This window comes from Leifsonia sp. 22587 (assembly GCF_052044215.1).
Lineage (GTDB): Bacteria > Actinomycetota > Actinomycetes > Actinomycetales > Microbacteriaceae > Leifsonia > Leifsonia shinshuensis_C.
Map to the genome: position 1 here is coordinate 273432 of NZ_JBQENB010000004.1, position 56117 is coordinate 329548.

Genomic DNA, 56117 nt, shown 5'->3' on the forward strand with positions numbered 1-56117 from the left:
TGATCGTGCGGGCACTCCGGGAGATCGCGGACACCGGCGACGAGCCGGTGGTCGTGCACTGCACGGCGGGCAAGGACCGCACCGGCATCGTGATCGCGCTCGCACTGCTCGCGGTCGGGGTGGACCGCGAGACCGTGGTCGATGACTACGCCGTGACGGAGGGCAATCTCCAGGGTCCGTGGCTGGAGGGCATGCTGGAGCTGGTGCGCGGCTACGGCGTCGAGGTGACCCCCGACCTGCGCGTCATCCTGGGCGGCAGCCCGCGCGAGGCGCTCGAGACGGTCATCGACCACATCGAGCAGCGCTACGGGAGCGTGCGCGAGTACCTGCTCGCTGCCGGGCTCGACGAGCTCGAGCTGGCGAAGCTCCGCTCCGTGCTCGTCCAGCCGTCCTGAGATTCTCGCCGGATCCATAACCTGCTCCCAGCGCGATGCTGGGTCTTACCTGCTTAGGTGTGATCATGAGCAACACCCAGCCCACCGAGCCGCTGCCGCCGCGTCACGAACCGCCGGCGTCCCCGTACGCGCCCGGCGTCCCGCGTCCGGCGGGGGCTGCGGATGCGGTGGGTGCTGAGCCGTTCTACAAGCGCCACGGTCTCGCGTTCGCGATCTCGACCCTCGTGCTCTCCATCGTCATCCTGCTCGGCCTCATCACCGCGGGCGGTTTCGCGGTCGCGAACGTCGCCATGCGGGTGGGCGAGCGGTTCATCTCCCACTCCCAGCCGCACCAGGTGCACCCGGCCCAGCCCGGCGTCCCCGGGCTGCCCGGTCGGCCGGGCGACGGCGACGGCGGCGGCACGGGCGGCAAGCAGGGCGGCGGCGACAACCCGTCGCGCGAGCTGGTCCGCGGGACGATCGACTCCATCTCCGGCGACACCTGGACGCTGACGCGCCAGAACGGCGGCACCGTGACCGTGACGGTCGACAAAGCCACCGCCTACGGCCTCCCCGGCCAGCCGGCGACCGCGTCCGACTTCGCGAAGGGCGACGAGGTCGTCATCATCGGCACCCGCACCGGTGACGGTGTGACGGCCACGCGCGTGCTCAAGCTGGCGGCGTTCCCGACGCGTCCGCCGTCGACCCCGGGCGCCCCGCAGACGCCGGGTTCCTGACCGGAATGATCGTCGCGTCCCCGGTGTTGTAGAATGAGTAGCTCGCCGCTCGTCGGCGGGTTCCGTATCTGGACAACTCAACAGCGCGTGACAGCGACCCGGCCTTCAGGCCGCGCATGGGGATGATCGGTTTCGACATTGACTGCGTGACTGTGAGAAGCGGGTCGAGGATGCATGGTTATCTCGTTAACGACCCATGCGAAAAAATAAGTGCCAATAACAAGAGCACTGTCTCGGCCAAGGCCGACTTCGCCCTCGCGGCGTAAGTTCACCTCCGCCATTTGAGAGACCGTCAGTCCGGGAATCGTCTCCTACCCGGATCCTGGCGTCAGCTAGGGGACTTGCTTCTGCGTTGAGCATCAGGGCGCAGAGGGACTTCCACTGATACTGGGTCCGTCGGGGCAGGTGCCAGCGACAAGCTCCGGGACCGAGAAAGCGACTTCACTGGCTACGCCCGTAGAAGGCACATGACCACAGCAGTGGACGGGGGTTCGATTCCCCCCATCTCCACCATCAGGTCGCTGTCACGCGTTGTTAGAGATCCGCGTCATCACGCGGGAGTCGGGGTCCTTTCCGCTTGCGGGAAGGGCCCCGATTTCGTTTCGGGCCTCGCCCTCCTGTCAGCGGTCGGTCGCGAATGGAACCGTTCGGGACCGACCGGACAATAGAGGGTGTGAGCGAGGATGATTTCGACGAGGCTGCGGCCTGGTCGTCAGCGCGCGGCGGGGACGGTCCGGCGTTCGCGTCGCTGTTCGACCGGCACCGGGACCGCGTGTTCGGCCATGCGCTGCGCCTTCTCGGGCAGCGCCACGACGCCGAGGACGTGACGGCGCTCGTCTTCCTCGAGGCGTGGCGTAAAAGGGACGCGGTGCGGGTCGTTGACGGCTCGATCATCGGATGGCTGCTTGTGACCACCACGTACACGGTGCGCAACCACCACCGCAGTCTGCGCCGGTACCGTTCAGCGCTCAGCAAGCTCCCCATGCCCGGCCCGCAGGATGACCACGCCGGCCGGGTGGACGATGCGATCGACGGCTCCGCGCGTGACCGGCAGGTACGCGAGGTCTTCAGCAGGCTCAGCAGACAGGATCAGGACGTGATCACCCTCTGCATCATGGAGGGGCTGACGACCGCTCAGGCGGCGCAGTCGCTGGGTGTCCCCGAAGGGACGGTCAAGTCGCGGCTTTCCCGGGCCCGCAAACGCCTGGCCGAGCTCGCGTCCCCTCTCGCCAACGACGAGCCCATCCTTGAAGGAGGTGCCCGATGAGCGCCACAGAGTTCACCCCGGAACGCAGCGACGCCATCCGGCAACTGCTGCTCGATGTGGTCGCAGACGAGCCACGCCGTCGTCGACGTTTCCACATTCTGGTGACCTCGGTCCTCGCCTCGGTGGCGATCGTCCTCGCCGGCGGCACGGCCGCGCTGGCCCTGACGGGTGTGATCCGGTTCGACTCGGCACCGGCGCCGGTCGGCACGGGGAACCCGACCGCGACGCCCACCGCGACGCCCTCGGCCACGCCGTCCCCGACCCCGACTTCCACGGCTGCCCCGAGAGCGATCCAGGTGCAATCCACCCCCATTCAGGCGGAGGATGTCCGCTCATTGCCTGCACATCCGTCGTGGAGCCTGGATCTGCCGGGCGAGACCAGCACCTGCCAGCAGCATTACGTCTACAACATCGCCGACGGTCTCGCCCTGTTCACCATCGGGTCGAACATGGGCACGGAGTCGAGGGCCGGCTGCACGGTCGGGCACGGTGACACCGTGCTCGCGATGGTCGACACCGTCAAAGGTTCCGTGTTGTGGTCGCGCGAGTGGAAATGGGAGGGCGACGCGGGCATGGGGACGTTCCTGTCGGTGCTCGGAACGTCGAACCGTGCATTCTTCGTCGACGAAAGCGGCGGCGGTGGTCCCCGGGACATCATCGACCTGAAGACAGGTGGAACCATTGCAACGCTTCCGAACGACTTCGGTTCGTACCCCAACTGGCAGCTGACACCGGTTTGGGACGACAGCGGCGACATGATCTGGACCAAGCCGATCCTGGACGCGTCCGGCGAGGCAGTGAGCTACCACATCGAGCGAGTCGACCCGACGGACCTCTCGAATCCGAAGTGGACGACACCGCTGGCAGCCACGAAAGCGTCCCTTTCGGTCCCGAACTTCTACGGCTCGGGTCTCGTGCCGATCGAATACCTCGCCACCGGCCAGACCAGCGGTTGGATGAACAGTCTGCTCGACCTCGACACGGGCGCTCTCAGCCATCAGTCCGTCAGCGCGGCGCACATCCCGATGAGCCGCGTGATCATCGAGTACCGCGACCAGGCCGAGGGCACTCCTCACACGATCGCCGCGCTGGACCAGACGACCGGGGAGACCCTGTGGTCGATGCCGTTCGAGTTGGGCGACTCGATCTCCGAGGCCAGGGCGACGACCGGTCGTCCAGGCTGGCTCGCCGGCGGCGCCATCGGAACTCCTTCCGGTGACCTCGTTCTGACCTCGCCGTCCTCCCTCGTCCGCATCGACATCATGACCGGCGAGGTGAAGATGCGGAGCGACATCACCCATTGCGGCGTGGAACCCTGGTATTGGGCCAACGGCGGCCGCGACGTCGTCTCCGACCCGGAAAGGAACTCGCTGGCTCTGGTGCTGGGCCCGGCGACCTGCTCGGTCGACCGCGATTCGGGAGCACCGACGCCCATCGCCGACCACGATTCGTTCCAGTGGCCGCTGTTCGGTCCCGAGGTCACGTACCTGAACACCGCGAGCATCAACGGAGGAGGTTCAGGCACGGCATACGATCGCCGCACCGGGGCCCAACTCTGGACCAGTCCGACAGTGCAGGACGAGGAGTGGTTCTTCGCCGGAGGCGTTCTCGTCCGTCAGGTCGGCACCCACATCGAGTCCCTCGGCTGACGTCCAAGTGGTGGGCCAGATGGATCGGGCGTCGCCGGGCCCTAGAGTGAGTGCCATGAGCGACCCGTACCAGGTCACGGCAGGGCTCCGTCCGCCCAGCCCAACGAATGCGGCTTCTCTACGCTCGCTGCGACTCTGGGTCAGTGTCGTGCTCGCCGGAGTGAACCTCGTGTTTGCGGTGGCCTACGCACTGTGGTCCGTGGTCGACGATTGGGCAGCCACCCGAGCTGAGGCCCACGGGTTCGACCCTTCCATGCTGCTGCCCAACGATGTTGCGCTTTGGGTGGCAATGAATGCGTGCATCGTCATTTTGATCGCCCTTGACGGCCTGTGGATCGTGCTCGCCATCAAGCTGCGGAGCAGCTGCGCCTCCACCGCCTGACTCTGATGCGACCGGCTCGGCCGCCGAACACTCGATCAGTCCCGCGCGTCGGCCACCTCGTCGTCGAGCTTCTCGTCGTCCACCGCTATCTCCCTGCGGGTGATGCCGGTCGCGTGCACGAGCAGCTTCTCGGCCTCGTCGGCCTGCGCCGGGGAGGCGACGACGACGATACCGGAGCTGCCCGCGTGGAGCGTCTCGCTGATCGACTTCAGGTCCTCGGCCGACGACTTCTTCTTGATGTGGCCCGCGAGAGCGCCGATGCCGCCGCCGGCGACGCCGCCCGCGATCAAGGCGCCGCCGAGCGCCACCGCCGGGAAGAGGGCCACGACGAGTCCGCCGGCGAGCCCGATGGCGAGACCCTTGCGGCCGCCGTGGTGCTTGTCGCCGTCGTCCCGCTTCGGGATCGAGACGTTGCCCTCCTTGTCGCGGACGACGACGGCCGCGTCGAAGTCGGTGTGCTTGCCGGATCCCTTGTAGTGCTCGTGGAGCGCGTCGAAGTCGGTCACGGCCTCGTCCTCGCTCGCGTACTGCGCGGCGATCGCGACATACGGCTGGTCGGTCATGGTGCTGTCCCTTCGTGATGGGCCGCGCCCGGTGCGCGACTGCGTGATGTGGATGGATCAGGCGGCGCTCGGGGGAGCGGCCGCTCCTGCCCCGGCGTGCTGCGGCGCGCGGCTCCCGGGGAGGAAACCGGTGACCACCGAACCGGCGATCGCGACGATCACCAGTGCGGCCATGGCGAGCACGTAGCCGCCAGCACGCTGGTCGACGCCGAAGCCGAGGATGGTGCCCACGATGGCCGTGCCGAAGCTGGAGCCGAGGTTGGAGATGCTGCGCGACAGGCCGGAGATCTCGCCCTGCTGGTCCTCGCCGAAGGCCGACTGGACCACGTTCACGCTCGGGGTCAGCATCACGCCGATGCCGAGGCCGATCACCAGGAGCCCGGGGACGAACGGCCAGCCGCCTGGCAGCGCGCCCACCAGTAGGAGCAGCACGACGCCGACCGCGGTGACCAGGAAGCCGGTCAGGATGAGCGTGCGCTGCGCCACCAGCCGCACGAGCCGTCCCGCCGCCAGCGACGAGACGAGGATGCCGACGGTCGCCGCGGTGAAGATCACCCCGGTCTCGATGGCGTCGTACTGCCGCACCACCTGCAGGTGGCTGGAGACGAGGAACGAGATCCCCATGAGCAGGAGCCACTGGAAGTTCTGCGTCACGAGCCCCAGGTTGGAGACCCGGTTGCGGAACAGCGCGGTGGAGAGAAGCGGCTCCTTCTTACGGCGCTCGAGGCGGCGGATCCAGGCGAAGAAGCCCGCGATGATCCCCGCGCCGACGACCAGCAGCAGCAGCGCGAGCCACAGCGTCCGGTCGATCGCCAGGATGCCGGCCACGAACACGACGAGGCCGCCGCCGGAGAGCACGGCGCCCACGGTGTCGTAGGGACGCGTCGGATCAGCGGGCAGCGGGTCCTTCAGGGCCAGCGCGAACAGGATGATCACCACGATGATCAGCGCCTGGAACAGGAAGGCGGCGCGCCAGCTGATCGCGCTGCAGATCCAGCCGCCGATGAGGGGACCGGTGGCCGCGCCGACGCCGCCCGCGGCGCTGACCAGGCCGAACGAGCGCGCGCGGCCCTGGATGTCCTTCCAGTACAGCGTCACCAGGATGTACACGGGCGGGATCAGCAGCGCCGTCCCGGCGCCCTCCAGGATGGAGTTGCCCAGGATGAGCAGCCCGAGTCCCGGCGCCAGGGCGCTCAGCACCGCGCCGACGCCGTATATCCCCAGCCCGAGCAGGAAGCACGTCTTGCGCCCGAGCAGGTCGGTCAGCTTGCCGAACGGCACCATCAGCGCCGCCATGGTGAGCAGGAACAGCGTGATGGAGAGCTGGATGCCCGCGACCGTCGTGCCCAGATCCTTGCTCATGTCGTTGAGCATGACGTTCATGTTCGAGCCGGCGAACGAGCAGATGAACTGCGCGAGCGCGAGCGGGACGAGCGTCCATCCCGCGACGGTCCGGGCGGTCGTTGCTGTCATGCGGCGTCCTCTCGGGCGTTGCGTCGGCGTGCGCTGGTGAGGTCGGTGCGGCTCAGCTCCGCAGTTCGCGCCCGTGGACGGTGACCGCGTAGATCACCAGCACGTCGATGGCGACCATCACGATCGACCACCACGGCTGTGCCGGCAGCGACATGAGCTGCGTGATCGCGTTGACGCCGGCGATGATCACCGCGAACACCCGGGCCCACATCGCTCCCCGGAGCAGGAAGAGCCCGGCGAGCAGCAGCAGGACGCCGATGATCAGCGACCACCACCCCCACGCGGCCACGTTGAAGGAGGCGACGCCCCCGCCCGAGCCGACGAAGTACGCCGTGTTCGGCCCGATGATCGCCATGATCCCGTAGAACAGGTCGATCCCGGCCCCGATGAACAGCATGACCGCCGCGAAATACGCCCAACCGACCCAGCCGGTCGCTCTGACTTCAGACATCTCGGCACCTCCTTGCCCTTTCGGCGGCAGAATGCACCCCTCGCGTCGGGCGAGGCTAGACAGTGCCCGTCGCACAACGCTGTCTAGCGACGGCCGGTCCGCATTGTGCACACTCGACGCATGACCGATGCCGACATCACGGCCCCCACCACGCTGGGTCCCGGCCATGCGCCCGGTGGGATGCCGCTCAAGATCCACCTGAGCGAGCCCGAGTACGCCGCGCTCGTGCGCATCGCGCAGCAGCGGCGGACGAGCGTCGCCCGCCTCGTCGAAGCGCTCGTCCTGCACGCGCTGGAGCGCACGCAAGTGCCGCAGCCCGCTGAGCCGTCGGTCAAGCGCCGGCACACGACGTACGAGGCGGCCACCAGCGGGTACCGCCGCGACTGAGGTCCCGCGATTTCGCTGATATCGGGCGGATATCAGGTAATTCGCTGCACGACCAGGTACGCCGCGACTAGCCCCGCGATCGTCCAGCTGACGAGGCTGCCGATCAGGAACTCCTCCGCCTTGGAGCCGCCGCGTCCGTCGGCGCTGATCTCGGGGAAGCGGACGATGCCCTTGGCGGCCAGCAGTCCGACGATGACCGCCTCGGCGCCGACCAGTGCGAGGGCGACGATCAGGATGCGCTCCAGCGGGCCGATCACCCGGCCGCCGCGCAGGGTTGAGGCGGTCGAGACGGGTTCGTCGGCCGGTGGGGCGTCCTCGGCGACGGACGCGACCTCGCGGGTCCCGAACGCCACCGACCAGCGCCGCGGTGCAGCAGGGCTCGGCGCGGCCGCCCGGTCCGTCGTCATCGCGCGGCCGAACGCGGCCCGGCAGACGACGTTGGCGGTTCGCGTGAGCACGAGAGCCCCCGCGACACACGCGATGACCAGCGACAGCGAGAGGGGCAGGGCCGCCGTCGTCATCGCGTCGGCGAAGAGCCCGGCGGCGGCGGAATCGTTGAGCGTCGGGCGTTCGGCAACGACCGCGACGGCCACGACCGGGACGCTCAGGACGGCCGCGGTCAGGAAGGCGACGTGGCCGCGACGTCGCAGGAAGCGGACCTCCGCCCAGAGCCAGAGCAGCCCGCAGACGGCGACCACGAGCGCCCACACCAGGGGAGTACCGAGCACGAGCCACCCGGCGAAAGGCACGACCAGGGCCGCGATGACGGCGCCCCAGACGCCTGCGGGCACGTCGGGACGACCTCCGCGGCCGATTTTCGCCAGGCCGAGGACGGCGTCGAGCGCGCCGATGGTCAGAAAGAGGACGGCCGAGATCACGCGGGAGCAGCCTCCGAGACCAGTTCGATGCCGGCGACCAGCGCAGCAGCGCCGGAACGATGGAGCGTCTGGGAGACAGCGGACTGGGCGATCCGCTCCTCCTGCGCGAGCTCCTTCTGCGTGCGGCCTTCGAGCAGACCGGCCGCGAGACGGCGCTCGCGAGCCTTCATCCGGGAGATCGTGTGGTCGCGCTGCAGGAGCAGCGCATCCACCGCCGCGGTGAAGCCGGGGTCCTCCGCCACCAGCCAGGTGCGGACCGTCGGCTGCCCACGGTCCTGCAGGCGGTGCGCGGTGATGATCGCGTCCCGCGCGCGCCACCACGCCGAGCCGTCCTGGATCGCCGCGCCCGAGGGGGACGGCTCGATCTCGGTGGCCTCCCCGACGCCCAGGCCGAAGCGGCAGTCGATGCCGTCCGGCAGGATGAGGCGCACCAGAGCGGTCGCGCCCAGCGCTGCGCCGAGGTGGGCGTATCGGGCCTGGAACTCGTCGCCCACCGTCGCCCAGAGCGCCTGCTCGGGGACGAACCGGCCGTCCGCCCGGGCGAAGGCGGCGCGCACGGCCTCCTGGGCATCGGAGCGGCTGGGCAGATTGCGCGAGCCGACGATGTCCGCGATCACAGCCACGGTCGAGGTCATGCCACCACGATATCGCTTATATCCGGTAAATATAAGCTTTTCTGCGGCTGATGAGGCGTCATAGTGCCGCCCGCGCCCAATCCAAAGCCGTCCCGAAGGCGGTGAGCACCGACACATGGCCCTCGCGCGGACGGATCCAGAGCTCCCCGTGGGGCAGGCGTTCGAGCATCGCGGCGGCGTGCGGCGCGGGCACCACGCGGTCGGCTCCACCCTGGATGAGGAGCACGGGAGCGCTGACCGCCCGGAGCTCGACGCCCCACGGCGACACGTACGCGAGGTCGTCGTCGGCTTCGCCGTCCGGCCCTTCGGCCGCACCGGCTCCCGCATCCGCCCCCAGGGCGCCCCACTCGCCCTCGAGCACCTCGTAGTCGCGGGCGGTGAACGAGTCCGGGTCGAACTCGGCGGTCTCCGCATACGCGAGGCGCGCCTCACGGCCCGACAGCGCGGCTTGCAGCCCGCCGGGGGCGGCCATCCCCGAGAACCAGTCGGGGGAGCGGTCGTAGGGGGCGATGCCCGCCAGCGTGACGACGGCCCGGGCGCGGTCGCCGCCCGCGAGCGCGGCGAGGGCGAGGGCGTGCGGGCCTCCGCCGGAGGCTCCGGCGGTCGCGAACCGGTCGATGCCGAGCGCGTCGAGGACGGCGAGCACGTCGGCCGCCGCATCGGCCACCGAACGGCCGGGGCGGACATCGGAGCCGGGATAGCCGGGACGCGTCACGGAGACGACCCGGAGCCCGCGAGCGGCGGCGGCGGTCGCCACAGGCTGGATGACGGCCCCGGTCTGCGGGGTGCCGTGGTGCCACACCAGCACCGGCGCCTCCGCCGCTCCGCCGGTGTCGAAGAACCGCACCGAGCGCCCATCGTCGGCGACGAACGATTGCGGTCCGCTCATGGCCGCCACGCGTCCACCTCGGCGAGCAGGGCCGCCTTGCGCTCGGTCGATGCGAAGGACGCCTCGATGGAGGTGCGGGCGAAGCGCCGAGCCTGGTCCTCGGTCAGGCCGAGCGCATCCCGGACCGCGGTGAAGTTCTGCCCCGCGTAGCCGCCGAAATACGCGGGATCGTCGGAGTTGACCGTGACGCGCACACCCGCGGCGTCGAGCCGCAGCAGCGGATGGTCGCGGAGGTCCGGCGTCGCCTGCAGCCGCACGTTCGAGAGCGGGCACACCGTGAGCGGGATGCGCTCCCGGGCCAGCCGTGCGACCAGCTCCGGGTCTTCGATCGAGCGGATGCCGTGGTCGATCCGCTCGGCGTGCAGCAGGTCGAGCGCCTCGCGCACGTACTCCGGCGGTCCCTCCTCGCCGGCGTGCGCGACGGCGTGGAGCCCGGCCGCGCGCGCCCGGGCGTAGACGCCCTCGAACAGGGACGGCGGGTAGCCGACCTCGGCCGAGTCGAGCCCGACGCCCACGATGCGGTCGGTGCGCTTCAACCCCGCGGTGAGCGCCTCTTCGGCCGAGGCGACCGGCTGGTCGCGCAGGAAGCAGAGGATGAGCGAGCCGGTCATCCCGAACTCGCGCTCCGCCTCGTCGAGCGCGTCGCCGATCCCGTCGACGACGTCGTCGAACGCCACCCCGCGCGCGGTGTGCGCCTGCGGGTCGAAGAACAGCTCGGCGTGCCGCACCCCCTGAGCGTGCGCCCGGCGCAGGTAGCGCCGGGTCAGCTCGGCGAAGTCGGCGCGCGTGAGCAGCACGGCCATGGTGGCGTAGTAGAGGTCGAGGAAGGACTGCAGGTCGTCGAAGTCGTACTGTGCGGCGAGCTCCTCGACCGACGCGTACGGCAGGGTGACGCCGTTGTGGGCGGCGAGCTCGAACGCCAGCCCAGGTTCGAGCGTGCCCTCGATGTGCAGGTGCAGCTCGGCCTTCGGAAGGGCGAGCAGGGCGTCGTCGGTGAGGGGCGCGTCGGTCATGATGCCGATCCTCTCATCGACCGCCGACGTCTCCGACGCGGAGCAGGATCTTGCCGCGATGGGCCGACGACTCCATCCGCCGGTGGGCGGCCGCGGCGTCCTCGAGCGGGAAGACCGAGTCGATCACCGGCCGGATGCGCCCGTCGGAGAGCAGCGGCCAGAGCTGCGCCCGCACCCCTGCGATCACCGCCACGCGCTCCTCGAGGGGGCGTGCGCGGAGGGTCGTGCCCTGGATGCTCGCCCGCTTGCGCATCAGCAGGCCCATGTCCACCGACGCCGGTTCGCGGTCGCGGACGGCGATCGACAGGATGCGGCCGCCCGTGGCCAGCGCGTCGAGGTCGCGCGCGATGTAGGCGCCGCCGACGATGTCGAGCACGACGTCCACGCCCCGTCCGTCCGTGAACGCCCGGACGGCCTCCACGAAGTCCTGCTCGCGGTAGTTCACGGCCGCGTGTGCCCCGAGCTCGCGGCAGAAGGCCGCCTTCTCGTCGCTGCCGGCGGTCGCGACGACCTCCGCGCCGAGCGCGCGCCCGACCTGGATGGCCATGGTGCCGATCCCGCTGGAGCCGCCGTGGACCAGCAGCGCCTCGCCCTCGGCGAGCCGTCCGAGGTCGACGACGTTCGACCACACCGTGGCGGCGACCTCCGGCAGTCCCGCGGCCTCCACCAGGTCGACGTCGTCCGGCACGGGGAGGACGAGTCCCGCATCCACCGTCACGAGTTCGGCGTAGCCGCCTCCGGAGAGGAGGGCGCACACGCGGTCGCCGACGGTCCAGCCGGCGACCTCGGAGCCGAGCGCGTCGATGATCCCGGACACCTCCAGTCCCGGCCACTCGGGCGCGCCCGCGGGCGGCGGGTAGAAGCCGCGGCGCTGGCTGAGATCGGCGCCGTTGAGACCGGCGGCGACGACGCGGATGCGCACCTCGCGCGCGGTCGGGACGGGGTCCGGCACCTCGGCGAGCGCCAGGACCTCCGGTCCGCCCGGCTGCGCGACGACGACCGCGCGCATCAGGAGCGGCCCGCCCGCTGCGGGGTCGCGCTGTCGGGGCGGCGCCCCAGCACATCCCGCACCCGCACCTTGCTCGAGTACTCGATCGAGCCGTAGCGGAACAGCCGCACGGCGATGCGCAGCACGATGTAGGCGAGCACGAACAGCTCGACGATGATGATGACCGCCTGCCAGAGCGGCAGCGAGCCGAACGCGTTCAGGATGAGCGCCGTGATCGGGGCCGTGTATGGGAAGTACGCGAGCAGCTGGACGATGGGCGACTGCGGCGAGCTGATCGCGAAGCCGGACGCGTACAGCGGGATCACCACCGCGAACACCACCACCGAGAACACGGGAGCGGCATCCTTCGCCGTCGGCATGATCGCGCCGACGGCGACCAGCGTGCCGGTGAAGAGGGCGAAGCCGCCGATCAGGATCAGGAAGCCGACGATCATCTTCTGCGGGTCGAAGACCAGCCCGCTCAGGTCGAAGTCCGGCAGTTGCAGCTGGTTCCGGAAGAACAGGTAGCCGATCAGCATCGGCAGCGCGAAGACCGCGAGCTGGATGAACCCGATGGCGAACAGCGAGATGACCTTCCCGAGCAGCAGGTTCGTCGGATTGATCGTCGTGAGGATCATCTCCGTGACGCGGTTCTCCTTCTCCTCCAGTGTGGAGTTCAGCATCTGGTTGCCGAGGAAGACGATGACGACGAAGAACGCGGCGAGGAACAGCAGCGCGGGCAGGATCGCCTCGAACCCGGGCGCCCGCTTGCCGCCCGCGAAGGTGGTGGTGGAGGTCTTCACGTCGCCGCGCAGCACCGCGACGGTCGTCGGGTCGCCGAGCTTCTGCTCCACGCTGGCGGACAGCAGCGACTCGGCCACCGCCGAGTACTTGCTGTTCTGGAACACCCTGGCGTCCTCACCGTAGACGCGGACCGTCTGCTTCGCCGGGTCGGCGGGGTAGGCGAAGTACGCGGGCGTCCCACCGATCTGCACCTCCTCGACGCCCTCGGCCTGCGACGCGATCTCGGTGCCGCCGAACTGCTTGGCGATCGCCGGGTCGACGAGCCCGGACGCATCCGAGTAGAGGAACTCGAACCGCGCGTTCTTCTGCTGATCCGCCGTGTTGGCTGTGGACACGTTGGAGGCGATGATCAGACCGCCCAGCCCGAACACGAGGATGGGGATGATGAGCGTGACCGCCCAGAACCGCCGCTTGGTGATGGTGCGGCGGAACTCGAAGCCGATGACGGTCCGGAGGTTGTGACGGGCCATGCTCTCAGTCCTCTTCCCGGCTCTCGGCGCCGTAGACCTCGACGAAGATGTCGTCGAGCGATTTGCGGGTCGGGGCGTAGCGCGACACCCGCACGCCCGCATCCACCAGGTCGCGCAGGATGTTCGCCGGGTCCGCGCCGTCCCCCGGCTCCAGCTGGGCGTGGCCGCCCACGTCGGACAGCACGCGGTAGGCCGGCGACGGCGGCAGAGCGCCCTCGTGGTCGAGGTGCACGATGGTGCCCCCGAACTGCTCCTGCACCTCCTCGACGGTCCCGTAGGCGCGGGAGGTGCCGTCCTTCAGAAGGATGACGCGGTCGCAGAGGCGCTCGACCTCCTCCATCTGGTGCGTGACCATCATCACCGTGGAGCCCGCGCGCTTCTGATCGTCGATGATGTCCATCAGCAGCCGGCGGTTGACCGGGTCGAAGCCCTTGGTCGGCTCGTCGAGGATGAGCAGCTCCGGCTCGTTCATGATCGTGACGCCGAGCTGGACCTTCTGCTGCTGACCGCCGGACAGCTTGTCGAGCCGCACCTTCTCCTTCTCGGGGATGCCCACGCGCTCCAGGTACTCGCGCGACCAGCGGCGGGCCTGCTCGGCGCCGAGCCCCTTCAAGCGGCCGAAGTAGACCATGACGTCGATCACGGACTCCTTCTTGTACAGCCCGCGCTCCTCCGGCAGGTAGCCGAGCCGCTCGCCGGCCTCCGGGCTGAACGGGCGGCCGTCGATGTGCAGCGTCCCGGCGGTCGGCTGGTAGATGCCGAGCAGCGCCCGGATGGTCGTCGTCTTGCCCGAGCCGTTGCTGCCGAGGAACCCGAACGTCTCGCCGCGCTGGATGTCGAACGAGAGGTCGCGGATGACGGTGGTGCGCCCGAAGTCCATGCGGAAGTTCGCGATGTGGACGAGCGGCTCCGCCGTGGCGGTTGAAGGAGGTGCGGGTGCGGGTGTCGGTGCGCTCACCCGGGTCAGCCTAGGGCAGCGGCACGGTCGCGGGGGAGACCCGGCCGGGCGGGTCCGGCAGGCGCCCGCGAGCTCAGGCGAGCGCGTCGAGGAGGGCGTCGTGGATGAGGCCGTTGGAGGCCAGCGACGACCCGTTTCCGGGGCCGGGGGTGCCGTCCACCGACGTGAACCGGCCGCCTGCCTCCTCCACGATCGGGATGAGCGCCGCGAGGTCGTAGGTCTTCACACCGAACTCGCCCACCGCATCCACGAGCCCCTCCGCCAGCAGCATGTACGACCACATGTCGCCGTAGGCGCGGTCGCGCCACATCCTGCGGGTCAGGGCGATGAGCCGGTCGAGGTACCCCGCCTCATCCCACTGCGCGATGCTCTGGAAACTCATCGACGCGTGTTCGAGGTCCGCGATACCCGACACGTGGATGCTGCGCGGCTCGGCGCCCGCCGCATCCGTCGTCCACGCACCGCCGCCGGTGACCGCCCACCAGCGGCGCCCGAGGGCGGGGGAGCTGACGACGCCGACACGCGGGACGCCGTCGACGGCGAGGGCGATCAGCGTTCCCCAGACGGGGACGCCGCGCAGGTAGTTGGCGGTGCCGTCGATCGGGTCGACGATCCACTGCCTCGTCGCGTCGCCTTCCGTGCCGTACTCCTCGCCGAGGATGCCGTCGTCCGGCCGCTCGGCCGCGAGGGTGTCGCGGATCGCCCGCTCGACGGCGAGGTCGGCCTCGGTGACGGGGGAGCGGTCCGGCTTCGTCTCGACGTGCAGGTCACGGTCGCGGAACCGGCCGAGGGAGATCCGGTCGGCCTCGTCGGCGAGACGGAGCGCGAGGTCGAGGTCGGCGGTCAGGTCGGGCGTCGCGGTGTCGGTCACGGCACCGAGCCTACTGGTGGGGCGACGGGGCGCGGCGGGTGTCGGAGCGAACGGCTTTTCGGGAGGGCGTGGCGGACGGGCTTGGCGGGCGGCCCAGCGGGGAGTACCGATGGAGGCATGCGACGGATCGTGTATGCAGGGACGGCGTTCTACACCGGCGATGCGCTGGCGGAGGCGCTACTGGAGTACTCGCGGGCGCTCGCCCGGCGCGACATCGCGGACACGGTGTTCGTGCCGGGCAGGACCGCGCAAGGCGATGTGGGACCGGTGGAGGTGCTGATCGGGCCGGCGAGCCAGATCGTCAGCGAGCCGGCCGACGAGGTCGGGCCGGACCTCGAGGACGACGAGATGGTGGCGCGGCTGCGGCAGCTGACCGATGAGCTCACCACCCGCAAGAAGTAGGCCGATCCCGGCCCTTGTTGCGGGGTAGCCGCGCCCAATACGCTCGACCTGGCCCCGGAGGGCGGAGCGGAGGCGGCATGCGGTTCACCCGTCCACCCGCGCGACGAGCAGGCCCGGCGCAGCCGGAGGCGGCGTCCGTCCTGCGGCGCAGCCCGCTGCTGTTCGGCTTCCTCATCACGCTCGGCGCGATCGGGGCCGTCGCGACCGGCCTCATGCTGTACGGCCTCCGGTCGATCATCTTCTCGGTGTTCCTGGCGATGTTCGCGACCGTGGGCCTCGACCCGCTCGTCCGCTGGTTCCAGCGCCGCGGCATGAGGCGGGGCTGGGCGATCACCACGGTGATCCTGCTCATCATCGCGGTGCTCGTCGGCATCATCTGGGTGGTCGTGCCGCTGATCGCCAAGCAGATCTCCTTCCTCGCGACGGCCGTGCCGCAGGAGATCGCGGCGCTGCGCAGCCAGGGCTGGTTCGACTCGACCAACGACGCGACCAACGGCGTGCTCGGTCAGGTGGTGGGCTGGATCTCGCAGCAGGCACAGGACCCGGCGACCTGGGCGACCATCGGCAACGGCCTCGTCGGGTTCGGGCTGTCGGTGCTCAACGCGGTCACCACCGGCTTCTTCATCGCGATCCTGACCATCTACTTCATCGCGTCGTACGACGCCACGAAGCAGGCCGCCTACCGCCTGGTGCGCCGCTCCCGCCGCGCCCGGTTCGAGAGCTACGCGGAACGCATCCTGCAGAACTTCGGCAAATACCTCAGCGGGATGGTCGTGCTGGCGTTCTTCAACGCCACTTACAGCCTCATCCTGCTGCTCGCCACCGGTGTGCCCGGCGCGTTCCTGATCGCGCTGGCAGCGTTCTTCATCACGCTCATCCCGCTGATCGGAACCGTGCTGACCACCGCCGTGATGTCGGTGCTGGCGTTCATCCACTCGCCGGTCAGCGGTGTGGTCGTGCTCGTGCTGATGCTCGTCTACATGCAGGTGGAGGCGTACATCCTCACCCCGCGGGTGATGGGGAAGGCGGTGCAGGTGCCCGGATCGGTGGTGCTGATCTCGGCGCTGGCCGGCTCGACGCTGTTCGGCCTGCCCGGCGCACTGGTCGCCATCCCGATCTCGGCGGGCATCATCCTGATCATCAAAGAGATCGTGATGCCCCGGAAAGACCGCACCTGAAGCGAGCGATCCTCGATTGGCAACGGACCCGGATCGGATGCTAGTGTTGAGCCTCGGTTCGGGAAACCGGATCGGATGCGCCTCTAGCTCAATCGGCAGAGCAATTGACTCTTAATCAATGGGTTCAGGGTTCAAGTCCCTGGGGGCGCACCAGTGAGAAGGCCCGGAATCCAAGCGGATTCCGGGCCTTTCCCGTTGTGGTAGGGCCAGACCGGGCAGGGCCGGTTGCGCGTATCCTCGCGCGTGCGTCGAGGTTTCCCTGCGGTGCGAGGGGTCGGCATGGATAATTCCTGCCATGATCACGGCGGTGCCAGTGGACCTGGATGCGATATCTCGCGTTTGTGAGGCACACGGCGTCGCGCGACTCCGCATGGCTCGGTCCTCGGGGACGACTTCGATCGCCAGAAGAGCGACGTCGATTTCCTGGTCGACTTCCTGCCGGGCCGCGGCGGCCTCTTCCACGATTTCTTCGACCTGAAGGAGGATCTCGAGCGGATCCTGGGTCGGGGCGTTGACCTGGTCGATGCCGGCGCGATCCGGAATCCCTACTTCGCACGTTCGGCTTTCGGCCATGCCGAGGATGTCTATGCTGCATGAGTCGCCCGCGTTCCTCTGGGATGCCCGGGAGGCCGCGACGAAGGCGGCGTCGGTCGCAGAGGGACACTCCGAGAACGAATATCTCGGCGACTGGGTGCTTCAGGCTGCGGTCGAGCGGCAGCTGGAGATCCTCGGCGAGGCGCTCAAGAACCTGCGCACCGTCGATGCGGAAACAGCAGGCCGCATCCCCGACGTCCATGCGATCATCGCGACGCGGAACATCCTGGTCCATGCGTATGCCCAGGTGGACCAGCGGCGCGTTTGGGAGATCCACACCGACGATCTTCCGCACCTGATCCCGGTGCTCGCAGGATTGCTCGCGGAAGCTGATGACACGGCAGCGCGCATAGGCGAGCACGACCCTCGGAACGCTTCCCCGTCTTAGAGCCTGAGCGCGGGCAGCGTACTGGTCACGGGCGATAGTCGCGGTCGCGGCGCTCGTAGAGGCGGCGGGCCTCCGGGTCGCCGGAGCGGGAGCCGAAGAGCGAGCTGCCGATCGTCATGAGGGCGTCGAGCAAGCGGCGCCCGGCGGCGGCAAGCGCATGACCGATGCGCGCTGCCCGCGCTCGCGGACGATCCCCCATGGCTGCTCCCTCGTCGCCTCGACCCTACGGGACCCGGCATCTCGCGCTCAAGAGCTCGGCGAGATGAGAGTTGTTGCTGCAATTCGCGTTCGATTGGCGCAACTAGTCACGACTCGGCGGGAGGCGCGACCCTTACGACCGCGGCGCGGAAGATCACGCCGGCCGGCGGGCGCCATCCTCACCGGTCGCGGGCGATGACCGAGAAGTCCTTGTCGCCCTGCCCGGCGTCGATCGCGCGCTGGAGCTCCGCGGCCACCAGCGCGGCCGCCGGGAGCGGCACGTCCGCCGTCGCCAGCATCAGGCGCAGGTCTTTGGCCAGCAGGGATGCGGAGAACTGGGTGTCGTCGAAGTCGCCGGACGCGACGACCGGTCCCTTCATCCCGGCGATCGGCGCGATCGAGGTCAGGGGCAACACGTCGAGCACCTCGGCCGTGGAGAGTCCGCCCGCCTTTCCCAGCCGCAGCGTCTCGCTGAGCGCCTCCATGGAGACCGCCAGGGCGAGATTCGCGACCAGCTTGGCGGCGGCCGCCTTGGCAGGCGAGTCGAATGTCCGGATCTTGTCCGGATCGGCCCACAGGCTGACGATGGTCCGCGCCTGACGGACCGCGTCGTGCTCGCCGCCGATCAGGACCGCGAGGTTTCCGGCGCGTGCGGGGGCGAGCGAGCCGACGACAGGGGAGTGGACGTAGCGGACGTCCGCGGACGACGCCCAGGCGCCGAATTCGTCGGCGTCCGAGGGTGCCACCGTGGTCACGTCGATCCACAGCGCGCCGGACGGGATCGGCAAAGACGGGTCGATAACGGTCTCGCGAACCGCGTCCGGCCCGAACAGCACGGTGACGACCGCGTCGGCGCCGTCCACCGCCTCGGCCGCGGAGGCCGCGATGCGCGCGCCGCGTCGGCCGACCGTCTCCGTCGGCTCCGGGGACCGATTCCAGGCGGTCACGGTGTTACCCGCGTCGATCAGGTGGGTGACGAGCTCGCGGCCCATGCGGCCGAGCCCCAGCAGTGCGATGTCCATGGGGTCCACTGTGCGCCCCGGTCCGCAGACGCGGAAGGGGTGCTCAGGCGGCTCCTTCCTCCCGTTCGAGCAGTGCGACGCCGATCTTGGAGTCCGCCATGCCGTAGAACACCCAGTCGCGGCCCTCGACCGTCTCGATGGCCGTCGGGAAGACGACGTTCGGCACGATGCCGCTCCGCTCATCCTCCGTCTCGGCTGACAGCAGCGGCTCGCGGGTCCGGTCCAGCACCTTCCACGGCTGGTCCGCGTCGAGGATCATGGCGCCCGCTGCGTAGTTGACGTTCTTCTGCTGGTCGACGCCCGGCTCCAGCCGGCCGGTGACGCCGTGGTGCAGCAGCAGCCAGCCCTCCGGGACGCGCCGCGGCGCGGGGCCGGCACCGATCTTGAGCTCCTCGAACGGGAACTCCGGCCCCGCCAGGAAGCGGTTCTGCCGCCAGCGCGCGAGCTCGCGCACATCGCTCTGCACGGCGTCGAGGGGGATGAACGCGATCCAGATGCTCGGACGGCTCTCACCCGACGGTGGATGCTCGCCCTCGCCGGGCCGGATGCCCCCGAGGTCCCACACCGGCCGGTGCAGCACGGCGAGCGACGGTGTGCCGTCCGGAGCGGACACCGGCTCGGGGAAGAACACGGTGTCCTTGTTGTGGAACAGGGCCAGGTCGATGCCCAGCGCGTCGTCGTACTCGAACGAGACCGGTCCGAGCCGGCGCCAGGCGCGCAGGTCGTCGGACACCGCGACGGCGGTGCGCGGCCCGAGCGGCCCGTACGCGACGTAGGTCATCACGTGCAGCCCGAGCGAGGGGATGAACGTGGTACGCGGGTCCTCCACGCCGGCGTTGCTGCGCCCGCGCTCGAACGGGCGGTCGGGCTCGAGCACGACGCCCTGCCGCTCGACGGCCACTGGGACGCCGTCCTCGACGACCACCCGGGCGATGCCGACGCGGGACACGTTGCCCTCGGCGACCAGGCGCGGCAGGAGGTACAGCTCGCCGTCGGGGCCGCGGCCGGACGCGGGGTTCAGCACGCCCTCCGCCTCGAGCGGGTCGCCGGCGGCGGGTGTCATGACGACCCCGGCGCGCGAGAGCCGATACGGAAACGGGGTCATGCGTCCACCTCCCGGTAGAAGTACAGTTCGCGGCTGTCACGGGGTGCGTCCCAGCCCTGGGCGAACGACCAGCGGCCGCCGATCTTCTGAAGGCCGCCCCAGGCGAGCGACCCGCCGCGGTTGACCGCGCGCTGCGTGAAGGGGTCGTCGAGCCGGTAGAGCGCCTGCGCCGCGGCGAAGTCGCCGTGCTCGTCCGCGTAGAAGAAGTCGAGCACCATCCGGTCGCCGTCCACCGCCGCACAGGCGACCTCGAAGAGCGAGCCGGAGAGCGGCGTCAGGTCGAGGTACGGCTGCTCGGCGAAGCTCCAGTCGAGACCGTCGGCGGAGTGGCCGACCATCGGGCGGCCGCCGCATCCCTCCGACAGGAACATCAGGTACTCGCCGCCGATGCGCACCGCGCGGCCATGCTCGTCGCGGGGGATCACCGCTCCCTTCGCCCAGTACTCGGAGACGTCGTACGGCACCACGAGCCCGCGCTTCTCCCAGTGCTCGAGATCCTGCGAGACCGCGGACATGATGTCGACCGCGACCGAGCCGTCGTCGCGCCGCCAGATGGCGTTGTAGAACAGCACGTAGCCGTCGTCGACGGCGTACACCTTCGGGTCCTCGCAGCCGAGCACCTCGTTCGAGAAGGTCGGGTAGATCAGCGGGTTGAGGGGCGAGTCGTGCCACACCCCGTCCCGGCGCACGGCGTGGCCGATCCGGCTGGCCGTCGACTCCTTCCGCGGGGATGCGCGATAGAAGAGGTGCAGCTCGTCGCCGCGCTCGATCACGGTGGGGTTGAAGATCGAGTCGCTCGTCCATCCCACCCCGGTCGGGTCGTCCCACTGGCCCTCCAGGCGAAAGGTCAGGGCGTCGTCCCGGCGGAACGGTCCGATGGCCCAGTCCGGGCGCTCCGGGTAGTCGGCGGAGAACTGGTCGGTCGAGATGCGGTCGGTGAGGGCGTTGGTGTGCGCCAGCGCCTCCCGGTAGCTGGCCAGCAGGGCGTCGTGCCCGGCCGGCGGGATGCGGACGGTGTCCATGGTCTCCTTCGTGGGGCTCATCCCTTGACGGACGAGCCGAGGTCGCTCGAGGTGAAGTAGCGCTGGAACACGATGAACAGCACGACCACCGGGCCGGCCAGCACGACCGCACCGGCCAGGATGGCGCCGTACGGGTTGGCGGTGGATCCGGCCACGGTCGAGATGTAGTTCGCCAGCGAGACGGCGAGCGGCTGCAGGCTCGCCTCCTTCGTGATCAGGAACGGCCAGAGGAACTCGTTCCACGGGCCGATGAAGGTCAGCAGCAGCGCGGTCACCAGCGCCGGGCGGACGAGCGGCAGGGCGATCCGCCAGAGCAGCGTGAACTCGCCCGCGCCATCCACCCGCGCCGCGTCGAACAGCTCGCGCGGCAGCTGGAGGAAGTACTGCCGGAAGATGAGCACCGCCGCCGAGTTGATGGCGAACGGCAGGATCATCCCCAGGTAGTTGTCCGCGAGCCCGTAGTTGCGCGCGATCAGCACGTAGAGCGGGATCATCAGCAGCTGGAACGGGATGGTCTGCACCAGCAGCGCCAGCGCGAACGTGACACCCCGCCCACGCCATTCCAGGATCGCGAGCGAGTACCCGGCCAGCACGCCGAAGACCACCGTGCCGAGCAGCACGCCGCCCGTGAAGATTCCCGAGTTCACCAGGCCGGAGACCAGGTTGATTCGGGAGTTGATGTCGGCGTAGTTCGAGAGCGTCAGGTTGCCCGGGTTCGGGAACGCACCGGCGACGCTGGTATCCGGCGAGGTCTGCAGCGACCCGACCAGCATGTAATAGAACGGGAACAGGAACGCGAACGCTCCGATGGTGAGCACGATCCCCTGGAGGATCGCCTGGCCGCGGCTGAGTCGCCGTGGAGCAGCGAAGTCGCGGCGACGCCTGCGGGGCTGGGGCACCGCGGCGGCGGATGCCGGGGGCGGAGTCGTCTGCGTCATCAGTCCCTTCCTCCTGCGAAACGGTTCTGGAGCCATCCGATGATCAGCACCCCGATGACCAGCACGACGCCGATCGCGGAGGCGTAGCCGGGGTGGCCCTGCTGGATGCCCTGCTGGTAGATGAGCAGGACGGGGCTGGCCGAGTGGCCGTCCGGGCCGCCGCCTCCGGTGAGGAGGTACGGCTCGGTGAACAGGTTGGCGCCGGTGATCGTCGCGAGCAGCAGCACCAGCACGGTCGCCGGACGCACGCCCGGGACCGTCACCGAGAAGAACTGCCGCACCTTGCCCGCGCCGTCCGTCGCCGCCGACTCGTACAGCTCGGTCGGGACGTTCTGCAGCGCCGCCAGGTAGAGCAGGATGTAGAACCCGAGGCCCTTCCAGGTGACGTAGATGGCGATCGTCGGCATGGCCAGCACCGGGCTCGACAGCCAGCTCGGGCTGGGCGCCAGCGGGCCGAGGATGTTGTTGACCAGGCCGTTCTGGCCGAACAGGAACAGCCACACCCCGATGATCGCGACGCTGGCCGTGACGTAAGGCACGTAGTAGCTGACCCGGAGGAACGTCCGGAACCGCACGATGCTGTTGAGCCCGGAGGCGAGCAGCAGCGCCAGCACGACGGTGAGCGGCACGTTGATGATCAGGAAGATCCCGACGTTGACGAACGACTGGAGCACCTGGGGATCGGTGAAGGCCTGGATGTAGTTGTCCAGCCCGACGAACGGCCGGTCGACCGTGGCGCCGGGGGCGGCGAAGAAATAGTCGAAGAACGAGATGTACACCGCGAAGCACAGTGGGAACGCGAAGATCAGCAGCACGAACACGATGTAGGGGGCGCTGAACAGCCAGCCGAGCGGGTTCCTCCCGAGCACGCGCTGCACCAGCGGCGCGCGATGCCGCCGGGGCGCGCCGGCGGCGGGCGTGGTGCCCGCCGCCGGGGGAGCGGATGTGGTGCTCATGGTTACTTCTGCGCCTGCAGCTTGTCGATCTTGTCGGCGGCCGCCTTGAACGCGTCCTCGACCGAACCGCTGCCGTTCACGACCGCCTTGGTGTAGGCGTCGCGCAGGGCCTGCATCTGGGCGATCGTGTTGGTGCCGGTCGGGTCATCGGCCGTGCGGGCGCTCTGCGCACCGAACTCCTTGTACGCCGGGTGGGAGTCGAAGTAGTCGGAGTACGTCGTCGCCACGTCCGTCCGGATCGGCATCTGGCCGGTCACGTCGAGCAGCTTGCCGTCCTGCTCCTTGCTCGTCGCGAACTTGATGACATCCCACGCCGTGCCCTGGTTCTTGCACGAGGTGTACATGCCGATGTTCTTCGCGTCCGGGAACGTGTAGGTCTCGTCGGCCGGCTTCCCGTCCTTGGTCGGGACGGGGACCGAGCCCCACTGCACCTTGTCGCCGTAGTAGGCGATCGCCCACGGTCCGACGATGGCCATCGCGGACTTGCCGTCCTGGAAGGCGTCGCCCTGGTACTGCTCCTTGCCGGCGAGCCCGTCGCTGTAGATCTGCTTCCAGAAGTTCGCGACATCCAGCGAGTCCTGGCTGGTGACCGTGGCCTTGCCGTCCTCGATGAACGTCTTGCCGCCGGTCTGGGCGGCGAGCAGCGGCAGGTAGTCGAAGTTCACCTGGAAGAACTCGCTCGTCGGCGCCGGGTAGATCGCGTACGGCGCGGCGCCGGACGACTTGATCTTCTGCGCGGCCGCCAGGAACTTGTCGTAGGTCGACAGGTCGGGGTTGTTCGGGTCGAGGCCGGCCTTCTGGAAGATGGCCTTGTTGTAGAAGATCATGACCGGGTTCTGCTTCCAGGGCATCTGGTAGTAGTCGCCGTCGGAGGACTTGTACTGCTTCGCGGCGTCGCCGCTGCGCGCCTCGATGTACTTCGCGCCGTCGGAGAACTTCGACAGGTCGACGAGGCCGCCCTGCTTCTGCCACTGACCGGTTGCGGCCGGGAGGTTGTTGAACACCAGGCACGGCGTGGTGCCCGCGGTGATCGCGGCGCCGATGACCTCCTCGGTGCTCTTGCCTGCCGGCACCTCCTGCGCCTTGATCTGCTCCTTGGGATGCGCGGAGTTCCAGGCCGAGACCATGGCCTTGCCCCACTGCACCTCCTGGGCGTTGTTGGAGTACCAGATGGTGATCGGCCCGTGCGCCTTCATGGCGTCGCTGGCACCGCCGCCGCTCGATCCGCAGGCGGCGAGCGTGCCGGCGATCAGCCCGGCGGTGACGAGGGATGCGGCGAGTCTGCCTCTTCGCAGTGTGTTCTTTCGCATGGTGTGCCTTTCGATGGGGTGGGGTTCAGCGGGCGGGCGGCGCCGTGGAGGCGCGCACCACGAGCCGGGCGGGCGGCAGGGCGACATCGGCGGCCTCGCCGTCCTCCACCAGCCGCAGCAGCGCGGTGGCGGCGGCGAGGCCGAAGCCTGCCGGGTCGTTGTCGAGGGTGGTGAGGGAGGGATAGACGAACGACCCGATGTGGGATCCGTCCAGCCCGGTGACCGAGAGCTCGCCGGGGAGGTCGAGCCCGCGTTCGTGTGCGACGCCCATCCCGGCGATCGCCATCGGGTCGTTGCCGTAGACGATCGCGGTCGGGCGGTCCTCGCCGTCGAGGAGGGCCGCTGTGGCGGACGCTCCCTGCTCCGGCGAGAAGTCGGTGGGGACGACGAGCGGTTCGAGTCCGGCCGCGCGGGCGGCCTCCTCGAACCGCTCGCGCCGGCGGAGGCCGTGCAGCATCCGCTCGTCTCCGGAGACGTGCGCGATGCGGCGGTGGCCGAGGCCGACCAGGTGGGCGACGAGCTCGTCGATGCCGCTGTCGTAGTCACGGCTGATGACCGGGAACGGGCTGCCGCCGGGAGGGGCGCCGAGCGAGACGGCGAACGAGCCGAGGCGCTCGATGAGGGGGATGCGCGCATCCTCGGCGAGCAGGTCGGTGAGGAGGAAGCCGTCGACGCGCTTGTCCGCGGCGAGGCGGGCGTAGGCGCGCTCCTCGGCGGCCGCATCGGGGACCACGGTCAGCACGAGGACGTTGCCGCGCTCCGAGAGCACGGTCTCGACGCCCGCGATGAACGCCGCGAAGAACGGGTCGACCTCGATCGTCCGCGGTTCGCGACGCAGCACCAGCCCCAGGGCGTAGGCGCGGCGGGTGGTGAGCCCGCGGGCGCCGGGGTTCGGCGTCCAGCCGAGCTCCTTCGCGGTCTGCAGGATGCGCTCCCGCGTCTCGCTCTTGACCCCCGGCCGGTCGTTGAGGGTGAGCGACACCAGCGACTTGCTCACGCCGGCGGCGCGGGCGACGTCGTTGATCGTGACGGCGGACGGGCTCATCGCGGGGTCACCGTGGTGAAGCCGCCCGGAGGCACGACGACGAAGCCGTGCGCGCCGACGGTCTGGGCGCGCCCGACCTGGTGGCCCGTCGCGTCGAAGGCGGTCGCGGTCACGGGGCCGGTCGCGGCGATCTTCTGCGGGACCGGGAGCTTCGTCGCGTTCACGTAGACGTCGAGGGAGGTGGTGCCCGCGAGACCCAGGTGGGAGACGACGGGCTGCACGAGCAGCGCGTCCAGGCGTGCCGTTCCGCTCACCTTCGCGGTCACCGAGGTCGCCTGCGCGGGCACGGGGACGGGCAGTGTCTGCGGCAGCAGGAACACCGGGCTGGGGGCGATGCCCTGCTCGCCGGGGCGCACGTTGTCGGTGCGGCCGAGCGGGAGGGTGAACCTCCCTACCGCGGCCGACCAGCTCGTCGTGCCGGATCCCCCGGGGCCGAGGTCGGCGATCGGGAGGATGCGCGCCACCGGGTGACCGGCGGGGAGCGCGATGGTGACCGTCGAGCCGCTGCCGGCCTGCAGGTACGCGCCGCCCGACCAGTTGGCCGAGCCGGTCCAGGCGGAGGGCGGGGTCACCGTGGTGACCGGACCGGTCGTCGTCCCGCTCTCGGCTTCGACGACCGTGAGGCCGTTCGTCGCGGTGGTGTGCGTGAGGGAAGTGGCGACGCGGGCGATGGCGGGATGCGCGTCCAGCGCGAGCATGCTGAGCTCGGTGTGGATCACGGACTCCGCGCCGCAGTTGCGGTTCACGGTGCCGTCGGCGGCGATGCCGTCGACGCACACACCGGTGGCCGGGTCGTAGGCGGGGACACCCGCGCGGTTCGCACCGAAGTACCAGGCGCCCTGTGCGCCCGCGAGGGCGGCGAGGCCGGTGGCGCCCGTCGCGTCCGAGGCGGCGATCAGTCCCTCGAGCCGGGAGTCGACGCCGTACGCGATCTGGGTGCGGTCGGCCGGGGTCGGCGTCCAGCCGTTGTCCGGACCGCCGGTGGCCAGCAGCTGCGCGGTGAACTGCGCGAGGTCGGTGGAGGCGGCGCGCTGCAGGGCGCTGTCGCCGAGCGTCTGCGCCGCGGCCGTGAGGGCCGCGGGCTCCATCCCGGCCCAGGCGTGCCAGAAGGTGGGGGAGTTGGCCTCGGGCAGCAGAGCGCCGAACGGCCACTGGCCGATCCCGCCGCTCTGCAGGCGCGAGATGCCCTCGGCGTAGCGGGCCAGGGCGGTGCGTGCGGCCGCGTCGCCGGGCTGCGCGGCCACGAAGGCGCTCAGGCCGAGCACGGCCTCCGCGGTCGCGCCGGCGCTGCCGACGATGAGCCAGCCGGGCACGGTCACGCCGTTCGCCACCTGGGTCGTCGGGTACTGCGCGAGCGACTGGCGCTGCAGTGCGCCGAGCGCGAGCTGCATCCGGTCGGCGAGGAACGACGCGAAGGCCGGGTCTGCGGAGCGGAAGCCGGCGTAGCCCTCGCCGAGCGCCCACACGGTGCGCGCCAGCCAGAACGACTCGGCGGAGTCGGACGGGTCGGGCAGCTCCTTCGGGATGGCGGACGGGTTCAGCGTCCCGTCGTGCTGCTGCCAGAGCACTACGTTGCCGGCGTTCGGTCCGTCGGCCGTCTGCAGGTAGGTGAGCGAGCGCAGCAGCTGGTACGCGGTCGTCCGGCTGGTGGCGGTGCCGTTCTGCTTCCAGTCGCGGAGATACACGACGGCGGCCCGGGAGATGTCGTCGGCGTCGTAGGCGCCCTGCGCATACCAGCCGCGGGCCGGGTCGGTGATCGGTCCGCCGCCGACCCGCTGGAAGGAGCCGTCGGGCTGGCGGTCGGCGTAGACCCAGGGGGCGCGCGTGGTGGGCTCGTCGGCCGCCCGGTACGTCGTGTGTCCGGGGACGCCCGCGAGCAGGGGCACGTCATCGAGCAGGAAGTCGAGGTGCGCCAGATTGGTCAGCTTCGCCGGAGCGTCCGCGGCCGCCATCCCGGCGGCGTGCGTGGATGGACTCGCCGCCTGGGCGGGAAGAGCGGTGGCGGTGGCGGCGAGCGTCGCCCCGATAAACAGGGCGAGTGCCGCCCTGGGCATGGTCAGTAGTCGGTTGCGCATCGTTGCGACCCCTCGAATCGTGGGGCGCCGGCGGTCGAAACATCCGATCGACGACGTCATCTAAACCGGTTTAAAAGACGGTAGGCGCTCTGTGCCCGGAAGTCAATACGAGTCTTGTGAAGGCACCCGGGGTGCGGCCAGACTTGCCCCACCGCGACCGACCGCGCCGCACCGCTGGGGCAAGGAGGACCACACGTGGAGTACAAGGACATTCCCACCAAGGCCGACGTCGAACGGATCGCCGCACTCCGGCAGCCCGGGTGCGTGAGCATCTACCTGCCGACGGGGACGACGCCCGCCGAGGCGGACCGGGCGAGGATCGAGCTCAAGAACCACCTCGCGAGCGCCGCGCGAGCCCTCGAGGAGCTGAAGGTGGACCGGGCCCGCATCCGGGCCGTGCATACCGAAGGCGAGCGCATCCTCGACGACCGGGACTTCTGGCGCTACCAATCGCGATCGTTGGCCGTCTTCCTCGACGGCGACCTGGCCCAGACCTTCCGGCTCCCCAACCGGCTGGGCACCTCCTGCGAGATCGCGGACCGCTTCTACGTCAAGCCGCTGCTGCGCGCGCTGACCTTCCCGCAGTCGGCGCTCATCCTGGCGCTCGCGGGCAACTCGGTTCGCCTCCTGCACATCACCCCCGACCGGCCGGCCGAGCGGATCGACGTGCCCGGTATGCCGCACGACGTCGCCTCGGCCGTCGGGCTGGCCTCGGTGAGCGGCCGCTCGCCGGACGGACGCATCCAGGGCTCCGAAGGCCAGAAGGTGCGGATGCTGGAGTACGTGCAGGCGATCGACCGGGCGCTCCGGCCGCTCCTCGCCAACTCGTCGGAGCCGCTCATCCTCGCCGCCGCCGAGCCGCTGGCGGGCATCTTCCGCGGCGCGGTCGAGTACCCGCGGCTGGTCGCCGAGACGATCTCCGGCAACCCGGAGGACAAGACGGACGAAGAGCTTGCCGCCGCCGCCCGGGGCGTGCTCGACCGGCTGTACGCGAGCAAGGTGGGGGCGCTGCGGGAGGCGTATGAGGCACGGATCGCGGCGGGCACCGCCCTGGTCGACCTGAGCGACATCGCCCGCGCCGCCACGTTCGGCGCCGTCGAGTCCCTGGTCTTCGACATCGACCGGCGCGTTCCAGGCTGGGTCGACGACGAGACGGGCGTGATCACCTTCGCCGACGAGGACGTCCCAGGCGATTACGGCGTGGTGGACGAGATCCTGCGCCGCGCGCTCGGGTCGAAGGCGACCGTGTACGCGCTGCGGGCGGAGGATGTGCCGGGCGGGGGAGCGGCGGCCGCGGCGGTGCGCTACCCGGTCTGAGCGGTCGGCGCCGACCGTCAGCGCCCGACCGTCCGCGCCCCACGTTCGGCGCCCGGCGGTCAGCGCCGCGGCCGCACCGCCAGCACCAGGAACTCCTGCACGGCGGCCAGCCAGTCGTAGACCGCGCGCTGCATGGCCGACTCGTCGTCGTGCACGTCGCCCTCGTCGCCGTCCTCGTGGATGCCGAGTCGCGCCGCGAGGACGAGCCTCAGATCGGTGATGGTGCGGAGCCACGCGGTCGCCTGCTCCGCGTCCAGCACGACGAGCACCGAGCCGGCGGCAGGCTCGCCCAGGCTGTCGATGAGCGTCCTCGCGCCCGCCTCCTTGCGCTCGGCCAGGCCCGCGGCGGTGAACCGGCGGAACTCCGCCGACGCCTCCGGGTCGTCCGGGTACGCGTCGGGCAGCAGGCGCCGGAGCGCCGGATCCGCGGAGCCGTCGTCCGCGGCCGACGCGCGCGCCAGCTCGACGGCCTCCTCGGCGAGCGAGCGCAGCAGCTGCGCCTCGTCCGCCCGGAACCGCGCCGACACGCGCCCGTCCTTCCGCCGGTGGAACGGGATCACTCGTCCGCCTTCCGCAGCGTCGCCCAGAGGCCGTAGTCGTGCATCGCCTCGACGTGCCGTTCCATCTCCTCGCGCGTGCCCGTCGCGACGACCGCCCGGCCCTCGTTGTGCACGAGCATCATCAGCCGCTCCGCCTCCCGTCGCGGGAAGCCGAAGTAGGTCTGGAAGACGTAGGTGACGTAGCTCATCAGGTTGACGGGGTCGTTCCAGACGATCGTGATCCACGGCGAGCCCAGCTGGAGCAGTTCGTCGGTTCCGGTCTGCTCGAGCGTGCCCGCATCGGCGGCGGGGGCGGGGCTCACAGCGGGACGCCCCCGATCGCGTCCGCCGCGCGGACCAGGGCGAGATGGGTGAGCGCCTGAGGGGTGTTCCCGGCGTGGGAGCGGCCCTCGACGTCGTATTCCTCGGAGAGCATACCGACGTCGTTCGCCAGGCCGACCAGCCGATCCATGAGCCGGACCGCGTCCTCGTGGCGCCCCGAGTGGGCGTACTGCTCGACCAGCCAGAACGAGCAGGCGAGGAACGGATGCTCGCCCGGCGGCAGCCCGTCCACCCCGCTCTCGGTGCGGTAGCGGAGCAGCAGCCCGTCCCGCAGCAGGTCCTCTTCGAGCGCGCGGACGGTGCCCAGCATCCGCGGGTCGTCCGCTGCGACATAGCCGACCTGCGCCAGCTGGAGCAGCGACGCATCCACCTCTGTCGAGCCGTAGTGCTGCACGTAGGTCCCGCGGTGCGGGTCCCAGCCGTTCGCCTCGATGTCGGCGCGGATCGCGTCGCGCTCGCGCTTCCACCGCTCCACCGGGCCCTCGAGGCCGTAGTCCTCGACCGCGCGGACGGCGCAGTCGAAGGCGGCCCACACCAGCGCGCGCGAATGCGTGAACTGCTTCGGCTCGTCGCGGATCTCCCAGATGCCGTGGTCGGGGTCCCGCCAATGCTGCTCCAGGTATCCCATCAGCGCCCGCTGGAGCGCCCACGAGAAGCGCGTCTCCGGGTTGCCGGCGCGACGCCCGCGGTCGAGGCCGAGCATGACCTCGCCGATCACGTCGGCCTGGAACTGGGTCGACGCACCGTTGCCGACACGCACCGGATGCGCCCCCTGGTATCCGGGGAGGCTGTCGATGATGCGCTCGTCGAGATCGCGCTCGCCCGCCAGGCCGTACATGATCTGCACGTCGCCGGGGTCGCCCGCGATGGCGCGCAGCAGCCAGTCGCGCCAGTGGTCGACGTAGTCGTTGTAGCCGTGGGCGAGCAGCACGCCGATGGTGAGCGACGCATCCCGCAGCCACACGTAGCGGTAGTCCCAGTTGCGCTGCCCCCCGAACGACTCCGGCAGCGAGGTGGTCGCGGCGGCGACGATGCCCCCGGTCTCCAGGTGGGAGAGCGCACGGAGCAGCAGCAGCGAGCGCACGACCTCGTCGCGGTACGGCCCCTCGTGCGCATAGCCGCTCGCCCACTCGGCCCACCACTCGCGGGTGTGCTGGAGGGCGCCCTCCACGTCGAGCGCCGGGGGAGAGTCGCGGTGCGACGGGAACCAGGTGAGCACGAGGTCGATCGTCTCGCCGGCGCGCACGGAGAAGGAGCCCTGGTGGGAATGGTTCGCCGGGCGCAGCTCCGTGCCGCGGACGACGATCGCGTCGGGCCCGGCGACCGCGATCAGCGCGTGCGGGTGCTCCTTCTTCTCCTGACGCACCCAGGGGATCGCCGTGGCGTAGCCGAAGCGTATGCGGAGGTCCTGCTGCATCGGGACGGTGCCGCTGACCCCGCGCACCCGCCGGATGATGTCCGCGCGGTGGTCGTTCATCGGCATGAGGTCGGTGACCTCGACCTCCCCGCTCGGGGTGGTCCACCGCGTGACGAGGATCATCGTGTCCTTCTCGTACCGGCGGGTGCTGGTCGCGGACGCGTCCGTCGGGGCCACCAGCCAGCGTCCGTGGTCCTCGGTGCCGAGCAGCGCCCCGAACATGGAGCGCGAGTCGTAACGCGGAAGGCACAGCCAGTCGATGCTTCCGTCCTTCCCGACGAGGGCCCCGGTGAAGCAGTCACTGATCAGGGCGTAATCCTCGATGGGGAGCGACATATTCCCAGTATGGCCGTACTGTGATGGGCATGACGCAGTCCGTGGACACTCTTGTGATTCTCGGAGCATCCGGCGACCTCACGTCACGGCTCCTGCTCCCCGCCATCGGACAACTGCTCACCGATCAGCCGGATCGCGCGTTCGCTCTGGTGGGCTCCAGCAGCGCCGACCTCGACGACGACGCGTGGAAGAAGATCGTCCGCACCTCGTTCGCGACCGTCGAGGCGAAGGGCGACGCGGTCGAGCGCCTGCTCGACGGGACGCGGTACGTGAAGGCCGACGCGACGAGCGCCGACGACCTGAAGCAGCTGCTCGGGAGCGTGGACGGCGTGCCCGCCCTCTACTTCGCCCTCCCGCCCGCGGTCACCGCGAAGGCGTGCCAGGCCCTCGGCACGTTCGAGCTGCCGAAGGGCCTCACCCTCGCGCTCGAGAAGCCCTTCGGCACCGACCGGGAGAGCGCGATCGCGCTGAACGCGCAGCTCGCCAAGCTCGTGCCCGAGGACCAGATCCACCGCGTCGACCACTTCCTCGGCCGTTCCAGCGTGCTCAACATCCTCGGCGTGCGCTTCGCCAACGGCATCCTCGAACCCATCTGGGACGGCCTCCACATCGAGCGCGTCGACGTGATCTACGACGAGACGCTGGCCCTGGAGGGACGCGCCGGCTACTACGACGGCGCCGGGGCGCTGATCGACATGATCCAGAGCCACCTCCTGCAGGTGATGGCGGTGCTCGCCATGGAGCCGCCGTCCACGCTCGGAGCGCCGGACCTCCGCGACGCCAAGCAGCTGGTGCTGCGCGCGACGAAGGTATGGGGCGACGACCCCGTCGCCTCCAGCCGCCGCGCCCGCTACGGTGCGGGGGAGATCGAGGGACGGACGCTGCCCGCCTACGCGGACGAGAAGGGCGTCGACCCGTCGCGCGAGACCGAGACGCTCGCCGAGGTCACCCTGCAGATCGACACCTGGCGGTGGAAGGGCGTCCCGTTCACGCTCCGCTCCGGGAAGGCGCTCGGCGGCCGGCGACGCGAGATGGTGATCACGTTCGCGCCCGCACGGCAGATGCCGGTCGGGCTGAAGGGCACCATGGAGCCGGCCAAGCTGCGGCTGATGTTCGCACCGGACTCGATGGAGCTGGAACTCAACATCAACGGCACCGACGACCCGTACGAGCTGGAGCGCACGACGCTCACCGCCGACTTCGGCCCCGGAGCGCTGCTGGCCTACGGCGAAGTCCTGGAGGGCATCCTCGACGGAGACCCGTCGCTGTCGGTTCGGGCCGACACGGCGGTGGAGTGCTGGCGGATCGTGGAGCCGGTGCTCGACGCGTGGCGCCGGGGCCGCGTGCCGCTGGAGGAGTACCCGGCGGGATCGGACGGGCCGAAGGACTGGGCGCCGCTGGGCTGAACGGTGAGGGGCTGAGCGCCGCTGGGCTGAGCGGTGGTCAGGCCGCCGAGCGGTGCGAGACGAGCGGGAACTCGCCGGTCACAGGCTTGCGCAGGTCCGTCCACTGGGTGATCGGAGCGGGCTCCCAGCCGAACGCGGCGGGCTCGGCCTCGACCGGCGCCTCGGCGACGGCGAGGGTGGGCTCTGCGATCACGGCGTCCGCATCCACTGCCACGGAGGCGGCGACGGGCTCCACGACGGCGGCGCTCTCGGTCGCCGGCTGGTCGGTCACCGTGGCCGCCAGGTGCTGCGGCTCGGAGAGCGACTCGCCGGCCTCGAGGCGACGGCGTGCCTCAGCGATGGCGGCGGCGATGCCGACCGAGACGGACTGGGCGAGGATCGAGTGGAAGATGGTGTCGGTGTCGTCCTGGGCGCGGCGGACGACCGTCCACTCGCCCTTCTCGCCGATCAGCTCGGCCACCTTCGTGTGCACGAGCTCGAGGATCTGGGCATCCGTCAGCTGAGGGACCGGCGCCGCCGGCACCGCTGCAGCGTGCCGCCTACGACCAAACATCGCGCACCCCTTCCAGGTTCACCTTCGAATACAAGTGTCCTGGACACGCGCGCTGTGGGACCGCGCAACACGCCGGTGAATTTGCCGGAAATCAGCGGGTCAACGCCCTTTTCGGGATCCGAGGGGGTGGGATTCGCGCTCGGACGCCTCCTTGGACTCCTGAAGCACCGCGCCGACGGCCAGCGCGAGCGAGATCCCGGCGTTGATCCACATCAGCGGGATGCGCCAGTCGCGCGGCCCGCTCTTGGACGACTGGATGGTGGTCCACAGGCCGAGCGCCGCACTGATCACGGCCCCGTTGAAGAGGTACTTGCGCATGCCGTTCCTTTCGGTGTCGCCCCGTAGCGTACGCTTCCACAGTCGGGACCGGGAGGAGGAGGATGCGCACCGCGATCGTGGGCGCCGTGCTCCTCGTGCTCGGCGGCATCGCCGTGGCGACGGGCCTGCTGCCCGTCCCGGAGGCCGTCGAACTGTGGGACCGCGTGTGGCCCATCCTGCTCTTCGTCATCGCCATCACTGTCGTGACGGAACTGGCCGCCGAGGCGGGCGTCTTCACGATCCTCGCGCAGCAGACCGCCCGGTGGGGGCGCGGACGCGCCTGGGTGCTGTGGCTGCTGGTGGTGCTGGTCGCCGCCCTGAGCACCATCTTCCTGTCGCTGGACACGACGGCCGTGCTGCTCACGCCGGTCGTCATCGTGATGGCGCGGCACGCCGGGATCAACCCGCTGCCGTTCGCCCTGACCACTGTGTGGATGGCGAACGCCGGGTCGCTCCTGCTGCCCGTGTCGAACCTGACGAACCTGCTGGCCCAGCACGCGATGGGGGATCCGACCCCGGCCGCGTTCGCCGCGCTGATGCTGGCCCCGGCCCTGGTCGCGATGATCCTGCCGATGGTCGTGGTGTTCGTGATCGCCCGCAAGTTCCTGCTCGTGCGCTACGAGACCGGAGAGGAGGACGGCATCGAGGACCCCATCCTGTTCTGGGTGTCGGCCGCGGTCGTCGTCGCGCTCATCCCGCTGCTCGTCTCCGGCCTGCCGGTCTGGCTGCCGACCAGCATCGCGGCCCTGGTGCTCATCGCGCTGTTCCTCGTGCGACGCCGGTCGGTCGTGCGGTTCGGGCTGCTGCCGTGGCAGCTGGTGCTGCTCGCCTCCGGGCTGTTCCTGTTCATCGAGGCGCTGCACGCGGCCGGCCTCGGGACGATCATGGCGGTCATCTCGGGCACGGGCGAGTCGCCGCTGGCCCTGCTGCGGCTGTCGCTCACCAGCCTCGTCGGCGCCAACGCGATCGACAACCTGCCCGCGTATCTCGCGCTGGAGCCGGTCGCCACGAGCCAGGCGCGGCTGGCCGCGCTCCTGATCGGCGTGAACGCCGGTCCGCTGATCACGCCGTGGGCGTCGCTCGCGACGCTGCTCTGGCACCAGCGGCTGACGTCGTTCGACGTGGAGATCCGCTGGAGCCGCTACATGCTCCTCGGCCTGATCGTTGCGCCGGTGACGGTCGTGCTCGCGACGCTCGCCCTCTCCGCCACGCTCTAGCGGGCGGGGACGGCGGCTACTCGGCGGGGAGCAGCTGAGCGGCGTTGACGACGCGGCGACGGGCCACCGCGATCAGCGCGAGGGCGAAGCCGAACGCCGCCCACAGCAGCAGTCCGCCTAGGCCGCGCCACGCATCCGCCGAGCCGTCGATCGCCCCCTGGAGCGCGGTGATGGCGGGGGAGGTCGGCAGCCACGGCAGCGCCGCGTCGAAGAACGTCGGAGCGGTCGACACGATGCCGGAGGCGAGCGTCACCACCACGACCAGCATCGACAGGAACCGCCCGACGCCGCCGAGCAGCGCCACGAGGCCGTGGTTGACGGCGGCGAACGCGATCCCGGCCGCCGCCGCCAGGGCGGCGAAGCCGAACCAGTGGCCCACGTCCAGGCCGAGGGCGGGAGCCATGACCGCGGACACGAGCACGCCCTGCGCCACTCCGAGCACCGCCGCCGGGACGAACCCGTCGAGCGCGATGAGCCCGGCGGCGCGCGCGGTCAGCAGCGCACGGCGCGACAGCGCCTGAAGCACGAGGAACGTCGCCAGAGCGCCGAGCCACAGGGCGACGGAGGCGAACAGCGGGATGCTGGAGGTGCCGAACGCGGTCGTGCCGGACGCCTTCTGCGTGACCGGCTGCGCGGCGACGTCCGCCAGGCTCTTCCGCTCGCTGGTGTCGTAACTCGGGAGCTGCTTCACCGCCGAGTGCAGGCCCGTGGCGAGCGAGGAGGCGCCCGACGCGGACTGGTCGGCGCCGGAGGCGAGCGCCGGGATGCCGTCGCTCAACTGCTGCACGCCGGTCGCGAACTGCTGCGCACCGTCCGCCGACTGGGAGGCGCCGGAGGCGAGCTGCTCCGCCCCGGACGCCGACTGGGCGGTGCCGGAGGCGAGCTGCTGCGCCCCGGACGCCGACTGGGCGATGCCGTTCGTGAGCGCCGGCATCCCCGCTGCGAGCTGCTGCGTGCCGCCCGCGACCGTCGAGGCCAGGCCGGTGAGGCTCGGGTTGCCGCCCTGCGGGGTGGTCATGCCGGCACGTGTCTGCGCGATGCCCTCGCAGGTCGGGTCGAGCGCGCCGTGCGCTGCGACGCAGCCGTTGTACAGCTCACCGAGCCCGTCCGCGGTCTTCTGCACGCCGGCGGAGACGCCCGCAGCGCCGGCGGCGAGCTGCTGCGTCTGTGCCGGCAGGCCGGAGGTGCTCTGCTGCAGGGTCGTCAGGCCGCCGGCCAGCGACCCGGCGCCGCCCGACAGCTGCTGGAGGCCATCCGCCAGGCCCGAAGTGCCGTCGGACAGCTGCGAGATGCCGCTCGCCAGCGACGATGCGCCGGTCGACAGCTGAGCGGCGCCGTCGGCGAGCCGGTGGGTGCCGCTCGCCAGCTGCACCAGGCCGCCGGAGAGCTGGTCGGCTCCGGTCGCGGCCTTGCCGAGCTGCTCGCCGAGGGTGTTGAAGCCGACGTAGACGTTGGCGATGTACGTGGAGGTGAGCTGCTTGTTCAGCACGGAGGTCGCCGTGGTCGTGACCGCCTGGCTGATCGCCGGGTCCACCAGCTTCGACTCCGGACTGGTGCGCACGTCGATGGTCGCCTGCGTGGCGTCGGCGGCCGCCCCGGCGGTCGAGGTCGCCGCCTTGGAGAAGTTCTCCGGGATGGTCACCACCGAGACGTACTCGCCGCTCGCGAGACCCTTGGCCGCATCCTTCTTGTCGCTGAGCACCCAGGTGAAGTTGTCGTTCGCGCTGTCGAGGAGCCCGGCGGACAGCTGACGTCCGAGCGGTACCGTCTGTCCGTTGACCTTCACCGGCTGGTCGAGGTTCACCACCGCCGCCTTGACGTCGTGGAGGCGCTCGGTCGGATTCCACAGCGCCCAGACGAGGAGGCCGCCGATGACGATCGGCACGAGCAGGATGCCGACGATCGTCAGCCAGGTGACGCGCTTGTCGGAGCGCATCCGCTCCAGCGAGAACAGGGAGCGCGGACGGCGGAGTGGGGACGTTGGCGTGGTCATCAGGCGTTGGTCTTCTCGAGGTGGGCGCCGTGCTCGGCGCGGTCGGTGTCGGTGAGGTCGGTGGCGGCGTCCGGACGCGTGCGGCGGCCGCGGGGCTCGCCGTCGAGGTCGACGGCGGTGGGCTCCACCGCCTCCGGGAGCAGGTCGTCGAGGCCGGACGGATCGACGCAGCTCACCACCAGGGCGAACGGGCGCTCCTCGACCCGCGCCCGGCTGAGGGCGGCGGTCAGCTCGGCGCGGATGCGCCGGCGCTCGACCGGGTCGGTGACGCCGTCGACGCCGTCGAGGGCGAGCAGCTGCGGGCGGCTGGCGAGGGCGCGGCGGAGGTCGTCCACCGGGGTCTCGGCCGTGTCCAGCCGGACCATGGAGGTGCGCGAGCGGACGGCCGAGCCGCGCGTGGGGAGCACGAAGCCGGCGACCTTCACGGTCCCGCCGTCGATGCGCGTGCGGCCCGTGATGGCCATCAGCAGCGCGAGCGCCGCGGTGCGGTCGCCGCCGTGCACGACCAGCACCTCGCCGTCGCCGAGCCGGAACGACACGTCGCCGACCAGCCTTCGCGAGCGCGCGCTGACGCCCAGTCCCTCCGCCGCCGCGATGTCGCGGGCGCCGGCCTCCGGCCAGTCGGCCAGCTCCAGCTCCTTCTGCAGGCCGTCGCCCTCCACGTCGAACGACGGCAGGATGCGGTCCAGCCAGCGCGGCATCCACCACGCCTTCTCGCCGAGCAGCTGGAGCACCGCGGGGACGAGCGTCATGCGGACGATGAAGGCGTCGACGAACACGCCGACGGCCAGCCCCAGCGCGATCGGCTTGATCGACGCGTCGCCTTCCGGCACGAACGCCGCGAAGACGGAGATCATGATGATCGCCGCGGCCGTGACGACCTTCGCCGAGCCCACGAATCCGCTCTGGATGGCGCGGCGCGCGTTGCCGCCGTGCACGTAGTCCTCGCGGATGCGGCTGACCAGGAAGACCTCGTAGTCCATGGCGAGGCCGAACAGCACGCCCATCAGGATGATCGGCATGAACGAGATGATCGGGCCCGTCTTGTCGACGTGCATGACATCCGACAGCCAGCCCCACTCGAACACGGCCGTGACCGCGCCGAACGCCGCGCCGACCGACAGCAGGTAGCCGAGGGCCGCCTTGATGGGCACCGCGATCGACCGGAACACCATGGTGAGCAGGATGAGCGAGAGCCCGACCACGAGCACGCCGAAGGGGAGGAGCGCCCCGGCCAGCCGCGACGACACGTCGATCTGCGCGGCCGTGTTGCCGGTCACCTTCAGGTCGACGCCGTACTCGTCGAGGAAGTGCTGGTGCTTGGAGCGGATCTCGGCGACCAGGTCGGCCGTCTTCTGGTCGTTCGGGCCGGTGGTCGGCACCACCTGGACGATCCCGGTGTCGGCGGTCGCGTTCGGGGTGGCGAGCGGCACGGAGGCGACGCCGGGGAGCTCCGCGATCTCGTCGCCGATCTTGGTCATCAGACCGACCGGATCCGTGCTCTGGATGATGGAGCCGGTGACGATGAGCGGACCGTTGTAACCGGGGCCGAAGTGCTCGGAGACCAGGTCGTAGGCGATGCGTGCGGGCTTGCCCTCCGGCTGCGACCCGGCGTCCGGCAGCGCCAGCCGCAGCTGGAGCGCGGGCAGCGCGGCGACGCCGAGCGCGATGACGACGGCCACGACGGTGACGATCGGGATGCGCGTGACCACGCGGACCCACCCGCGGAAGAACCCGGGCGGGATCTCGGCGGTCGCGGCGTGGGTGAAGGACGGAGCGGCGGACGTCGGTTCGGCGGCGCCGGAGTCGGCCACAGCGCCGGCGACAGCGCCGGCGTCGTCGGCGTCGTCCCGTCCCGCGGAGGCTGCCGCCGCCCGCTTCGCCTCCCGAGCGGCCTTCCGCCGCCCCGGGGTGAGCCGCGCCCCGGCGAAGCCGAGCAGCGCGGGCGTGAGCGTCAGGGCGACCAGCACGGCGACGAAGACCGCGACCGACGCGGCGATGCCCATCGTCGTCAGGAACGGGATGCCCGCGACGGCGAGCCCGGCGAGCGCGATGATCACGGTGATGCCCGCGAACAGCACCGCGGAGCCGGCCGTCGCGACGGCCCGGGCGGTCGACTCCTCCGGGGGGACCCCGGATTTCAGCTGGCCCTGATGCCTCGAGATGATGAAGAGCGAATAGTCGATGCCGACCGCGAGGCCGAGCATGAGGGCGAGCATCGGCGTCGTGGACGAGATCGACCCGAACAGCGTCGCGATGAAGATCAGGCACATCGAGATCGCGACGCCCAGCAGCGCGGTGAGCAGCGGCATCCCGGCGGCGAGGAACGATCCGAAGGTCACGATGAGCACGACGAGCGCGATCCCGACGCCGATGAGCTCGACCGCGGAGAGCGTCGGCAGGTTCTGCGAGAAGAGCTGACCGCCGACCGCGGACTTCGAACCGTCCGGCAGCTGCTTCGCCAGGTCGGCACCCGCATCCTTGATCGCCGTCTTGGTGTCGTCGGTGACCGTGGTCATCTGGCCCTTCAGCTGGACCGTGATGATCGCCGCCGAGCGGTCGTCCGAGATGAGGTTCTTGACCTGGGCGGAGTAGGGCGAGCTCACGCCCGAGACGCCCGGGATGTCCTTGACCGCATCCACCGTGTCCTCGATGGGCTGCTTGATGTCGCTGTCGTCGACCGTCGTGCCGTCGGGCGCCACCACGACGATCTGCGCCGACGTGCCGCTGACCTGCGGGAAGGTGCGGCTGAGCGTGTCGAGCGCCTCCTGGGACTCGGTACCCGGGATGCTGAAGCTGTTGTCCGTGCCCTGGTTGAACAGCAGGGCGCCGCCGCCGAGGAGGGCGAGGAGGCCGATCCAGACGATCACGACCAGAGCGCGGGCGCGGTAGGCCCACCGGCCGACCGAGTACAGGAGCGATGACACGGGTTCTCCAGTGGGTGAGTACCGAAAGCGACGACAGGGATTCGATACATCCTTGTATCCGTACAGAACCGTATCGGATACACTGCTGTATCGAAAGTTGGATTCAGGAAGGTTTCAGCTTGGAAAGCACGACTCTCAGTGAGGCGGTCCCGGCCGACGGACGCGAGGACGCGCCCGCCGAATCCGCGCGTCGGCGGCGCACCCGGGCCCGGCTGCTCGACGCCGCGTTCGAGGTCTTCGCCGACCAGGGCGTGCGCGCCGCCAGCGTCGAGACGATCGCGGAGGCCGCCGGCTTCACCCGGGGTGCGTTCTACTCGAACTTCTCCAGCAAGGAGGAGCTGTTCTTCGCCCTCATGGAGCGCGAGAAGACGATGCGCCTGGAGCAGCTGAACTCCGGCGTCGCGCAGTTCCTCACCCCTCTCGTGGGCGAGCACGGCGCCGACCTCGGCGACCAGGACGTCATCCAGACCATCACGCGCATCCTGGAGCTGCAGTCCGACGACCGCCGATGGTGGCTCGTGCAGGCCGAGTTCCAGCTGATGGCGCTGCGCGACCACTCGATCGCCGCCGACTACCTGCGCTACCACGACGAGTTCTTCTCGGACCTGACGGAGATCGTCGTGGAGGCGCTCAGCAGCGCCCGGCGCCGGTTCACCATCGACCCGGAGGAAGCGGTGCGCGTGATCGCGGAGCTGTGCGCCAACGGGGAGGCGCGCGCCGTGCTCGCCGACGACCAGCGGACGTTCACGGAGCGGCTGTCCGCCTCCGTCCCCGCCATCCTGCTGGCGCTCACCGAGCGCATCTGACGTCGCGCCGGCCGGCCCGGCACGCCCATCACATCTGAGCGTTCCCCAAGGGTCGCGGGCTAGAGTCTGGGGGATGCGACCCGAAGCATCCCGAGACCGCCGCGCGCTGCGCGCCTCCCGCCTGCTCCGTGCCGTCGCCGTCGCGGCCGCCGCCTCCGTCGCCCTCGTGCTGAGCGGCTGCTCGGGGGCACCAAGCGGCGCCGAGACCCCGGACGCCGCGTCGCGCGCCCAGACGGCCGCTCCCACCCCGACCGCCACGCCCGACCCCTTCCCGAAGGAGCCGCTGACGCCGGCGACGCGGTACGTCGCGCTGGGTGACTCCTACGCGGCCGGGTTCGGCGGAGGAGCCGAGCAGGGGAAGTGCCGTCTCAGCGCGAACGGCTACCCGTCCGTCTTCGCGCGCAAGGCGGGCATCGACCTCGTCGTCAACGCCGCGTGCGCGGGCGCGACCACCTCCGACCTGCTCAAGCACCAGCTGATCGCGCTCGACGACCGCACCGACCTGGTCACGGTCAGCATCGGCGGGAACGACCTGGGCGTGGCCGAGATCGCGGGGGACTGCGCCGCCGGCAAGGCCGCCGCCTGCCGCAACGAGGTGACGGCCGCGCTCTCGCTGCTGAACGTCCTGCCCGACCGGCTGCAGACGGTCTACAGCGCCATCGCGCAGGCGGCGCCGAACGCGCGCGTCGTGGTGACCGGGTACACGCTGCTCTACGACGTCTCGGCTCCGGGTGCGCCCGACTTCCAGACCTCCGCGGCGATCAACGCGGCCACGCTGGGGCTGAACGAGGTCATCCGGCAGGCCGTCGACGACCAGCGCGCGGCGGGCAAGCCGCTCACCTTCCTCCCGGTCGACTTCGCCGGTCACGAGGTCGGCGATGCGAAGCCCTGGCTCAACACGACCGGCGCCGATGTCTTCCATCCGACCGCCGCCGGCTACGCCGAGTACGCGAACCGGCTGGTCCAGCTGCTCGGGAGGGCGCAGTGACGCCGGCCTGACCTGTGCGGCCCGGGGCCCGGCGGAGGGACGCTGGTACCCTGGCTGGTGTCTCACGTCCCGACCTCTCGAGGGAGTTGACCCACCATCACCGCCACGCCTGCACCGACCGCCTCCACGTCCACCGCCGGACCGGAGGGCGACACGTACGACCTGATCATCGTGTCGAACCGGCTCCCCGTCGACCGCGTGCTCGACGAGAGCGGCAACGCCGACTGGCGCCCGTCGCCCGGTGGTCTGGTCGCCGCGCTGGAGCCCGTGATGCGGTCGCAGGACGGCGTGTGGATCGGCTGGGCCGGCGTCGCGGACGAGGACGTGGAGCCGTTCGAGGCCGGCGGCATCAACATCCACCCCGTCCCGCTCTCCGAGCAGGAGCTGCAGGAGTACTACGAGGGCTTCTCCAACGACACCCTCTGGCCGCTCTACCACGACGTGATCGCGCAGCCGAGCTACCACCGGGAGTGGTGGGAGAGCTACGTGCGGGTCAACCGGCGCTTCGCCCAGGCCGCCGCCGACGTGGCCGCCAAGGGCGCGGTCGTCTGGGTGCACGACTACCAGCTGCAGCTCGTGCCGGCGATGCTGCGCGAGCTGCGGCCGGACCTGGTGATCGGGTTCTTCAATCACATCCCGTTCCCGCCGTACGGGATCTACTCGCAGCTGCCCTGGCGCCGCCAGATCATCGACGGACTGCTCGGCGCCGACGTAATCGGCTTCCAGCGCGTGGCGGATGCGGGGAACTTCTCGCGGGCCGTGCGGCGGCTCAAGGGCTACGAGACCCGCGGCCCCATCATCGAGGTGCCGATCGACACCGACGACCCCGAGGCGGGCTCGCACCGTCATGTGACGACCGACCGCCGCGGCGGTCTCGCCCGCACGGTGCTGGCGCGCCAGTTCCCGATCTCCATCGACGCCGACCAGTACCAGGAGCTCGCCCGCCGGCCCGACATCCAGGCCCGCGCCAAGGAGATCCGCGAGGAGCTCGGCAACCCCGAGAAGATCATGCTCGGCGTCGACCGCCTCGACTACACGAAGGGCATCGGCCACCGGCTGAAGGCCTTCGGCGAGCTCCTCGAAGAGGGGCGCGTGAAGGCCGAGGACGTCACGCTCGTCCAGGTCGCCAGCCCCAGCCGCGAGCGCGTCGAGACCTACCGCCAGCTGCGCGACGAGATCGAGCTGACCGTCGGCCGCATCAACGGCGACTACTCGACGCTGGGCCACACCGCCGTCGCGTATCTGCACCACGGCTACCCCCGCGAGGAGATGGTGGCGCTCTACCTCGCCGCCGACGTCATGCTCGTCACCGCCCTGCGCGACGGCATGAACCTGGTCGCCAAGGAGTACGTCGCGACCCGGGTGGACGAAGACGGCGTGCTGGTGCTCAGCGAGTTCGCCGGGGCGTCCGACGAGCTGCGCCAGGCGCTGCTGATCAACCCGCACGACATCGAGGGCCTCAAGGACACCGTCCTGCAGGCGCTGGCGATGCCGAAGCGCGACCGCACCCGCCGCATGCGGGCGCTGCGCAAGAAGGTGCTGACCAACGACGTGGCCCGCTGGTCGGCCTCGTTCCTCGACGCGCTCACACGCCGCGCGCACGGCGACCACCCGCTCCAGGACCCGCCGGTCAACCGGCGCTGAGCCGTCCGCCGCACTTCCTACCACTTCTCTGAAGGACGCATGACCGACACCGCCTCCCACCGTCCGCCCGCCGCCGCCGTCGCACTGGCCGGCGCGCTGCAGGAACTGGCCCGCGCGGACCGGCTGCTGCTCGCGCTCGACTTCGACGGCACTCTCGCCCCGTTCGTCGACGTGCCGCGCGGCGCCCGCGCCCTGCCGGAGTCGAAGGCCGCCCTCGACCGGCTGGAGCACCTTCCGCGCACCTGGGTCGCGTACGTCTCCGGACGGCCGCTCACGAGCCTCGAGACGGTGACGGAGGCGGACGAGGATGCGCTCCTGGTCGGGTCGCACGGCGTCGAGATCCGCTTCGGCCGCGACGGCGTCTCGCTCGACCTGACCGACGACGAGCAGGCGACGCTGGAGCGCCTGGGCGGTGTGCTGCAGGAGTTGGTGGACAGCATCCCGGGCGCCAAGCTCGAGATCAAGCCGGTCGGCTTCGGCGTGCACTACCGGCAGGTCGACCCGGCGGAGGGCCGCACGGTCGTGGCCCGGGCGCGGGAGGCGGCCGCGGGCGTCAGCGATGCGCTGACCATCCGCGACGGCAAGGACATCATCGAGTTCTCGGTCCGCGGCGCGAACAAGGGCGACGGCGTCGAGCGGCTCCGCGAGTACACGAAGGCCACCGCGGTGCTGTTCGCCGGCGACGACGTCACCGACGAGGACGGCTTCGCCGTGCTGCGTCCGGAGCGCGGAGACGTGGGCATCAAGGTGGGCGCGGGGGAGACCGCCGCGCAGTACCGGGTCGCCGACGAGCGTGCGATCGCGACGCTGCTGGGCCTGCTGGCGCAGGCGCGCGAGGCGCACGTGAACTCGTCCACAGACTGACGGTCGCACGAGCTCTCCCCAGGCGCGGGACACATGGTCGGAGCGGCATTCGAGACGTCCTAGAGTTGACCCATGCCAGAAGTCGATTGGAAACCGCGTTCGCGCGTCGTCACGGACGGGATCGAAGCCACCACCAGCCGCGGGATGCTCCGCGCCGTCGGAATGGGCGATGAAGACTGGGAGAAGCCGCAGATCGGCATCGCGTCCTCCTGGAACGAGATCACGCCCTGCAACCTCTCGCTCGACCGCCTCGCGCAGGGCGCGAAGGAGGGCGTGCACGCCGGTGGCGGCTACCCGCTCCAGTTCGGCACCATCTCGGTCTCCGACGGCATCTCGATGGGCCACGAGGGGATGCACTTCTCGCTCGTCTCGCGCGAGGTCATCGCCGACTCGGTCGAGACCGTCATGATGGCGGAGCGCCTCGACGGCACCGTGCTGCTCGCGGGATGCGACAAGTCGCTCCCCGGCATGCTCATGGCCGCGGCCCGCCTCGACCTCTCGGCCGTCTTCCTCTACGCCGGATCGATCGCACCCGGCTGGGTGAAGCTCTCCGACGGCACGGAGAAGGACGTCACGATCATCGACTCCTTCGAGGCGGTCGGCGCCTGCAAGGCCGGCAAGATGAGCGAAGAAGACCTCAAGCGCATCGAGTGCGCCATCGCCCCGGGCGAGGGCGCCTGCGGCGGCATGTACACGGCCAACACGATGGCGTCCGTCGCGGAGGCGCTCGGCATGAGCCTCCCCGGCTCCGCCGCTCCGCCCTCGGCCGACCGCCGCCGCGACTACTACGCGCACCGCTCCGGCGAGGCCGTGGTCAACCTGCTCAAGAAGGGCATCACGGCGCGCGACATCCTCACCAAGGAGGCGTTCGAGAACGCGATCGCCGTCGCTATGGCGTTCGGCGGCTCGACCAACGTCGTGCTCCACCTGCTCGCGATCGCGCACGAGGCCGAGGTCGACCTCACGATCGACGACTTCAACCGCATCGGCGACAAGGTGCCGCACATCGGCGACCTGAAGCCGTTCGGCAAGTACGTCATGAACGACGTCGACCGTCACGGCGGCGTCCCCGTGGTCATGAAGGCCCTGCTCGACGCGGGCCTGCTCCACGGCGACTGCCTCACCGTCACGGGCAAGACCGTGGCCGAGAACCTGGCCGAGATCAACCCGCCCGCACCGGACGGCGAGGTCATGCGCTCGCTCGACAACCCCATCCACCCGACCGGCGGCATCACCATCCTCAAGGGCTCGCTCGCCCCCGAGGGCGCCGTCGTCAAGACCGCCGGCTTCGACGCCGAGGTGTTCGAGGGCCCCGCCCGCGTGTTCGAGCGCGAGCGCGCCGCGATGGACGCCCTCACCGAGGGCAGCATCAAGGCCGGCGACGTGGTCATCATCCGCTACGAGGGCCCCAAGGGCGGCCCGGGGATGCGCGAGATGCTCGCCATCACCGCCGCCATCAAGGGCGCAGGGCTCGGCAAGGATGTACTACTATTGACGGACGGACGATTCTCAGGCGGCACAACCGGCCTGTGCATCGGCCACATAGCACCCGAAGCGGTGGACGCTGGTCCCATCGCCTTCGTGCGCGATGGTGATCTGATACGGGTCGATATCGCGGCTCGCTCCCTCGACCTACTTGTCGACGAGTCAGAGCTGACCGCCCGCCGTGAAGGCTGGGCGCCTCTTCCTCCGCGCTATACCCGTGGCGTTCTCGCGAAGTTCTCCAAGCTCGTGCGCTCCGCAGCAGAAGGAGCCGTCACCGGGTGAGAGGGCCCCGCGCCAGCACCATCCATCTCTATTCGCACGTAAGGGACTGATACAGGCATGTCCACGGATGCAACCCCCAGTACTGTGTTGCCGTCCGCGACGCCGGGCAAGGCGTCGCCCGAGATCCTGACCGGCTCGCAGTCGGTCGTCCGCACGCTCGAGCTTCTCGGCGTCACCGACGTCTTCGGCCTGCCCGGCGGCGCCATCCTCCCCATCTACGACGCCATCATGGACTCGACCCGGATCCGCCACGTGCTGGTCCGCCACGAGCAGGGCGGCGGCCACGCGGCCGAGGGCTACGCGGTCGCGGCCAACAAGGTCGGCGTCGCGATGGCCACCTCAGGACCGGGCGCGACCAACCTGGTCACCGCCATCATGGACGCGCACATGGACTCCGTCCCCGTCGTGTTCATCACCGGCCAGGTGTTCTCCACGCTGATGGGCACGGACGCGTTCCAGGAGGCCGACATCGTCGGCATCACCATGCCGATCACCAAGCACTCGTTCCTGGTGAAGGACGTCGAGGACATCCCGGCCACGATCGCGGCGGCGTACCACATCGCCGGGACCGGCCGCCCGGGCCCCGTGCTCGTCGACATCACCAAGGACGCGCAGCAGAACTCCGCTCCGTTCAACTGGCCGCCGAAGGTCGACCTGCCGGGCTACCGGCCGATCACCAAGGCGCACGGCAAGCAGGTGCTGGCCGCGGCCCAGCTGCTCGCCGAGGCGAAGAAGCCGGTGCTCTACGTCGGCGGCGGAGTGATCCGCGCCCGCGCGTCGCAGGAGCTGTTCGAGCTCGCGGAGATCACCGGCGCGCCCGTGGTCACCACGCTGACGGCGCGCGGCGCCTTCCCGGACACCCACAAGCAGCACCTCGGCATGCCCGGGATGCACGGGACGGTGCCCGCGGTGCTCTCGCTCCAGGAGTCGGACCTCATCGTGTCGCTCGGCGCGCGGTTCGACGACCGGGTGACCGGCAACACCTCGCTGTTCGCGCCGAACGCGAAGATCGTGCACGTCGACGTCGACCCGGCAGAGATCTCCAAGATCCGCACCGCCGACGTCCCCATCGTCGGCGATGCCAAGGATGTCATCGTCGATCTGACCGCCGCGTTCCAGGACGCCACCCGCACCCAGAAGCCCGACATCATCGAGTGGTGGACCTACCTGAACGGCCTCCGCGAGGAGTTCCCGCTCGGGTACACGCCCACCAGCGACGGCCTGCTGGCACCGCAGTACGTCATCCAGCGGATCGGCGAGCTGACCGGGCCCGAGGGCATCTATACGGCGGGCGTCGGCCAGCACCAGATGTGGGCCGCGCAGTTCATCAAGTACGAGCGTCCCAACTCGTGGCTGAACTCGGGCGGAGCCGGGACGATGGGCTACTCCGTGCCGGCGGCGATGGGCGCCAAGGTCGCCCAGCCCGAGCGCGTGGTGTGGTCGATCGACGGCGACGGCTGCTTCCAGATGACCAACCAGGAGCTCGCGACCTGCACGATCAACAACATCCCGATCAAGGTGGCGATCATCAACAACTCGTCGCTCGGGATGGTGCGGCAGTGGCAGACGCTGTTCTACGACGGCCGCTACTCGAACACCGACCTCAACACGGGCCACGACACCGTGCGGGTGCCCGACTTCGTGAAGCTCGCTGAGGCGTACGGTGCGCTCGGCATCCGCGTCACGAAGGAGGAGGAGGTCGACGCCGCGATCAAGCTCGCGCTCGAGACCAACGACCGCCCCGTGGTGATCGACTTCGTGGTGAGCGCCGACGCGATGGTGTGGCCGATGGTGCCGCAGGGCGTCAGCAACAGCTACGTGCAGTACGCCCGCGACCACAGTCCGTCCTTCGGAGGGGAGTGACCCATGAGCACGCACGTTCTGAGCCTCCTGGTGGAGGACAAGCCCGGTCTGCTGACCCGTGTCGCGGGGCTGTTCGCCCGGCGCGGGTTCAACATTCACTCTCTCGCGGTGGGCACGAGCGAGGTCGACGGCCTCTCGCGCATCACGGTCGTCGTGGATGTGGAGGACCTGCCGCTCGAGCAGGTGACGAAGCAGCTCAACAAGCTCATCAACGTGATCAAGATCGTCGAGCTCGAGCCGTCGCAGTCCGTCCAGCGCGAGCACCTGCTGATCAAGGTGCGGGTGGACAACTCCACGCGGTCACAGGTGCTGGAGGCCGTGAACCTCTTCCGAGCCCGCGTCGTCGATGTGGCGACGGACGCCCTCGTCATCGAGGTCACCGGCGACAGCGGCAAGACGCAGGCGCTGCTCAAGGTGCTCGAGCCCTACGGGATCAAGGAGATGGCCCAGTCGGGCCTGCTCGCGATCGGCCGCGGCGGCAAGTCCATCACCGAGCGCGTCTTCAAGAACTGAGTCGCCCTCCGGGCGACGAACGAACTAAGCACGTACGAACCGAACCAGCAAGGAGAAGCACCAAGTGGCTGAGATCTACTACGACAACGACGCGGACCTGTCGATCATCCAGGGCAAGAAGGTCGCCGTCATCGGCTACGGCTCGCAGGGTCACGCGCACGCGCAGAACCTCCGCGACTCGGGCGTCGAGGTCGTCATCGGCCTCAAGGAGGGCTCGAAGTCGAAGCCCAAGGCCGAGGAGGCGGGCTTCCGCGTCCTGAGCGCCTCCGACGCCGCCGCGTGGGCCGACGTCATCGTCATCCTGGCGCCGGACCAGGTGCAGCGTCACCTGTACGCCGACGACATCAAGGACAACCTGCAGGAGGGCAACGCCCTCGTCTTCGGCCACGGCTTCAACATCCGCTTCGGCTACATCGAGGCGCCCGAGGGCGTCGACGTCATCATGGTCGCGCCCAAGGGCCCGGGCCACACGGTGCGCCGCGAGTACGAGGCCGGCCGTGGCGTCCCCGTGATCGTCGCCGTGGAGAAGGACGCGTCCGGCAACGCCTGGCCGCTGGTCCTCTCCTACGCCAAGGCGATCGGCGGCCTCCGTGCCGGCGGCATCAAGACCACCTTCACCGAGGAGACCGAGACCGACCTGTTCGGCGAGCAGGCCGTGCTGTGCGGCGGCGTCTCGCAGCTCGTCCAGTACGGGTTCGAGACCCTCACCGAGGCCGGCTACCAGCCGCAGGTCGCCTACTTCGAGGTGCTGCACGAGCTGAAGCTCATCGTGGACCTGATGTGGGAGGGCGGCATCGCCAAGCAGCGCTGGAGCGTCTCGGACACCGCCGAGTACGGCGACTACGTCTCCGGCCCGCGCGTCATCGACCCGCACGTGAAGGAGAACATGAAGGCCGTGCTGTCCGACATCCAGGACGGCACCTTCGCCAAGCGCTTCATCGCCGACCAGGACGCGGGCGCTCCCGAGTTCCTGGAGCTCCGCAAGAAGGGCGAGCAGCACCCCATCGAGGCCACCGGCCGCGAGCTGCGCAAGCTCTTCGCGTGGAACGCCTCCAACGACGACGACTACGTGGACGGCGAGGTCGCCCGCTGATCGCAGCGATCTCCCGGGAGGATCCGCGGTCTCGGCCGCCGGGTCCCGCCCAGTAGTCTCAGGGTGCCGCACGCNGGCACCCTTCTGCGTGAGGAGCAGCGATGGGCATCGCCGTCGAGATCGCCGTCCAGGACATCGCCGGCGTGCGCGTCGCCCTCGCGGAGGGCGCCGACCGGGTCGAGCTGTGCACCGCGCTCGCGATGGGCGGCCTCACGCCGTCCGGCGGCCTGGTGCGGGCCGCGGTGGAGGTGGCCCGGCGACGCGGGCGCGAGAGTTTCGTGCACGTGCTGGTCCGCCCGCGCGGCGGCGGGTTCCTCTACGACGCGGACGAGGTGGCGATCACGGTCGCCGACATCCGGTTCGCCCGCGAGGCGGGCGCCGGCGGCGTCGTCATCGGCGCGCTCGACGAGCGCGGCACCGTCGACGGCGAAGCGGTCCGCCGGTTCGTCGACGCGGCCGAAGGGCTCGACGTCACTTTCCACCGCGCGCTGGATGTGGTGGCCGACCCGCTGACGGCCGTCGAGGAGCTCGCCGACCTCGGCGTCGACCGCGTGCTCACCTCGGGCGGCGCCGCGCGCAGCGTGGACGGCATCCCGAGTCTCCGGAAACTCGTCGGCCAGGCCGCCGGGCGGCTGCAGGTGATGGCCGGAGGCGGAGTGCGTGTCGACGACATCGCGTCGCTGGCGGCCTCCGGGGTGGCGGCGGTGCACCTGTCCGCCCGGACGACCGTGACCGGCGGCCCGAGCGGGCCGGGCGGGGGAGAGGCGGCCTACGACATCACCGACCCGGCGGTCGTCGCCGCGGCGGTCGAGACGGCCCGCGACCCGCGCTGACGGCCCGCGACCCGCGCTGACGGCCGCTGCGCGCATCCGTCAGATCGCGCAGAACAGGCAGGCCGCTATCAGCACGACCTGCAGGATCGCGCGGGGCACGAGCGGCGTCGCGAAGACGCCGAACCGATCCGTCTTGCCGGCGGCGTAGGCGTTCGCCGGGAAGACCGCGACCAGGAACACCGCGAGGCAGATCGCCGCGGCCACCCGTGCGGCGGGCACCAGCAGCCCGATCCCGCCCGCGATCTCGCACAGCCCGGTCACGGCGACCAGGGTGCGCGGGGAGACGATCCGCAGGGCCGGCGGGATCATCGCCGCCATCCCACGTGCCGGTCCCGGGACGAAGTGCAGCGCGCCCATCGCGACGAACACCGCCGCGAGCAGGATGCGGACGATGAGCTGCGCTGTCTCGAAAAGGGTCACCGCCCCATCCTCTCCCGCAAGCAGCTCCGGAGAGCACCCACACCCGGCGTAACGCGGCGAAAGGCGCCGATGGCCGACCGCTAGAGTTAAGCCGTTCCGCGCCCCACCGACCGTGGCGCACTTCTTCCCAAGCCAGCCCTCGCACCTCGAAGGAACTGCCACGTGACAAAGCCGGTCGTCCTGATCGCCGAAGAACTCTCGCCCGCCACCGTCGACGCCCTCGGGCCCGACTTCGAGATCCGCTCGGTGGACGGGACCGACCGGCCGGCTCTGCTCGACGCGGTGTCCGACGCCGACGCCATCCTGGTGCGCTCGGCCACCAAGGTCGACGCCGAGGTCATCGGCGCCGCCAAGGCCCTGAAGGTCATCGCCCGTGCCGGTGTCGGCCTCGACAACGTCGACATCAAGACCGCCACGAGCGCGGGCGTGATGGTCGTGAACGCTCCGACCTCGAACATCATCTCGGCCGCGGAGCTCACCGTCGGCCACATCCTGAGCCTCGCCCGCCACATCCCGGCCGCCCACAGCGCGCTGGCGCAGGGTCAGTGGAAGCGCTCCAAGTACACCGGCGTCGAGCTGTACGAGAAGACGATCGGCATCATCGGGCTCGGCCGCATCGGCGCGCTGATCACCGCGCGCCTGCAGGCCTTCGGCACGAACGTGGTCGCCTACGACCCCTACGTGACCAGCGCCCGGGCGCAGCAGCTCGGCGTCCAGCTGGTGACTCTGGACGAGCTGCTCGCGCAGTCGGACTTCATCACCATCCACATGCCGAAGACGCCCGAGACGACGGGCATGATCTCGGACGACCAGCTCGCCCAGATGAAGAAGACCGCCTTCATCGTGAACGTCGCGCGCGGCGGCCTGATCGACGAGGATGCGCTGTACCGCGCCCTCACGACCGGCACCATCGCGGGCGCGGGCCTCGACGTGTTCGTCTCCGAGCCGCCGCAGGACTCGCCGCTGCTCGCCCTGGACAACGTCGTCGTCACGCCGCACCTCGGCGCCTCCACCGACGAGGCGCAGGAGAAGGCGGGCGTCTCGGTCGCCCGGTCGGTGCGGCTGGCGCTCTCGGGCGAGTTGGTCCCCGACGCCGTGAACGTCGCGGGCGGCGTCATCGACCCGTACGTGCGTCCCGGCATCCCGCTCGTGGAGAAGCTCGGCCAGGTGTTCTCCGGCCTCGCGAGCAGCCCGGTCACTAGCGTCGACGTCGAGGTGCGTGGCGAGCTGGCCGACTACGACGTGAGCGTACTCAAGCTGGCGGCACTGAAGGGCATCTTCACCAACATCGTCAGCGAGACGGTGTCGTACGTGAACGCGCCGCTGCTGGCCGACCAGCGCGGTATCGAGGTACGGCTCATCACGGACTCGGTGAGCGAGGAGTACCGCAACCTGATCACCCTCCGGGGCGCACTGAGCGACGGGTCGCAGATCTCCGTCTCGGGCACGCTGACCGGTCCGAAGCAGATCGAGAAGATCGTCGGCATCAACGGCTACGACGTCGAGGTGCCGGTCGCCGAGCACCTGGTCGTCATGGTCTACGACGACCGCCCCGGCATCGTCGCGGTCTACGGACGCGAGTTCGGCGAGGCCGCCATCAACATCGCGGGGATGCAGATCGCCCGGACGTCCGCCGGCGGCAAGGCGCTGAGCGTGCTGACGGTCGACTCGCGGGTGCCGGACGGCCTGCTCGAGAAGGTGCGCCTGGCGATCGACGCCGACCTGATGCAGGAGATCGACATCACCGAGGCGTGATGAGGAGGCGGCCCGGAAGATATTTCTTCCGGGCTGTCGATTCCGGCGGTTGACTTGCGTCGTAGGGATGTCGATATCCCTACGAACCGAGGAGACCACGATGTCCGACGAGTACGTTCTGCTCATCCGCGAGCCGAACTGGAACCCCGACGAGATGACGCCCGAGCAGTGGCAGGCCGGCATGGCCGGTCACGCCGCCTTCCAGGAGGCGGTCGCGGCCGCCGGTGAGCGCATCGTCGCCAGCAGCGCCCTGCAGGAGGCCAGCCGCGCCACCCGCATCGAGCCGAACGGCGGCGGCGACCCGGTGTACACGAGCGGCCCCTTCGGCGAGACCAGCGAGGTGATCACCGGCTTCTACAGCTTCACGGCGGCGAGCCCGCAGCAGGCGCGCGAGCTGGCCGCGCTGTGCCCGACGCAGGGCTGGCTCGAGCTGTACCCGGTGCTGGTGCTGGACGCGGTGCGCTGAGTGACGCCGGCCGCCCCGCCCCCGCGTGCTCCGGTGGAGCGCGCCGGGGCGGAGCGCGCCCCCGGCGGCCCGGGCCAGCCTGGCGCGTCCGAGGACAGGCTCGACGTCGATCGGCTAGAAACCGCCTGGCGCGAGGAGGCCCCGCGCATCCTCGGCGCCGTCGCGCGCACGACCGGCGACCTCCTGCTCGCGGAGGACGCGGTGCAGGAGGCGTTCGCGCGCGCCCTGGAGGAGGCCGCCCGCGGCCGCGTGCCGACGAACCCGGCGGCGTGGATCACGACGGTCGCACGCCGCGTCGCGCTGGACGCCCTGCGGCGCGAGCAGACGGCGAACCGGGCCGCGCCCGCCCTCGCCGCCGAGCTGGCCCGCACGGAGCGGGCGACGTCCGACGACGCAGGGGAGGGGATGGTGTTCACCGGCGACGAGCGGCTGGAACTCATCCTCCTGGTCGCGCATCCCGGCCTCTCGGCGGAGGCCCGCGTCGAGCTGGCGCTGCGGTTCGTCTGCGGCCTGCCGACGGCCCGGATCGCGGAGGTGTTCCTGGTTCCCGAGGCGACGATGGCCGCACGCCTCACGCGGGCCAAGAAGCGCATCCACTCGGCCGGCGTGCGGTTCGCGCTCGACGACCCGCGGGATGTCGCCGATCGGATGCCCGACGCGCTGGCGACGATCTACCTGCTGTACACGGTGGGGCACCTGACCGCCGACCGCGCCCTGCGCGCCGACGCCGTCGCCCTCGCGCGCGACGCCCACCGCATCGCGCGCACGGATGAGAGCGCCGGACTGCTCGCCCTGCTGCTGTTCACCGAGGCGCGGCAGGCCACGCGCCTGACCGCGGACGACGAGTTCGCCCTGCTGCGCGACGCCGATCGTTCGCGGTGGGACGTCCCGCTGATGACGGAGGCCGAGGCACTCGCGACGGCGGCGCTGGCGGGAGGCGGCCGGTACGCGCTGCAGGCCGGGATAGCCGGGCTCCATGCCATCGCCCCGACCTGGCAGGCCACCGACTGGCCCGCGATCGTCCGGCTCTACGACGGCCTGGTGCGGCAGTGGCCGAGTCCCGCCGCGCGGCTCGGCCGGGTGGTCGCACTGGGGCACAGCCCGGACGCCGGACCGGAGGTCGCCCTCTCGGCGTTGGCCGCCGATCCGGAACTCTTCCACGGCCCTGCCGCCGCCCAGGCGTACGCCGCCCGGGCGGAGCTGCTGCGGCTCTCCGGCCGGTCGGCGGAAGCGGTGCACGACCTGCGCCGCGCGGTCGAGGCCGCCGGGGACGAGCGGACCGCACGGTCGCTCGCCCGGCAGCTGGCCGCCGTCGAGTGATACCGGCGACCCGAGCCGCTACTCGACGGGGTGCGCGAACCTCTGCACCAGCGCGATGAGCTGGTCCACATCGGTCTCGTCGCGGAGCACCGTGTTCGCGGCGGGCAGGAGCGCGGTGTTGTAGTACATCCCGTCGCCGATGAGCATCACCATGCGCGCGGCGAGGGGATCGCCCACAGACTCTTCGAGCGCCCCCAGCCACACGCGCTGGGCGTCGGCGAGGGCGTCCCGCGCGCGAGGGTCCGCCGCCTGGGCGAGGCGGGCCACCGCGATGACGGCACGCTCGAAGCGGGAGTCGGTCGGGATGGAGGTGCGGAGGAAGTAGTCCACCGGCCCGGCCTCCGCGGCCCGCATCCGCTCGACGTCCTCGTCGACGAGCGCGGAGAAGCGGTCGAGCACGCCGTCGACCAGCGCCTCTTTGGAGGCGAAGTGATACAGCAGGCCGCCCTTGGACACCCCGGCCCGGGCGGCGACGGCGTCGAGGGTGGCCGCCCGCTCGCTCTGCTCCGCGAGCAGCTCCTCGAACGCGTCGAGGATGCGGTCGCGTGCGGAGCGGGAGGGGGCGGGCGCGTCACTCGGCATGTGGCCATGGTAGCCCGGACACGTTGACTACTGTACCGTCCAGACGGTACAGTAAATGCATGTCCTCGACCGTCACCCGTCCCGTCACGCCTCACGACGTCCCGGCGCGCGCGGGCGGTCGTGCGTGGGCGGCTCTGGCCGTCTTGATGCTGCCCACCCTGCTGGTGTCGGTGGACAACACGGTGCTGAGCTTCGCCCTGCCGTCGATCTCCGAGGCCCTGAAACCGAGCGCGACCGGGATGCTGTGGATCGTGGACGTGTACCCGCTCGTCCTCGCCGGGCTCCTCGTCGCGATGGGGAGCCTGGGAGACCGGATCGGCCGCCGCCGGTTGCTGCTGATCGGCGCCACCGGCTTCGCCGCCGTCTCGGCCGCGGCGGCGTTCGCGCCGAGCGCCGAGCTCCTGATCGCGGCGCGCGCCGCGCTGGGTGTCTTCGGCGCGATGCTCATGCCGTCGACGCTGTCGCTCCTTCGCAGCATCTTCTCCGACCGGGAGCAGCGCCGGCTCGCCGTCGCCATCTGGGCGGCCGGCTTCGCGGCCGGGTCCGCACTCGGCCCGATCGTCGGCGGCCTGCTGCTGGAGCACTTCTGGTGGGGCTCCGTCTTCCTGCTCGCGGTGCCCGTGCTCATCCCGCTGCTGGTGCTCGCCCCGCTGCTGGTGCGCGAGTCGCGCGATCCGGCTCCGGGGCCCGTGGATGCGCTCGGCATCGTGCTCTCGCTGCTGACGATGGCGCCGATCGTCTACGGCATCAAGACGCTCGCGGTCGACGGGTTCTCTGCGCTCTCCGTGGCGGCGATCGTCGTGGGCATCGCATCCGGTGCGCTGTTCGTGCGCCGCCAGCTCCGGCGTCCCGTGCCGATGCTCGACATGCGGCTCTTCTCGCGGCCGGCGTTCAGCGGGGCTGTCATCGTCAACCTGCTCAGCGTGATCTCGCTCGTCGGGTTCCTGTTCTTCGTCTCGCAGCACCTGCAGCTCGTGATCGGGCTGACGCCGCTGCAGTCCGGGCTGGTGCTGCTCCCCGGGCTCCTCACGATGATCGTCTCCGGACTGCTGGTCGTCCCTGTGGCCCGGCGGGTGCAGCCGGGGTTCGTGATCGCCGGCGGCCTCACGCTCTCGGCCGGCGGGTACCTGCTGGTCGCGCTCACCGGCGGCGGGGCGCCCTGGAGCATCCTGCTCGCATCCTTCGTGCTCCTCGGTGCGGGGATCGGAGCGGCCGAGACCGTCTCGAACGAGCTCGTGATCTCGACCGCGCCCGTCGAGAAGGCCGGCGCGGCGTCGGCGGTCTCCGAGACCGCCTACGAGCTGGGTGCGGTGCTCGGCACGGCGACGCTCGGCACGCTGATCACGGCGTCGTATCGTGCGGCACTGGTCGTGCCCGAGGGCCTGACGGCCGCGCAGGCGGACGCGGCGGGGGAGACCCTCGGCGGGGCCGTGTCGGTCGCGGGCGCCCTGCCGGGGCCGCTCGCCGAGCAGCTGCTCGCCTCGGCGCGCGCCGCCTTCGACAGCGGGGTCGGCGTCACGGCGGTCATCGGGATCGGGCTGGTCGCCACCGCCGCGGTCATCGCGCTCGTGACGCTCCGGCACGTGCGGTCCTGAGCCGGCGGGCGGACGCGGGACGCGGCGATAGGGTGGCAGTACCTACCGGTTCCGCATCCATCAGCGAGGAGTCCCATGTCGCGTACCGTCAAGCTCGCCGTCATCCCCGGTGACGGGATCGGTCCGGAGGTCATCGCCGAGGCGGTGAAGGTGCTGGACGCGGTGACGGCGGACGGCGGCCTCGCGTTCGAGAAGACGCACTTCTCGCTCGGGGCCGACCG

The 56117-nt window shown here is 70.7% G+C and carries 55 protein-coding genes, 1 tRNA gene, 1 other RNA gene and 1 pseudogene (2 of these 58 cut by a window edge); 29 read left to right on the plus strand and 29 right to left on the minus strand.

Annotated features, from left to right (window positions below; genetic code table 11):
* The 6 genes from ACTJI1_RS17095 to ACTJI1_RS17120 all read left to right on the plus strand — a co-directional run.
* Positions 1-395 carry the 3' portion of a tyrosine-protein phosphatase gene (locus ACTJI1_RS17095; RefSeq protein WP_440743571.1) on the plus strand. Its footprint begins 346 nt before the window's first position, so the window shows 395 of its 741 coding nt (coding positions 347-741); its start codon lies off the left edge, out of view; its stop codon occupies positions 393-395.
* Positions 396-460: 65 nt separating this feature from the next.
* A complete protein-coding gene (locus ACTJI1_RS17100) occupies positions 461-1111 on the plus strand; it encodes a DUF5666 domain-containing protein (protein WP_440743572.1) in 651 nt (216 codons plus the stop codon).
* A 118-nt stretch (positions 1112-1229) separates the two neighbouring features.
* Positions 1230-1624: a transfer-messenger RNA gene (ssrA, locus tag ACTJI1_RS17105) on the plus strand.
* Positions 1625-1784: 160 nt separating this feature from the next.
* Positions 1785-2378, plus strand: coding sequence for an RNA polymerase sigma factor (locus ACTJI1_RS17110; RefSeq protein ID WP_310128595.1), 594 nt, complete (start codon positions 1785-1787; stop codon positions 2376-2378).
* Positions 2375-4027 (plus strand): outer membrane protein assembly factor BamB family protein, encoded by a 1653-nt coding sequence (locus tag ACTJI1_RS17115; protein ID WP_440743573.1) that lies wholly within the window; start codon positions 2375-2377, stop codon positions 4025-4027. Before ACTJI1_RS17110 ends, ACTJI1_RS17115 begins: the two co-directional genes overlap by 4 nt.
* 55 nt (positions 4028-4082) lie before the next feature.
* Complete coding sequence (locus ACTJI1_RS17120) at positions 4083-4409, plus strand: hypothetical protein (protein WP_440743574.1); 327 nt, start codon at positions 4083-4085, stop codon at positions 4407-4409.
* 35 nt (positions 4410-4444) lie between these two features.
* Here ACTJI1_RS17120 and ACTJI1_RS17125 read toward each other — a convergent pair whose 3' ends face one another.
* The 3 genes from ACTJI1_RS17125 to ACTJI1_RS17135 are packed head-to-tail and all read right to left on the minus strand — an operon-like array spanning position 4445 to position 6896.
* Positions 4445-4972, minus strand: a complete 528-nt coding sequence (locus ACTJI1_RS17125; RefSeq protein WP_310128601.1) for a DUF1269 domain-containing protein — start codon at positions 4970-4972, stop codon at positions 4445-4447.
* A 57-nt stretch (positions 4973-5029) separates the two neighbouring features.
* Positions 5030-6445, minus strand: a complete 1416-nt coding sequence (locus tag ACTJI1_RS17130; RefSeq protein ID WP_310128602.1) for an MFS transporter — start codon at positions 6443-6445, stop codon at positions 5030-5032.
* A 52-nt stretch (positions 6446-6497) separates the two neighbouring features.
* Positions 6498-6896 (minus strand): DUF7144 family membrane protein, encoded by a 399-nt coding sequence (locus ACTJI1_RS17135; protein ID WP_440743575.1) that lies wholly within the window; start codon positions 6894-6896, stop codon positions 6498-6500.
* 120 nt (positions 6897-7016) lie between these two features.
* Here ACTJI1_RS17135 and ACTJI1_RS17140 point away from each other — a divergent pair, with 120 nt between their 5' ends.
* Complete coding sequence (locus tag ACTJI1_RS17140; protein WP_440743576.1) at positions 7017-7283, plus strand: hypothetical protein; 267 nt, start codon at positions 7017-7019, stop codon at positions 7281-7283.
* A 32-nt stretch (positions 7284-7315) separates the two neighbouring features.
* Here ACTJI1_RS17140 and ACTJI1_RS17145 read toward each other — a convergent pair whose 3' ends face one another.
* From ACTJI1_RS17145 to ACTJI1_RS17180, 8 genes are all read right to left on the minus strand, one after another.
* The gene (locus ACTJI1_RS17145) at positions 7316-8161 is read right to left on the minus strand and encodes a hypothetical protein (RefSeq protein ID WP_440743577.1); all 846 of its coding nucleotides are present in this window, start codon (positions 8159-8161) and stop codon (positions 7316-7318) included.
* Complete coding sequence (locus ACTJI1_RS17150) at positions 8158-8796, minus strand: SatD family protein (protein WP_440743578.1); 639 nt, start codon at positions 8794-8796, stop codon at positions 8158-8160. Before ACTJI1_RS17150 ends, ACTJI1_RS17145 begins: the two co-directional genes overlap by 4 nt.
* 58 nt (positions 8797-8854) lie before the next feature.
* Positions 8855-9685 (minus strand): alpha/beta fold hydrolase, encoded by an 831-nt coding sequence (locus ACTJI1_RS17155; RefSeq protein WP_440743579.1) that lies wholly within the window; start codon positions 9683-9685, stop codon positions 8855-8857.
* Positions 9682-10698, minus strand: coding sequence for an adenosine deaminase (locus ACTJI1_RS17160; protein WP_440743580.1), 1017 nt, complete (start codon positions 10696-10698; stop codon positions 9682-9684). Before ACTJI1_RS17160 ends, ACTJI1_RS17155 begins: the two co-directional genes overlap by 4 nt.
* Before the next feature lie 13 nt (positions 10699-10711).
* The gene (locus tag ACTJI1_RS17165) at positions 10712-11707 is read right to left on the minus strand and encodes an NAD(P)H-quinone oxidoreductase (protein WP_440743581.1); all 996 of its coding nucleotides are present in this window, start codon (positions 11705-11707) and stop codon (positions 10712-10714) included.
* Positions 11707-12960: an ABC transporter permease gene (locus ACTJI1_RS17170; RefSeq protein ID WP_440743582.1), complete on the minus strand. Its 1254-nt coding sequence runs from the start codon at positions 12958-12960 to the stop codon at positions 11707-11709. The genes ACTJI1_RS17165 and ACTJI1_RS17170 overlap by 1 nt, the downstream gene beginning before the upstream one ends.
* A gap of 4 nt (positions 12961-12964) precedes the next feature.
* Positions 12965-13840: an ABC transporter ATP-binding protein gene (locus ACTJI1_RS17175; RefSeq protein WP_440743803.1), complete on the minus strand. Its 876-nt coding sequence runs from the start codon at positions 13838-13840 to the stop codon at positions 12965-12967.
* Between the two features lie 151 nt (positions 13841-13991).
* Positions 13992-14789: an inositol monophosphatase family protein gene (locus tag ACTJI1_RS17180; protein ID WP_440743583.1), complete on the minus strand. Its 798-nt coding sequence runs from the start codon at positions 14787-14789 to the stop codon at positions 13992-13994.
* A 117-nt stretch (positions 14790-14906) separates the two neighbouring features.
* Here ACTJI1_RS17180 and ACTJI1_RS17185 point away from each other — a divergent pair, with 117 nt between their 5' ends.
* The 5 genes and pseudogenes from ACTJI1_RS17185 to ACTJI1_RS17205 all read left to right on the plus strand — a co-directional run bounded on the left by ACTJI1_RS17185 (position 14907) and on the right by ACTJI1_RS17205 (position 17351).
* Positions 14907-15191 (plus strand): hypothetical protein, encoded by a 285-nt coding sequence (locus tag ACTJI1_RS17185; protein ID WP_310128622.1) that lies wholly within the window; start codon positions 14907-14909, stop codon positions 15189-15191.
* 77 nt (positions 15192-15268) lie between these two features.
* Entirely contained in the window at positions 15269-16369 is a 1101-nt protein-coding gene (locus ACTJI1_RS17190) for an AI-2E family transporter (protein ID WP_440743584.1), read from the plus strand.
* Positions 16370-16446: 77 nt separating this feature from the next.
* Positions 16447-16522: transfer RNA gene (locus ACTJI1_RS17195), tRNA-Lys, on the plus strand.
* Between the two features lie 219 nt (positions 16523-16741).
* Positions 16742-16966 (plus strand): annotated as a pseudogene (locus ACTJI1_RS17200) (nucleotidyltransferase family protein); the annotation flags it as partial.
* Complete coding sequence (locus ACTJI1_RS17205) at positions 16956-17351, plus strand: HepT-like ribonuclease domain-containing protein (RefSeq protein WP_440743585.1); 396 nt, start codon at positions 16956-16958, stop codon at positions 17349-17351. The pseudogene ACTJI1_RS17200 and the gene ACTJI1_RS17205, both read left to right, overlap by 11 nt.
* Positions 17352-17376: 25 nt before the next feature.
* Here ACTJI1_RS17205 and ACTJI1_RS17210 read toward each other — a convergent pair whose 3' ends face one another.
* From ACTJI1_RS17210 to ACTJI1_RS17250, 9 genes are all read right to left on the minus strand, one after another.
* Positions 17377-17550, minus strand: a complete 174-nt coding sequence (locus ACTJI1_RS17210) for a hypothetical protein (RefSeq protein WP_440743586.1) — start codon at positions 17548-17550, stop codon at positions 17377-17379.
* A 178-nt stretch (positions 17551-17728) separates the two neighbouring features.
* Complete coding sequence (locus ACTJI1_RS17215) at positions 17729-18571, minus strand: NAD(P)-dependent oxidoreductase (protein ID WP_440743587.1); 843 nt, start codon at positions 18569-18571, stop codon at positions 17729-17731.
* Between the two features lie 43 nt (positions 18572-18614).
* Positions 18615-19676: a glycoside hydrolase family 130 protein gene (locus tag ACTJI1_RS17220; protein WP_440743588.1), complete on the minus strand. Its 1062-nt coding sequence runs from the start codon at positions 19674-19676 to the stop codon at positions 18615-18617.
* On the minus strand, positions 19673-20719 hold the full coding sequence (locus ACTJI1_RS17225) for a hypothetical protein (protein ID WP_440743589.1): 1047 nt from the start codon (positions 20717-20719) through the stop codon (positions 19673-19675). The genes ACTJI1_RS17220 and ACTJI1_RS17225 overlap by 4 nt, the downstream gene beginning before the upstream one ends.
* Positions 20716-21639, minus strand: coding sequence for a carbohydrate ABC transporter permease (locus ACTJI1_RS17230; protein WP_440743804.1), 924 nt, complete (start codon positions 21637-21639; stop codon positions 20716-20718). Before ACTJI1_RS17230 ends, ACTJI1_RS17225 begins: the two co-directional genes overlap by 4 nt.
* Complete coding sequence (locus ACTJI1_RS17235; protein ID WP_310128636.1) at positions 21636-22592, minus strand: carbohydrate ABC transporter permease; 957 nt, start codon at positions 22590-22592, stop codon at positions 21636-21638. The genes ACTJI1_RS17230 and ACTJI1_RS17235 overlap by 4 nt, the downstream gene beginning before the upstream one ends.
* A 2-nt stretch (positions 22593-22594) precedes the next feature.
* Complete coding sequence (locus ACTJI1_RS17240; protein WP_396427106.1) at positions 22595-23887, minus strand: ABC transporter substrate-binding protein; 1293 nt, start codon at positions 23885-23887, stop codon at positions 22595-22597.
* A 40-nt stretch (positions 23888-23927) separates the two neighbouring features.
* A complete protein-coding gene (locus ACTJI1_RS17245; RefSeq protein WP_440743590.1) occupies positions 23928-24947 on the minus strand; it encodes a LacI family DNA-binding transcriptional regulator in 1020 nt (339 codons plus the stop codon).
* Entirely contained in the window at positions 24944-27001 is a 2058-nt protein-coding gene (locus ACTJI1_RS17250) for a hypothetical protein (protein WP_440743591.1), read from the minus strand. Before ACTJI1_RS17250 ends, ACTJI1_RS17245 begins: the two co-directional genes overlap by 4 nt.
* A 216-nt stretch (positions 27002-27217) precedes the next feature.
* Here ACTJI1_RS17250 and ACTJI1_RS17255 point away from each other — a divergent pair, with 216 nt between their 5' ends.
* Entirely contained in the window at positions 27218-28339 is a 1122-nt protein-coding gene (locus ACTJI1_RS17255) for a baeRF8 domain-containing protein (protein WP_440743592.1), read from the plus strand.
* A gap of 59 nt (positions 28340-28398) precedes the next feature.
* Here the strand turns inward: ACTJI1_RS17255 and ACTJI1_RS17260 are convergent, their stop codons facing one another.
* The 3 genes from ACTJI1_RS17260 to ACTJI1_RS17270 are packed head-to-tail and all read right to left on the minus strand — an operon-like array spanning position 28399 to position 30973.
* Positions 28399-28899, minus strand: coding sequence for a DUF2017 domain-containing protein (locus tag ACTJI1_RS17260; RefSeq protein ID WP_440743593.1), 501 nt, complete (start codon positions 28897-28899; stop codon positions 28399-28401).
* On the minus strand, positions 28896-29201 hold the full coding sequence (clpS, locus tag ACTJI1_RS17265) for an ATP-dependent Clp protease adapter ClpS (RefSeq protein WP_396427052.1): 306 nt from the start codon (positions 29199-29201) through the stop codon (positions 28896-28898). The genes ACTJI1_RS17260 and clpS overlap by 4 nt, the downstream gene beginning before the upstream one ends.
* Positions 29198-30973: a glycoside hydrolase family 15 protein gene (locus ACTJI1_RS17270; RefSeq protein WP_440743594.1), complete on the minus strand. Its 1776-nt coding sequence runs from the start codon at positions 30971-30973 to the stop codon at positions 29198-29200. Before ACTJI1_RS17270 ends, clpS begins: the two co-directional genes overlap by 4 nt.
* A gap of 29 nt (positions 30974-31002) precedes the next feature.
* Between ACTJI1_RS17270 and ACTJI1_RS17275 the strand changes: the two genes are divergently transcribed.
* Positions 31003-32379, plus strand: coding sequence for a glucose-6-phosphate dehydrogenase (locus ACTJI1_RS17275; protein WP_440743595.1), 1377 nt, complete (start codon positions 31003-31005; stop codon positions 32377-32379).
* A gap of 37 nt (positions 32380-32416) precedes the next feature.
* Here ACTJI1_RS17275 and ACTJI1_RS17280 read toward each other — a convergent pair whose 3' ends face one another.
* Entirely contained in the window at positions 32417-32902 is a 486-nt protein-coding gene (locus ACTJI1_RS17280; RefSeq protein ID WP_440743596.1) for a hypothetical protein, read from the minus strand.
* A 129-nt stretch (positions 32903-33031) separates the two neighbouring features.
* Positions 33032-33250: a hypothetical protein gene (locus tag ACTJI1_RS17285; RefSeq protein WP_440743597.1), complete on the minus strand. Its 219-nt coding sequence runs from the start codon at positions 33248-33250 to the stop codon at positions 33032-33034.
* A gap of 62 nt (positions 33251-33312) precedes the next feature.
* On the opposite strand from ACTJI1_RS17285, the gene ACTJI1_RS17290 reads away from it, so the two are divergent.
* Positions 33313-34467: an SLC13 family permease gene (locus ACTJI1_RS17290; RefSeq protein ID WP_440743598.1), complete on the plus strand. Its 1155-nt coding sequence runs from the start codon at positions 33313-33315 to the stop codon at positions 34465-34467.
* A gap of 16 nt (positions 34468-34483) precedes the next feature.
* On the opposite strand, the gene ACTJI1_RS17295 is transcribed toward ACTJI1_RS17290, so the two are convergent.
* Positions 34484-36460 (minus strand): YhgE/Pip family protein, encoded by a 1977-nt coding sequence (locus ACTJI1_RS17295; RefSeq protein ID WP_440743599.1) that lies wholly within the window; start codon positions 36458-36460, stop codon positions 34484-34486.
* Entirely contained in the window at positions 36460-39387 is a 2928-nt protein-coding gene (locus ACTJI1_RS17300; RefSeq protein ID WP_440743600.1) for an MMPL family transporter, read from the minus strand. Before ACTJI1_RS17300 ends, ACTJI1_RS17295 begins: the two co-directional genes overlap by 1 nt.
* Positions 39388-39506: 119 nt before the next feature.
* Here ACTJI1_RS17300 and ACTJI1_RS17305 point away from each other — a divergent pair, with 119 nt between their 5' ends.
* The 9 genes from ACTJI1_RS17305 to ACTJI1_RS17345 all read left to right on the plus strand — a co-directional run bounded on the left by ACTJI1_RS17305 (position 39507) and on the right by ACTJI1_RS17345 (position 49758).
* The gene (locus ACTJI1_RS17305) at positions 39507-40193 is read left to right on the plus strand and encodes a helix-turn-helix domain-containing protein (RefSeq protein ID WP_440743601.1); all 687 of its coding nucleotides are present in this window, start codon (positions 39507-39509) and stop codon (positions 40191-40193) included.
* Between the two features lie 73 nt (positions 40194-40266).
* A complete protein-coding gene (locus ACTJI1_RS17310; RefSeq protein ID WP_440743602.1) occupies positions 40267-41181 on the plus strand; it encodes an SGNH/GDSL hydrolase family protein in 915 nt (304 codons plus the stop codon).
* 171 nt (positions 41182-41352) lie between these two features.
* On the plus strand, positions 41353-42825 hold the full coding sequence (otsA, locus tag ACTJI1_RS17315) for an alpha,alpha-trehalose-phosphate synthase (UDP-forming) (RefSeq protein WP_310128665.1): 1473 nt from the start codon (positions 41353-41355) through the stop codon (positions 42823-42825).
* A gap of 39 nt (positions 42826-42864) precedes the next feature.
* The gene (gene otsB, locus ACTJI1_RS17320; RefSeq protein WP_440743603.1) at positions 42865-43689 is read left to right on the plus strand and encodes a trehalose-phosphatase; all 825 of its coding nucleotides are present in this window, start codon (positions 42865-42867) and stop codon (positions 43687-43689) included.
* A gap of 72 nt (positions 43690-43761) precedes the next feature.
* Complete coding sequence (gene ilvD, locus ACTJI1_RS17325; RefSeq protein WP_018190576.1) at positions 43762-45456, plus strand: dihydroxy-acid dehydratase; 1695 nt, start codon at positions 43762-43764, stop codon at positions 45454-45456.
* Positions 45457-45513: 57 nt separating this feature from the next.
* A complete protein-coding gene (locus tag ACTJI1_RS17330; protein WP_440743604.1) occupies positions 45514-47319 on the plus strand; it encodes an acetolactate synthase large subunit in 1806 nt (601 codons plus the stop codon).
* Between the two features lie 3 nt (positions 47320-47322).
* Positions 47323-47832: an acetolactate synthase small subunit gene (gene ilvN, locus ACTJI1_RS17335; protein ID WP_310128669.1), complete on the plus strand. Its 510-nt coding sequence runs from the start codon at positions 47323-47325 to the stop codon at positions 47830-47832.
* A 64-nt stretch (positions 47833-47896) separates the two neighbouring features.
* Positions 47897-48925, plus strand: a complete 1029-nt coding sequence (ilvC, locus tag ACTJI1_RS17340; RefSeq protein WP_310128670.1) for a ketol-acid reductoisomerase — start codon at positions 47897-47899, stop codon at positions 48923-48925.
* A gap of 101 nt (positions 48926-49026) precedes the next feature.
* Positions 49027-49758, plus strand: a complete 732-nt coding sequence (locus ACTJI1_RS17345; RefSeq protein ID WP_440743605.1) for a copper homeostasis protein CutC — start codon at positions 49027-49029, stop codon at positions 49756-49758.
* A gap of 39 nt (positions 49759-49797) precedes the next feature.
* Here ACTJI1_RS17345 and ACTJI1_RS17350 read toward each other — a convergent pair whose 3' ends face one another.
* Positions 49798-50178 carry a DoxX family protein gene (locus ACTJI1_RS17350; RefSeq protein WP_440743606.1) on the minus strand — a complete coding sequence of 127 codons (381 nt, stop codon included), beginning with the start codon at positions 50176-50178 and terminating at the stop codon, positions 49798-49800.
* Positions 50179-50340: 162 nt separating this feature from the next.
* Between ACTJI1_RS17350 and serA the strand changes: the two genes are divergently transcribed.
* From serA to ACTJI1_RS17365, 3 genes are all read left to right on the plus strand, one after another.
* Positions 50341-51933: a phosphoglycerate dehydrogenase gene (gene serA / locus ACTJI1_RS17355; protein ID WP_310128679.1), complete on the plus strand. Its 1593-nt coding sequence runs from the start codon at positions 50341-50343 to the stop codon at positions 51931-51933.
* A 100-nt stretch (positions 51934-52033) separates the two neighbouring features.
* Entirely contained in the window at positions 52034-52399 is a 366-nt protein-coding gene (locus ACTJI1_RS17360; RefSeq protein ID WP_310128681.1) for a YciI family protein, read from the plus strand.
* The gene (locus ACTJI1_RS17365) at positions 52400-53719 is read left to right on the plus strand and encodes an RNA polymerase sigma factor (protein WP_440743607.1); all 1320 of its coding nucleotides are present in this window, start codon (positions 52400-52402) and stop codon (positions 53717-53719) included.
* Between the two features lie 18 nt (positions 53720-53737).
* Here the strand turns inward: ACTJI1_RS17365 and ACTJI1_RS17370 are convergent, their stop codons facing one another.
* Positions 53738-54301: a TetR family transcriptional regulator gene (locus ACTJI1_RS17370; RefSeq protein ID WP_440743608.1), complete on the minus strand. Its 564-nt coding sequence runs from the start codon at positions 54299-54301 to the stop codon at positions 53738-53740.
* A gap of 59 nt (positions 54302-54360) precedes the next feature.
* Between ACTJI1_RS17370 and ACTJI1_RS17375 the strand changes: the two genes are divergently transcribed.
* Complete coding sequence (locus ACTJI1_RS17375) at positions 54361-55896, plus strand: MFS transporter (protein WP_440743609.1); 1536 nt, start codon at positions 54361-54363, stop codon at positions 55894-55896.
* A 75-nt stretch (positions 55897-55971) separates the two neighbouring features.
* Positions 55972-56117 carry the 5' portion of a 3-isopropylmalate dehydrogenase gene (locus ACTJI1_RS17380; protein ID WP_310128689.1) on the plus strand. It continues 910 nt past the right edge of the window, so the window shows 146 of its 1056 coding nt (coding positions 1-146); its start codon is at positions 55972-55974; its stop codon lies beyond the right edge, outside the window.

Coding starts and splice junctions, on each gene's coding strand:
- ACTJI1_RS17100 (WP_440743572.1), top strand. CDS start 461: ATGAGCAACACCCAGCCCACCGAGCCGCTGCCGCCGCGTCACGAACCG.
- ACTJI1_RS17115 (WP_440743573.1), top strand. CDS start 2,375: ATGAGCGCCACAGAGTTCACCCCGGAACGCAGCGACGCCATCCGGCAA.
- ACTJI1_RS17120 (WP_440743574.1), top strand. CDS start 4,083: ATGAGCGACCCGTACCAGGTCACGGCAGGGCTCCGTCCGCCCAGCCCA.
- ACTJI1_RS17125 (WP_310128601.1), bottom strand. CDS start 4,972: ATGACCGACCAGCCGTATGTCGCGATCGCCGCGCAGTACGCGAGCGAG.
- ACTJI1_RS17130 (WP_310128602.1), bottom strand. CDS start 6,445: ATGACAGCAACGACCGCCCGGACCGTCGCGGGATGGACGCTCGTCCCG.
- ACTJI1_RS17135 (WP_440743575.1), bottom strand. CDS start 6,896: ATGTCTGAAGTCAGAGCGACCGGCTGGGTCGGTTGGGCGTATTTCGCG.
- ACTJI1_RS17140 (WP_440743576.1), top strand. CDS start 7,017: ATGACCGATGCCGACATCACGGCCCCCACCACGCTGGGTCCCGGCCAT.
- ACTJI1_RS17150 (WP_440743578.1), bottom strand. CDS start 8,796: ATGACCTCGACCGTGGCTGTGATCGCGGACATCGTCGGCTCGCGCAAT.
- ACTJI1_RS17155 (WP_440743579.1), bottom strand. CDS start 9,685: ATGAGCGGACCGCAATCGTTCGTCGCCGACGATGGGCGCTCGGTGCGG.
- ACTJI1_RS17160 (WP_440743580.1), bottom strand. CDS start 10,698: ATGACCGACGCGCCCCTCACCGACGACGCCCTGCTCGCCCTTCCGAAG.
- ACTJI1_RS17165 (WP_440743581.1), bottom strand. CDS start 11,707: ATGCGCGCGGTCGTCGTCGCGCAGCCGGGCGGACCGGAGGTCCTGGCG.
- ACTJI1_RS17170 (WP_440743582.1), bottom strand. CDS start 12,960: ATGGCCCGTCACAACCTCCGGACCGTCATCGGCTTCGAGTTCCGCCGC.
- ACTJI1_RS17175 (WP_440743803.1), bottom strand. CDS start 13,840: ATGGACTTCGGGCGCACCACCGTCATCCGCGACCTCTCGTTCGACATC.
- ACTJI1_RS17185 (WP_310128622.1), top strand. CDS start 14,907: ATGCGACGGATCGTGTATGCAGGGACGGCGTTCTACACCGGCGATGCG.
- ACTJI1_RS17190 (WP_440743584.1), top strand. CDS start 15,269: ATGCGGTTCACCCGTCCACCCGCGCGACGAGCAGGCCCGGCGCAGCCG.
- ACTJI1_RS17205 (WP_440743585.1), top strand. CDS start 16,956: ATGCTGCATGAGTCGCCCGCGTTCCTCTGGGATGCCCGGGAGGCCGCG.
- ACTJI1_RS17210 (WP_440743586.1), bottom strand. CDS start 17,550: ATGGGGGATCGTCCGCGAGCGCGGGCAGCGCGCATCGGTCATGCGCTT.
- ACTJI1_RS17215 (WP_440743587.1), bottom strand. CDS start 18,571: ATGGACATCGCACTGCTGGGGCTCGGCCGCATGGGCCGCGAGCTCGTC.
- ACTJI1_RS17220 (WP_440743588.1), bottom strand. CDS start 19,676: ATGACCCCGTTTCCGTATCGGCTCTCGCGCGCCGGGGTCGTCATGACA.
- ACTJI1_RS17225 (WP_440743589.1), bottom strand. CDS start 20,719: ATGAGCCCCACGAAGGAGACCATGGACACCGTCCGCATCCCGCCGGCC.
- ACTJI1_RS17235 (WP_310128636.1), bottom strand. CDS start 22,592: ATGAGCACCACATCCGCTCCCCCGGCGGCGGGCACCACGCCCGCCGCC.
- ACTJI1_RS17245 (WP_440743590.1), bottom strand. CDS start 24,947: ATGAGCCCGTCCGCCGTCACGATCAACGACGTCGCCCGCGCCGCCGGC.
- ACTJI1_RS17250 (WP_440743591.1), bottom strand. CDS start 27,001: ATGCCCAGGGCGGCACTCGCCCTGTTTATCGGGGCGACGCTCGCCGCC.
- ACTJI1_RS17270 (WP_440743594.1), bottom strand. CDS start 30,973: ATGTCGCTCCCCATCGAGGATTACGCCCTGATCAGTGACTGCTTCACC.
- ACTJI1_RS17275 (WP_440743595.1), top strand. CDS start 31,003: ATGACGCAGTCCGTGGACACTCTTGTGATTCTCGGAGCATCCGGCGAC.
- ACTJI1_RS17285 (WP_440743597.1), bottom strand. CDS start 33,250: ATGCGCAAGTACCTCTTCAACGGGGCCGTGATCAGTGCGGCGCTCGGC.
- ACTJI1_RS17290 (WP_440743598.1), top strand. CDS start 33,313: ATGCGCACCGCGATCGTGGGCGCCGTGCTCCTCGTGCTCGGCGGCATC.
- ACTJI1_RS17295 (WP_440743599.1), bottom strand. CDS start 36,460: ATGACCACGCCAACGTCCCCACTCCGCCGTCCGCGCTCCCTGTTCTCG.
- ACTJI1_RS17310 (WP_440743602.1), top strand. CDS start 40,267: ATGCGACCCGAAGCATCCCGAGACCGCCGCGCGCTGCGCGCCTCCCGC.
- otsB (WP_440743603.1), top strand. CDS start 42,865: ATGACCGACACCGCCTCCCACCGTCCGCCCGCCGCCGCCGTCGCACTG.
- ilvD (WP_018190576.1), top strand. CDS start 43,762: ATGCCAGAAGTCGATTGGAAACCGCGTTCGCGCGTCGTCACGGACGGG.
- ACTJI1_RS17330 (WP_440743604.1), top strand. CDS start 45,514: ATGTCCACGGATGCAACCCCCAGTACTGTGTTGCCGTCCGCGACGCCG.
- ilvN (WP_310128669.1), top strand. CDS start 47,323: ATGAGCACGCACGTTCTGAGCCTCCTGGTGGAGGACAAGCCCGGTCTG.
- ACTJI1_RS17345 (WP_440743605.1), top strand. CDS start 49,027: ATGGGCATCGCCGTCGAGATCGCCGTCCAGGACATCGCCGGCGTGCGC.
- ACTJI1_RS17360 (WP_310128681.1), top strand. CDS start 52,034: ATGTCCGACGAGTACGTTCTGCTCATCCGCGAGCCGAACTGGAACCCC.
- ACTJI1_RS17370 (WP_440743608.1), bottom strand. CDS start 54,301: ATGCCGAGTGACGCGCCCGCCCCCTCCCGCTCCGCACGCGACCGCATC.
- ACTJI1_RS17375 (WP_440743609.1), top strand. CDS start 54,361: ATGTCCTCGACCGTCACCCGTCCCGTCACGCCTCACGACGTCCCGGCG.